Origin of the sequence: Blautia sp. HCN-20427 (assembly GCF_037890365.1) — a bacterium.
In the GTDB taxonomy this organism is placed as follows: Bacteria; Bacillota; Clostridia; order Lachnospirales; family Lachnospiraceae; genus Blautia.
This window is the reverse complement of sequence record NZ_JBBKBX010000016.1, coordinates 1-57,671: the sequence shown is the minus strand read 5'-3', so window position 1 is coordinate 57,671 and position 57,671 is coordinate 1. Positions and strand designations below refer to the sequence as shown.

43 protein-coding genes, 1 riboswitch and 1 other annotated feature (1 of these 45 running past the window's edge) are annotated in these 57,671 nt (G+C 42.9%); of the genes, 9 read left to right on the top strand and 34 right to left on the bottom strand.

Going from position 1 to position 57,671, the window contains the following annotated elements:
- From WKT17_RS10775 to WKT17_RS10755, 5 genes are all read right to left on the bottom strand, one after another.
- A protein-coding gene (locus tag WKT17_RS10775) for a VapE domain-containing protein (protein WP_340272807.1) crosses the window boundary here: on the bottom strand, positions 1-424 show its 5' portion. Its footprint begins 914 nt before the window's first position; the window shows 424 of its 1,338 coding nt (coding positions 1-424); its start codon is at positions 422-424; its stop codon lies off the left edge, out of view.
- The gene (locus WKT17_RS10770) at positions 369-1,043 is read right to left on the bottom strand and encodes a CHC2 zinc finger domain-containing protein (RefSeq protein ID WP_340272774.1); all 675 of its coding nucleotides are present in this window, start codon (positions 1,041-1,043) and stop codon (positions 369-371) included. The genes WKT17_RS10775 and WKT17_RS10770 overlap by 56 nt, the downstream gene beginning before the upstream one ends.
- 187 nt (positions 1,044-1,230) lie before the next feature.
- On the bottom strand, positions 1,231-1,401 hold the full coding sequence (locus WKT17_RS10765) for a hypothetical protein (RefSeq protein WP_172674943.1): 171 nt from the start codon (positions 1,399-1,401) through the stop codon (positions 1,231-1,233).
- Positions 1,402-1,420: 19 nt separating this feature from the next.
- A complete protein-coding gene (locus tag WKT17_RS10760; RefSeq protein WP_147567290.1) occupies positions 1,421-2,473 on the bottom strand; it encodes a site-specific integrase in 1,053 nt (350 codons plus the stop codon).
- A 13-nt stretch (positions 2,474-2,486) separates the two neighbouring features.
- On the bottom strand, positions 2,487-2,678 hold the full coding sequence (locus tag WKT17_RS10755; protein ID WP_009243123.1) for a helix-turn-helix domain-containing protein: 192 nt from the start codon (positions 2,676-2,678) through the stop codon (positions 2,487-2,489).
- A 211-nt stretch (positions 2,679-2,889) separates the two neighbouring features.
- Between WKT17_RS10755 and WKT17_RS10750 the strand changes: the two genes are divergently transcribed.
- Positions 2,890-3,423, top strand: a complete 534-nt coding sequence (locus WKT17_RS10750; RefSeq protein WP_291682451.1) for a helix-turn-helix domain-containing protein — start codon at positions 2,890-2,892, stop codon at positions 3,421-3,423.
- 17 nt (positions 3,424-3,440) lie between these two features.
- Positions 3,441-4,268 carry a DUF2971 domain-containing protein gene (locus WKT17_RS10745; RefSeq protein ID WP_291682453.1) on the top strand — a complete coding sequence of 276 codons (828 nt, stop codon included), beginning with the start codon at positions 3,441-3,443 and terminating at the stop codon, positions 4,266-4,268.
- Positions 4,269-4,465: 197 nt separating this feature from the next.
- On the opposite strand, the gene tuf is transcribed toward WKT17_RS10745, so the two are convergent.
- The 7 genes from tuf to WKT17_RS10710 form a co-directional block, all read right to left on the bottom strand.
- Positions 4,466-5,659, bottom strand: a complete 1,194-nt coding sequence (tuf, locus tag WKT17_RS10740) for an elongation factor Tu (protein ID WP_291682454.1) — start codon at positions 5,657-5,659, stop codon at positions 4,466-4,468.
- Positions 5,660-5,811: 152 nt separating this feature from the next.
- A complete protein-coding gene (gene fusA, locus WKT17_RS10735) occupies positions 5,812-7,932 on the bottom strand; it encodes an elongation factor G (RefSeq protein WP_340272749.1) in 2,121 nt (706 codons plus the stop codon).
- Positions 7,933-7,947: 15 nt separating this feature from the next.
- A complete protein-coding gene (gene rpsG, locus WKT17_RS10730; protein WP_207657634.1) occupies positions 7,948-8,418 on the bottom strand; it encodes a 30S ribosomal protein S7 in 471 nt (156 codons plus the stop codon).
- Between the two features lie 219 nt (positions 8,419-8,637).
- Positions 8,638-9,051: a 30S ribosomal protein S12 gene (gene rpsL / locus WKT17_RS10725; protein WP_111917896.1), complete on the bottom strand. Its 414-nt coding sequence runs from the start codon at positions 9,049-9,051 to the stop codon at positions 8,638-8,640.
- 221 nt (positions 9,052-9,272) lie between these two features.
- The gene (locus tag WKT17_RS10720) at positions 9,273-10,766 is read right to left on the bottom strand and encodes an ABC transporter substrate-binding protein (RefSeq protein ID WP_298060188.1); all 1,494 of its coding nucleotides are present in this window, start codon (positions 10,764-10,766) and stop codon (positions 9,273-9,275) included.
- 42 nt (positions 10,767-10,808) lie between these two features.
- Complete coding sequence (locus tag WKT17_RS10715) at positions 10,809-11,651, bottom strand: carbohydrate ABC transporter permease (RefSeq protein ID WP_173749658.1); 843 nt, start codon at positions 11,649-11,651, stop codon at positions 10,809-10,811.
- Between the two features lie 20 nt (positions 11,652-11,671).
- The gene (locus WKT17_RS10710) at positions 11,672-12,619 is read right to left on the bottom strand and encodes a carbohydrate ABC transporter permease (protein ID WP_173749657.1); all 948 of its coding nucleotides are present in this window, start codon (positions 12,617-12,619) and stop codon (positions 11,672-11,674) included.
- Between the two features lie 239 nt (positions 12,620-12,858).
- Here WKT17_RS10710 and WKT17_RS10705 point away from each other — a divergent pair, with 239 nt between their 5' ends.
- Entirely contained in the window at positions 12,859-14,772 is a 1,914-nt protein-coding gene (locus WKT17_RS10705; RefSeq protein ID WP_340272742.1) for a DUF4838 domain-containing protein, read from the top strand.
- A 31-nt stretch (positions 14,773-14,803) separates the two neighbouring features.
- Positions 14,804-15,985, top strand: coding sequence for an ROK family protein (locus WKT17_RS10700; RefSeq protein ID WP_298060190.1), 1,182 nt, complete (start codon positions 14,804-14,806; stop codon positions 15,983-15,985).
- A 47-nt stretch (positions 15,986-16,032) separates the two neighbouring features.
- Here the strand turns inward: WKT17_RS10700 and rpoC are convergent, their stop codons facing one another.
- From rpoC to WKT17_RS10640, 12 genes are all read right to left on the bottom strand, one after another.
- Positions 16,033-19,734, bottom strand: coding sequence for a DNA-directed RNA polymerase subunit beta' (gene rpoC / locus WKT17_RS10695; RefSeq protein ID WP_340272739.1), 3,702 nt, complete (start codon positions 19,732-19,734; stop codon positions 16,033-16,035).
- 18 nt (positions 19,735-19,752) lie between these two features.
- The gene (gene rpoB / locus WKT17_RS10690) at positions 19,753-23,604 is read right to left on the bottom strand and encodes a DNA-directed RNA polymerase subunit beta (RefSeq protein WP_294542791.1); all 3,852 of its coding nucleotides are present in this window, start codon (positions 23,602-23,604) and stop codon (positions 19,753-19,755) included.
- Positions 23,605-23,795: 191 nt separating this feature from the next.
- Complete coding sequence (locus WKT17_RS10685; RefSeq protein WP_291682465.1) at positions 23,796-25,262, bottom strand: carbon starvation CstA family protein; 1,467 nt, start codon at positions 25,260-25,262, stop codon at positions 23,796-23,798.
- Between the two features lie 194 nt (positions 25,263-25,456).
- The gene (rplL, locus tag WKT17_RS10680) at positions 25,457-25,831 is read right to left on the bottom strand and encodes a 50S ribosomal protein L7/L12 (RefSeq protein ID WP_111917888.1); all 375 of its coding nucleotides are present in this window, start codon (positions 25,829-25,831) and stop codon (positions 25,457-25,459) included.
- A 79-nt stretch (positions 25,832-25,910) separates the two neighbouring features.
- A complete protein-coding gene (gene rplJ, locus WKT17_RS10675) occupies positions 25,911-26,396 on the bottom strand; it encodes a 50S ribosomal protein L10 (RefSeq protein WP_173749651.1) in 486 nt (161 codons plus the stop codon).
- Positions 26,397-26,433: 37 nt separating this feature from the next.
- Positions 26,434-26,576 (bottom strand) — a sequence feature (ribosomal protein L10 leader region).
- A 74-nt stretch (positions 26,577-26,650) separates the two neighbouring features.
- The gene (locus WKT17_RS10670; RefSeq protein WP_291682469.1) at positions 26,651-28,654 is read right to left on the bottom strand and encodes a heparinase II/III family protein; all 2,004 of its coding nucleotides are present in this window, start codon (positions 28,652-28,654) and stop codon (positions 26,651-26,653) included.
- Positions 28,655-28,660: 6 nt separating this feature from the next.
- Positions 28,661-32,419: a polysaccharide lyase 8 family protein gene (locus tag WKT17_RS10665; protein ID WP_291682470.1), complete on the bottom strand. Its 3,759-nt coding sequence runs from the start codon at positions 32,417-32,419 to the stop codon at positions 28,661-28,663.
- 241 nt (positions 32,420-32,660) lie between these two features.
- The gene (metK, locus tag WKT17_RS10660) at positions 32,661-33,848 is read right to left on the bottom strand and encodes a methionine adenosyltransferase (protein WP_291682473.1); all 1,188 of its coding nucleotides are present in this window, start codon (positions 33,846-33,848) and stop codon (positions 32,661-32,663) included.
- A 125-nt stretch (positions 33,849-33,973) separates the two neighbouring features.
- Positions 33,974-34,072, bottom strand: a riboswitch (SAM riboswitch).
- A gap of 66 nt (positions 34,073-34,138) precedes the next feature.
- Complete coding sequence (locus WKT17_RS10655) at positions 34,139-35,431, bottom strand: UDP-N-acetylglucosamine 1-carboxyvinyltransferase (RefSeq protein WP_291682474.1); 1,293 nt, start codon at positions 35,429-35,431, stop codon at positions 34,139-34,141.
- 255 nt (positions 35,432-35,686) lie between these two features.
- Positions 35,687-36,190 (bottom strand): shikimate kinase, encoded by a 504-nt coding sequence (locus tag WKT17_RS10650; RefSeq protein WP_173749647.1) that lies wholly within the window; start codon positions 36,188-36,190, stop codon positions 35,687-35,689.
- A gap of 6 nt (positions 36,191-36,196) precedes the next feature.
- The gene (locus tag WKT17_RS10645; RefSeq protein WP_291682476.1) at positions 36,197-36,790 is read right to left on the bottom strand and encodes a flavin reductase family protein; all 594 of its coding nucleotides are present in this window, start codon (positions 36,788-36,790) and stop codon (positions 36,197-36,199) included.
- A 32-nt stretch (positions 36,791-36,822) separates the two neighbouring features.
- On the bottom strand, positions 36,823-38,481 hold the full coding sequence (locus WKT17_RS10640; RefSeq protein WP_173749645.1) for a putative manganese-dependent inorganic diphosphatase: 1,659 nt from the start codon (positions 38,479-38,481) through the stop codon (positions 36,823-36,825).
- Positions 38,482-38,604: 123 nt separating this feature from the next.
- On the opposite strand from WKT17_RS10640, the gene WKT17_RS10635 reads away from it, so the two are divergent.
- Both WKT17_RS10635 and WKT17_RS10630 read left to right on the top strand, forming a co-directional pair.
- The gene (locus WKT17_RS10635) at positions 38,605-39,306 is read left to right on the top strand and encodes a S1 RNA-binding domain-containing protein (protein WP_291682479.1); all 702 of its coding nucleotides are present in this window, start codon (positions 38,605-38,607) and stop codon (positions 39,304-39,306) included.
- Entirely contained in the window at positions 39,303-40,361 is a 1,059-nt protein-coding gene (locus WKT17_RS10630; protein ID WP_291682481.1) for a PTS transporter subunit IIC, read from the top strand. The genes WKT17_RS10635 and WKT17_RS10630 overlap by 4 nt, the downstream gene beginning before the upstream one ends.
- A gap of 89 nt (positions 40,362-40,450) precedes the next feature.
- Here WKT17_RS10630 and WKT17_RS10625 read toward each other — a convergent pair whose 3' ends face one another.
- Positions 40,451-41,353, bottom strand: a complete 903-nt coding sequence (locus WKT17_RS10625) for a DUF1002 domain-containing protein (protein ID WP_173749642.1) — start codon at positions 41,351-41,353, stop codon at positions 40,451-40,453.
- Positions 41,354-41,573: 220 nt separating this feature from the next.
- On the opposite strand from WKT17_RS10625, the gene WKT17_RS10620 reads away from it, so the two are divergent.
- The gene (locus tag WKT17_RS10620; protein WP_291682488.1) at positions 41,574-42,743 is read left to right on the top strand and encodes an ROK family transcriptional regulator; all 1,170 of its coding nucleotides are present in this window, start codon (positions 41,574-41,576) and stop codon (positions 42,741-42,743) included.
- A 209-nt stretch (positions 42,744-42,952) separates the two neighbouring features.
- Here WKT17_RS10620 and rsmA read toward each other — a convergent pair whose 3' ends face one another.
- The gene (gene rsmA, locus WKT17_RS10615) at positions 42,953-43,825 is read right to left on the bottom strand and encodes a 16S rRNA (adenine(1518)-N(6)/adenine(1519)-N(6))-dimethyltransferase RsmA (protein ID WP_291682490.1); all 873 of its coding nucleotides are present in this window, start codon (positions 43,823-43,825) and stop codon (positions 42,953-42,955) included.
- Positions 43,826-43,840: 15 nt separating this feature from the next.
- On the bottom strand, positions 43,841-46,510 hold the full coding sequence (locus WKT17_RS10610; protein WP_173749639.1) for a tetratricopeptide repeat protein: 2,670 nt from the start codon (positions 46,508-46,510) through the stop codon (positions 43,841-43,843).
- Positions 46,511-46,752: 242 nt separating this feature from the next.
- On the opposite strand from WKT17_RS10610, the gene WKT17_RS10605 reads away from it, so the two are divergent.
- Positions 46,753-47,382 carry a sugar O-acetyltransferase gene (locus WKT17_RS10605; protein ID WP_291682493.1) on the top strand — a complete coding sequence of 210 codons (630 nt, stop codon included), beginning with the start codon at positions 46,753-46,755 and terminating at the stop codon, positions 47,380-47,382.
- A gap of 118 nt (positions 47,383-47,500) precedes the next feature.
- On the opposite strand, the gene WKT17_RS10600 is transcribed toward WKT17_RS10605, so the two are convergent.
- The 7 genes from WKT17_RS10600 to WKT17_RS10570 form a co-directional block, all read right to left on the bottom strand.
- The gene (locus tag WKT17_RS10600) at positions 47,501-47,995 is read right to left on the bottom strand and encodes a QueT transporter family protein (RefSeq protein ID WP_291682495.1); all 495 of its coding nucleotides are present in this window, start codon (positions 47,993-47,995) and stop codon (positions 47,501-47,503) included.
- A 64-nt stretch (positions 47,996-48,059) separates the two neighbouring features.
- Positions 48,060-48,209, bottom strand: a complete 150-nt coding sequence (locus WKT17_RS10595) for a hypothetical protein (protein ID WP_173749636.1) — start codon at positions 48,207-48,209, stop codon at positions 48,060-48,062.
- Between the two features lie 20 nt (positions 48,210-48,229).
- A complete protein-coding gene (locus WKT17_RS10590; RefSeq protein WP_173749635.1) occupies positions 48,230-50,251 on the bottom strand; it encodes a glycoside hydrolase family 31 protein in 2,022 nt (673 codons plus the stop codon).
- Between the two features lie 61 nt (positions 50,252-50,312).
- Entirely contained in the window at positions 50,313-51,215 is a 903-nt protein-coding gene (locus WKT17_RS10585; protein ID WP_173749634.1) for a carbohydrate ABC transporter permease, read from the bottom strand.
- Between the two features lie 12 nt (positions 51,216-51,227).
- Positions 51,228-52,136: an ABC transporter permease gene (locus tag WKT17_RS10580; protein WP_291682499.1), complete on the bottom strand. Its 909-nt coding sequence runs from the start codon at positions 52,134-52,136 to the stop codon at positions 51,228-51,230.
- 91 nt (positions 52,137-52,227) lie between these two features.
- On the bottom strand, positions 52,228-53,853 hold the full coding sequence (locus tag WKT17_RS10575; protein WP_294580478.1) for an extracellular solute-binding protein: 1,626 nt from the start codon (positions 53,851-53,853) through the stop codon (positions 52,228-52,230).
- A gap of 25 nt (positions 53,854-53,878) precedes the next feature.
- Entirely contained in the window at positions 53,879-56,137 is a 2,259-nt protein-coding gene (locus WKT17_RS10570; protein WP_173749631.1) for a beta-L-arabinofuranosidase domain-containing protein, read from the bottom strand.
- Positions 56,138-56,620: 483 nt separating this feature from the next.
- On the opposite strand from WKT17_RS10570, the gene WKT17_RS10565 reads away from it, so the two are divergent.
- Positions 56,621-57,391 (top strand): AraC family transcriptional regulator, encoded by a 771-nt coding sequence (locus WKT17_RS10565; RefSeq protein ID WP_330027151.1) that lies wholly within the window; start codon positions 56,621-56,623, stop codon positions 57,389-57,391.
- Positions 57,392-57,671: the final 280 nt, after the last annotated feature.

Genomic DNA, 57,671 nt, shown 5'->3' with positions numbered 1-57,671 from the left:
CTGCTCCCAGAAAATGTGGAAGCATATTTTCTATTCTTGGAATTCCGTCCCAGACCAGACTCTCCAGATAATCCCTAATTGGGTGATATTTATTTTCATTGGAAACAATATCTACTCCTGCTTTGATCACACGCTCACTTGTCAGTTCATAATTTTCTTCCAGATACATCTTCAAATTATTTTCATCAGTATCTGTAACCGTAGGACTGCTATTTCTCCGTTCCCATGGCACCTCTTTTACAATATCCATTCTTCCAGAAAGTTCATTTCGTTTAATCGCTTTTTTCAGCACTGGATCTTTTTGTAATACGGTTACACAATTTCTGATTGTCTGCTTTGTTCTTCCTTTATCCGTATGCTCCAACATATCATTGACATCTTCTGTTGTAAGCATCTCCTCGTTCACAATATCTTCTAATTCCATTAAGGACTTCTCGCTGATATTCGTTAATTCTTTCTTCAATTTTTTCAACCTCCCTTCTCTTCATCTTGAAAAACTCTACAATCTCTTCTCCTGTTCCAAACATCAGCACGTCCAGATAGTCATTTATCTTTCTTTCATTTGCCAATGCCTCCGTAAATAATTCGTGCCACTCTTCTTCTGGTTCTGGTCTGTAAAACTCTTTCCAAAACTGAATCCATTTCAGATATCTGATCAGCACGTCTGTTGCATGTTTCAACCACTGCTCCAGTTTTTCTCTGATCATCACAACTTTAGGTTTCTTTGATATCAAAGTATTCCTGTTTTGGTGCGTCCTTTTGTATTTGTTTCTGTCTTCGACTTTTATATCCAGTCCAAAATCTTCTATCAGCTTTTTCGCAGCTTCATACTGTGATATTCTAAATAACCTTGCTGTAAAATCTATTGCATCACCACCCACTCCACATGCAAAGCAATGATAGATTTTATCTGCCTTCATACTTGGGTGTCGGTCTTTATGAAACGGACAACATGCCATTCCATTTCCCTTTACTTTAATCCCGTAATGCTCCGCAGCCTGTCTCGCTGTCACACATCCTTTTACCTGTTCAAATAATGTCACTTCTACCTCCTGCCCCTCCGGGCAAGTCTCCGATGAACAGATATTCGGGAATTGTTGTATCTTTCAATTCGTGATATACTTAATCTGCCAAGATGGTATATCAGTGAATCTGATTATCAGAGAACTTGCTCAGATATTTTATCTGGGCTTTTTCTTTTTGTCTGTCAGTAGTCATAGCTTTTGCTCCTTACACAAATCTCCTTGTAGGAATAATAATGATTTCAAATTTGCTTCCGTCCTCTAATTCAAGAAGAATCACATAATCTGAATCCCAATCCGGTAAAATGGAACTTATTTTCAGCTTCTTACTATAGTTAATTGCATCAAATATTTTTCCGACTACTTTCTTTGTTTTCATTTGCTTCTTTTCCTCCGTATTAACGTTTATTGTCCAGCATCTCAGCAACTTTTTTCTGCTGTGACGGGTACAGATGCCCATAAGTGTTCAATGTCATCTGAATGTCTTTGTGCCCCAGCCTTTCCTTGATAATCAGTGGTTCTACGCCCTGGTAGATCAGATATGCCACATGGCTGTGACGGATATCGTGCACTCTGATTGGTTTTACACCGGTCAGTGCTTCATATTTCTTAAGACGTTTCTGCAGTGTTCTCGCCACAATCGGGAACAACCGCTGATCTTCCGGAAATCCATAATGCTTCTTTGCATACTCCTGTACCTCTTCCTTAAGGAAATTGGGAATGTCAATAGTACGGACCGAATTTTCTGTTTTTGGAGTATCAATCACATCTCTTTTCTTGATCCGGTTATAGGTCTTATTGATATGCAGGAGATTTCCACTCATATCAAAATCCGAAAGACTCAATGCTAGAAGCTCTCCTTCCCTAATTCCTGTCCAGAACAGAATTTCAAATATAAGATAATCTTCACTCCCCGGCTCAATCCCAACGATAAATCTGTCATATTCTGCTTTCGTCCAGAACTCCAGCTTATTTGCATCCGATTTCCCCATCTTTTTTACTTTCTTACATGGATTTTCCTTCAGATTGTAAATTTTCTGTGCATGATTAAACAGTGCATTTAACTGATTCTGGATCATACGCTCATAAGTCTTGCTGTATCCTTTTTCCTGAATGGCATTCTGCCACTGGATAATCTCTGCTGGTGTAATCTCATTCATTTTTCTTGTTCCAAAATACGGAACAATGTGTTTGTTCATCATGTGCAGCTTATTACGGATTGAATTTTCTTTCAGTTCATTCTTTTTATCTTCAAAATAGACTTGAATAAAACTGTTCATCTCCATTTTCATATCCGCTGCAGTCTTTCTTATGAATTCCTTTTCATAATTCAATGCTTCTTTCTTTGTCTTGAACCCTCTTTTCAGCTTCTGCGTTTTCTTACCTGTCCAGTCAATATAGCGGAAGCTCACATACCAGGTTCCCTGTGTTTTGTCTTTGTAAGCTGACATCTTAAAACCTCCTTCATACTGCTCTCTGAGAGCATCCATAAAATTTTGTTTCCCAGTAGGGACGTGGAATCTTTCCACGAACTGCTACATATCCTTCCTTTGCCAGTTCATCATTGAGCTGCTTCAGAATAGAATATGCTTTACTGCGTTTCACACCTAATTCTTCCATGACATCATCAACAGTCATCATATAATTAGTTCTCATATCGTCCTCCTTTCTAGTCACTTTTGTGACTCTTTCGTTGTTCTCTTATAATAATTCACTTTTGTGAATTTGTCAATAAACATTTGCGAATTTATTTTTTTCCATTCCATACCTATTGCTTGCGTATCGGCAATTTGTTAAATCTCACTCTTTTGTATCATTCACTTTTGTGCTAGAATAGAAGCACAAATATTATTAAGGAGGCAGCATTATGGTTGGCAAAAAAATCCGGGCATTCCGGGAATTTAGAGGATACAGTCAGATACAATTAGCCGAGCTGTCCGGCATTAACGTAGGAACGATCAGAAAATATGAACTTGGAATCCGGAATCCAAAACCGGACCAGTTAGAAAAGATAGCAACTGCACTGGGATTAAATGTAAGTGTTTTTCTGGATTTTAATATTGAAACAGTCGGAGATGTACTCTCCCTGTTGTTTTCTATTGATGATTCTGTGAATCTCTCACTTGTTGAGATGCCTGATCAGAAAATTTCACTGACGTTCGATAATCCTACAATGCAGGACTTTTTCAGGAAATGGTGTCAATTTAAAAATGTCTATGAAAAGGAAAAAGCTGAAATATTAGCTATTGAAGATGCTGATAAAAGACAGGAAGAACTTGATAAGCTGAACGCCACCCAGGAAGAATGGAAACTGCGTGCTATGGGAACTACGATAGGTTGTCATACCATCGTTAAGAAGGGCACTGAAGGTAATGACATCAAGACATATAATCTGACTTAAGGAGGTATTAAATCATTTTGCAAAACACACCTGATTATTTATATCATTATACTAGTATTGAAACTCTTGCATTAATTTTAGCAAACCATACCTTTAGATTAACTTCCTTAGATCAAATGGATGATCTACAGGAAAAAGAAGCATTTGATTTAAAAAATGCTGGTCAATTTTGCTATGTAAGTTCTTGGACTGATGATGAAACAGAGAATATCCCTATGTGGAAAATGTATAGTTCTCTTAGTTCCGGAGTTAGAATTAAATTAAAAGCAAATCCATTTAAAGAATTTGAAAATACCCCTTCGTCAATATCGGCGGTTACACATCAAACAGTAACTGATAATTCAAATGGATCTTATTTAAAATCTATAATTCCTATTGCAGATATGCTCAAAAATGGATTTATAGCTCCTGGAGCATTGGGTAATAACATTTTACATAAAGTTGAATATACTTCTGATTCAAACAAACTGTATCCTAAATTATTAACCCAAGACGGGGATAAATTTAATATTGCTTTAGGCAACCTTGGTAAGCATAAGAATATACATTGGGCATTCCAACACGAATGGAGATATATTTTATTACTCATGCCTCTAAATCTAAATCAAGCAGTTGACAAATCTGTTCAAGAATTTCAAACAACTAGTGCCAAGATTTTACTTGGTCAGGCCAAACAGGCTTTTCCTTTTTATGATTTAACCCTAGATGAAAATGCTTACGCACAAATGGAAATTACCTTAAGTCCCAAAATCAGTGCGGGAAATCGCCTAATTATAAATTCACTTATAGAAAAATATAATCCATCAGCAGTACTGCACGAAAGCTCTTTAGTTGGATTAATTTAAGATTTTGTTATCATTCTGTTATCACAAACGGTTGTCAGGACACTCTCCCGGCAACCGTTTTTCTATGCCGTTCGTTATTCTTTTCCGCCCTTTTATATTTTCCAGGCAACAGAAAAACCCGTAGAACCGAAGTTCTACGGGTATCTTACGTTTGGACACAATGTACCTTACGGTACTCAATATATATTAATCAGTGATTACTCGATGATTGTAGCAACACGTCCTGATCCTACAGTACGTCCACCCTCGCGGATAGCGAATGTAAGACCCTGGCTCATAGCGATTGGGTGAATCAGTTCGATTGTCATTTCTACGTTATCACCAGGCATGCACATTTCTGTACCTTCTGGTAACATACAAACACCTGTTACGTCTGTTGTTCTGAAGTAGAACTGTGGACGATAGTTGTTGAAGAATGGTGTATGACGGCCACCTTCGTCTTTTGTCAGAACGTAAACCTGAGCTGTGAATTTTGTATGGCATGTGATTGTTCCTGGTTTAGCAAGAACCTGTCCTCTTTCGATTTCGTTTCTCTGAACACCACGAAGAAGAGCACCGATGTTATCACCAGCCTGAGCTTCGTCTAACAGTTTACGGAACATTTCGATACCTGTTACAACTACTTTACGTGTTTCTTCTTTCAGACCAACGATTTCAACTTCTTCAGATACGTGAAGAACACCAGCTTCTACTCTACCAGTAGCAACTGTACCACGACCTGTGATAGAGAATACGTCCTCTACAGGCATGATGAAGTCTTTATCTGTGTCACGCTGTGGGTCTGGAATCCAGCTGTCAACAGCATCCATTAATTCCATGATTTTGTCTCCCCATTCTCCGCTTGGGTCTTCAAGAGCTTTTAAAGCAGAACCCTGGATGATTGGAGTGTCATCGCCTGGGAATTCGTACTCGTTTAAGAGTTCACGGATTTCCATATCTACTAATTCAAGTAATTCTTCATCGTCAACCATATCACATTTGTTCATGAATACAACGATGTAAGGAACACCTACCTGACGGGAAAGAAGGATGTGCTCTTTTGTCTGAGCCATAACACCGTCTGTAGCAGCTACTACTAAGATAGCACCGTCCATCTGAGCAGCACCAGTAATCATGTTCTTAACGTAGTCAGCATGTCCTGGGCAGTCAACATGTGCGTAGTGACGTTTTTCTGTTTCATATTCAACGTGAGCTGTAGAGATTGTGATACCACGTTCTCTTTCTTCCGGAGCTTTATCGATATTTTCGAAATCTGTAGCTGTGTTACCAGCAACTCTTGCAGCAAGAGTTTTTGTGATAGCAGCTGTTAAAGTTGTTTTACCATGGTCAACGTGTCCAATGGTACCAATGTTACAATGCGGTTTGCTTCTTTCAAATTTAGCTTTAGCCATTTTGAATGTCCTCCTTGTTTAACATGCGCCCCGTTTGGGCAAATAGTTTTTTTGATTTTGTTGCCTCATAACGAGGCGGTTGATATAGTCAACCTGCTATCCTTGATTATATTGCAAATCAAGGATATTTGCAAGTTTATTTTAACTATTTCTTATTTGTCAGCTTTTCCTGACAGAACCTTTTCCTGTACAGATTTTGGAACTGGTTCATATTTTTCAAAGAACATGGAATAGTTACCACGGCCCTGTGTTCTGGAACGTAAGTCTGTTGCGTATCCGAACATTTCAGCCAGGGGAACGAATCCGCGAATCATCTTACCACCGCCGATATCGTCCATACCTTCGATACGTCCACGACGGGAGTTGATATCACCGATAATATCACCCATGTAATCTTCCGGAGTTGTAACTTCAACTCTCATGATTGGCTCAAGAAGTACTGGTGACGCTTTTGCCATAGCATCTTTAAATGCAAGAGAACCTGCAATGTGGAATGCCATTTCAGAAGAGTCGACTTCATGGTAAGAACCATCATATACGTTAGCATGAACGCCTACTACCGGGAATCCACCCAGAATACCAGCTTTCATAGCTTCTTCGATACCTTCGCCAACTGCAGGGATGTATTCCTTCGGAATAGCACCACCAACAACTGTGGATTCGAACTTGAACAGTTCTTCACCGTTGGCATCCATAGGCTCGAATTTAACTTTACAGTGACCGTACTGTCCACGACCACCGGACTGTTTTGCATATTTGCTGTCAACATCTACAGCTTTTGTAAATGTTTCTTTGTAAGCAACTTGAGGAGCACCTACGTTTGCTTCTACTTTGAATTCACGAAGCAGACGGTCTACGATGATTTCCAGGTGAAGCTCACCCATACCAGCGATGATTGTCTGTCCTGTTTCTTTATTTGTATGAGCACGGAATGTTGGGTCTTCTTCAGCAAGTTTTGCTAAAGACTCACCTAATTTACCCTGACCAGCTTTTGTCTTAGGCTCGATAGCAAGCTCGATAACTGGTTCTGGGAATTCCATAGACTCCAGAATTACCGGATGCTGTTCGTCACAGATTGTATCACCTGTTGTTGTAAATTTCAAACCAACAGCTGCTGCGATATCACCGGCATATACTTTATCTAATTCCTGACGTTTGTTAGCGTGCATCTGAAGGATACGTCCAACACGTTCTTTCTTTCCTTTTGTAGAGTTCAGAACATAAGAACCGGAGTTGATTGTTCCTGAATATACACGGAAGAATGCAAGCTTACCAACAAATGGGTCAACCATGATTTTGAATGCAAGAGCTGCAAATGGTTCATCATCTGAGGAATGTTTTTCCATTGGGTTTCCATCTAAGTCTGTACCCTGAATAGCAGGTACGTCTACCGGTGATGGCATGTACTCAATGATAGCATCGAGAAGCTTCTGAACACCTTTGTTTCTGTAAGCTGTACCACAGCAAACAGGAACAGCAGCACATTCGCATGTACCTTTTCTCAGTGCAGCTTTTAATGCTTCTGTAGAAGGTTCTTCGCCTTCCAGATATTCCATCATTAAGTCATCGTCTAATTCGCAGATTTTCTCTACCAGTTCTGTACGGTACAGTTCTGCGTCTTCTTTCATGTCTTCCGGAATATCTACGATAGAAATATCATCACCTTTTTCATCATTGTAGATGTAGGCTTTCATTTCAAATAAGTCGATGATTCCTTTGAATTCATCTTCTTTACCGATTGGTAACTGAATGCAGATAGCATTTTTACCTAATCTTGTTTTAATCTGTTCTACTGCGTTGTAGAAGTCTGCACCAAGGATGTCCATCTTGTTGATGAAAGCCATACGAGGTACATTGTAAGTGTCAGCCTGACGCCATACGTTTTCAGACTGTGGTTCAACACCGCCCTTAGCACAGAATACACCTACCGCACCATCAAGTACACGCAGAGAACGCTCAACTTCTACTGTAAAGTCAACGTGTCCCGGTGTATCAATGATGTTGATACGATGCTCTAATGCACCTGGTTTCGGTTTGCAGTTTCCCTGCAGAGTCCAGTGGCATGTAGTAGCGGCTGAAGTAATTGTGATACCTCTTTCCTGTTCCTGCTCCATCCAGTCCATGGTAGCAGTACCTTCATGAGTATCACCGATTTTATAGTTTACACCGGTATAGTACAGAATACGCTCTGTTGTGGTAGTTTTACCAGCATCAATATGCGCCATAATACCGATGTTTCTGGTTCTCTCTAATGGATATTCTCTTCCAGCCAATTGGATTTCCTCCTCTTAGAAACGATAGTGAGCAAATGCTTTATTTGCCTCAGCCATCTTATGCATGTCTTCTTTCTTCTTAACAGATGCACCTGTGTTGTTCATTGCATCTAATAATTCATTAGCCAGTCTTTCTTCCATTGTTTTTTCTCCTCTTTTACGGGAGTACAATGTAATCCAGCGAAGAGCTAATGCCTGACGTCTGTCTGCTCTTACTTCGATAGGTACCTGGTAGGTAGCTCCACCGATACGTCTTGCTTTAACCTCTAATACAGGCATGATGTTGTTCATTGCTTCTTCAAATACTTCGATTGCTGGTTTTCCAGCTTTTTCTTCCACTCTGGCGAATGCACCGTAAACAATTTTCTGAGCTACACCTTTCTTACCGTCCAGCATAATGCTGTTAATAAGTTTAGTAACTACCTTGCTATTGTACATTGGGTCAGCCAGAACGTCTCTTTTCTGAGTATGTCCTTTACGTGGCACGTTACTTCCCTCCTTAATCATTTCCGATTAAATCATAGGTACTCACACAAACTATTCTGTATGTTCGCACTCGGTAACTTCTCTATATAAACCCGCAGCCACTCCTGGGCTTATGGAATCCCGGTACAATTTTAATAGTTCTTTGTGACTTCTATGAATTCATCATAATAAAAGCCTCTGATTTGCTTTTACTATTTCTGGATTTTTAAAAGTTACTTATTATTTTTTAGGTCTCTTAGCACCGTATTTAGAACGAGCCTGGCGTCTGTTAGCAACACCTGCTGTATCTAATGTACCACGAACGATGTGGTATCTGGTACCTGGTAAGTCTTTTACTCTACCGCCTCTGATAAGAACAACGCTGTGCTCCTGTAAGTTATGACCTTCTCCAGGAATGTAGCTTGTTACTTCGATTCCGTTGGAAAGACGAACTCTGGCGATTTTTCTAAGAGCAGAGTTAGGTTTTTTAGGTGTAGCAGTTTTAACAGCTGTACAAACACCTCTCTTCTGTGGAGAAGACATATCAGATGTCTTTTTCTGTAAAGAGTTGTAGCTCTTCTGAAGTGCAGGTGCTGTAGACTTTTTCGCTGTAGTCTGACGTCCTTTTCTTACTAACTGGTTAAATGTTGGCATTCCTTTCACCTCCTGTAAAATTTGCACATCCTTCTATTTATATAGAAGGAATTAGTGGCTGCAAGTCATTCAATTCTGAATAAACTTTTTTGCGCACAAAAAACTTACGTCTTTTTGCACGCTCTCTCATTATATCCACGAAAAATTACGGTGTCAAGGGCTTTTTCACTTTTTTGCAGAAAAAAACCGGAACCCAAATTCCGGGCCCCGGCTTTCCTCTCTTATTTGCTTTCGTAGTTCTCTGCCGTATAATCTTCTAATGGATTCCAGTTTTTAAATTCAAAATCTGCTGCAGAAACATTCGCCCCCGCTTCTTTTGCTTTTGCAATTCCGTTATCCCATTCTTTCTGTGTATTTTCTGCCAGTGTATTCAGGGAATCTTTGTAATCTGTTTTTCCGGTAAGAACACCCTGTACAATCTGTCCCAGATTCGGGGATACTTCTTTGATATTTGCATAAACAGCCGCTGTATCTGCATTTCCTACGATTGGGTCTGGGCAGAGTTTACCCTGTTCCAGAGCCAGTGTGTAGTAATCCTTCATAACGCCGTCTTTCATGTATTTCTCATTCACACCTTCTATTGCTGATACGAAACCTCCATCTTCTACAACCCCTGACTGATATTCTTCAGAGTAGAGTCCCTGAAGATATTTTGCTGCCAATTCCGGATTTTCAGAGGTTTTGGAGATACCCATCCATGGCTGCGCACCGATGTAAGGAAGACCGCCCTTTGCACCCTCATCCGGCACCGGCATTTCCATAACACCAAACTCCAAATCCGGATTTTCTTTTTCCCATGTGGAGATACACCACGCTCCCTGAATCAAGAATGCTGCCTGATTCTGTGCAAACAATGCTCTTGCTTCCGGCGCTGCCAGGTTTGCGGAATCCGGATGGAAACTGCCGTCCTGTACCAGTCCGCTGTAAAAATCAAAGGCCTGAATCATAGCATCAGAATTCAGTACATTTTTGCCATCTACCATACTGATAACACCGATATCATTAGACTTGCTGCCTGCCAGACAAGACAGTGCACGGATAGCGATTTCCAGTCTGTTTACCTGTTTTCCGCCTTCAATCATACCATAGTATTTACCTTTTCCCGCTTCTGTAACCTGTTTGCAGACTTCTCTGAATTCACTCCAGGTTTTTGGAAGGCTGTTGGTATCTACACCTGCGTCTTCCAGTACATTTTTATTGTAAAATACCAGTGTATTGACAATATTAGCCGCTTCCGGAAGTACATACACTTCCCCGTCCATAGTCGTAATACCTTCATTCAATGCACCTTCTGAAAAAGTATCAAAGAATCCGTCTTCCACATAATCATTCATCGGCATATACCAGCCTTCTTCTACGGCTGTCGACAATTTCACACCGCTTGGAAGAGCAAATAAATCCGGCGCTGTGTTTGCTTTAATAGAAGAGTTGATGGTTGTCTGATACTGGTCTCCTGCCAATACCGTGTACTCAACCTTACAGTTGTTCTCTTCCTCAAACTTTTTGTTGTACTCTTCTCTTCTGGCCTTTGTAGAGTCACTCATATCTACAACCTGAAGTACCACCTCTCCATCACTTTTTGCATCTTCTTTTTTCTCAGAAGATGACTCCTGCTCTTTCCCTTCAGAGCCTCCTCCGTTTACCTGAGGGCCGCATCCCGCTGCTGATAATACCATCAGACCAGCCATAGCTAATGCTGCAATTCTCCTTTTCATTTTAAAATACCTCCTTAAAATAAATATAGTAAATTTTATTTCTTAACTCTTTACTGCACCTGCTACACCATCTACAAAATATCTCTGCAGGCATATAAATATCAGAATAATCGGCAGCACCGCAATACATGCGCCAGCTGCAATACCTGTCCAGTCCACCACGTTTTCTCCCCTAAGGGCATACAGGCCAACCGCCAGCGTCCTCAGCTCCGGTCTGCTCAGCGTAACAATCAACGGCAAAAGGAAAGAATTCCAGGTCCATATAAACTGCATGATAACTACCGTTGCCATAATCGGTTTGGCCAGCGGAAACATAATGCTGGAATACGTTTTCAGGAAACCGCTGCCGTCAATGGTTGCCGCTTCTTCCAGTTCCTTTGGAATCCCCCCGTAAAAACTGGAGAAGAGCATCAGGAAAATAACATGTCCTCCTCCTGCTTCCGCCAGAATCAATCCCAGCAGATTCTGTTCCAGTCCCATTTCCTTCAGCAATTCATAAATCGGAATTACAGTAAACACCAAAGGAATGGTAATACTGGCCATGAAGATTCCCATAATCAGTTTCTTGCCCACAAAAGCATAGCGCCCCATAACATAGCCAGCCGCAGAAGTTGCCAGAAGCACAATCACCACTACACTGACCGTTACAATAATGGAGTTCTTAAAGTACACACCGAAATTGGCATTGTTCCATGCTCTCACATAGTTTTCAAAGTTCAGACTCTTTGGTATCAAACTTAAACCGCTGGCAAAAAACTCATCCTGGGTTTTCAGCGATGCCGTAATCATCCAGATAAAGGGATATATCCAAATCAGAGCCACAACAGAAAGCAGTACATAAACAATACTTCTCCCAAATTTTCCTGCAATTTTTTCTCTTTTCATAAATTCGCCTATCCCCTTTCCTAAATATTTCTCTTCTTATTAAAGTAAGTTTTGACCCCGTTTAACACAAGACCGATTATAACTACCATAAGACCAAACAAGAGCGCCGCTGCACTGGCATAACCCAGACGGGGACTTCCGGTTGTACTGGAATAAGCTGTCCGGTATACAAAGGTTGCCACAACATCTGTCGCAAAGTAAGGACCGCCATTGGTCATGGTCTGCACAATGTCGAACACTTTCAAAGAACCAATGACGCACAGCACAGCGATTACACCGCCGATAGGAAGAATCAAAGGGAAAACTACATCTGTAAAGGTTCTGAACTTTCCGGCCCCATCAATTTTTGCGGCCTCATATACATCCTGTGATACACTCTGCAGAGCAGCAATCCAGTAAATCATATATGTTCCCAGGTCTTTCCAGATACCGATAAGCACCACCGTAAAGAGCGCTGTCTTTTCATCTCCCAGAAAGTTAATCGTATCAATTCCCAGAAGTGACAATAGCTGGTTTACGGGACCGGTACCGCCGAAAATAAAAATCATAATAATCCCTACGATAGAAGCAGTCGTTACCACAGGAACGAAATACATGGTACGGAACACTGTAGCTCCTCTCCGGATAATACTGGTCAATATGTAAGCAATAACCAGCGACAAAACAAGCTGAATCGGAACGCTTAGCGCCATATACTTAAAACTGTTTGCCACAGAATTGTAAAACAGGGGGTCTGCCAGAAGCTCTTTGAAGTTTCCAAGTCCCACATAGGTGGCATTCATAGTCATACCCGACCAATCCAGAAGAGAATACCAGGCACTGGTAATAATCGGATATCCCTGAAACAAGATGTACAGAATCAGGGTTGGCAGCATAAACACCCAGCACCAGGCATTTTTCCGCAAAATACGTTTTTTTCTGACAGAATTCAAACTTTTGAACTCCGCCAATGTTGTTTTCGTTTTCATATAGCCCTCCATTTATTTATTTTATATAATTATCATTTCCTCATTTTTCCTTTTCATTTCCATGGGTATAATATACTATGTTCTTGGTAATAAATCAACATTTATTTATCATTTTGTTAAATATAGTCAATTTAACATTTTATTTTATATGCATTTTTCACATATACTTTTTGTTTTCTTTTCGCTATAATCAATTTACAATTTATTATTTTTAATAATTAAATTATGGAGGGCTAAAAATGGATATCCGAGTTGAGTATTTATCAACATCCAAAACCATTCTGTTCGCTGGTTCTGAGTTGAAATATTACTTATCAAAAATAAATAATACGATTTCTTTTTCGCAAGATACTGAGCAGACGGACGAGACTTACCGCAAAAAAATATACCTCGGACTCTTTCCTGATTCTGAATGTTCTTCAGATGAAGATGAATACGAAATTGAAATCTCCCATTTAAGCGGGCATATCAAAGGCAGTAATCCCCGCTCCGTACTCCTGGGCGTGTATCAGTATCTCACGCTTCTGGGCTGCCGCTTTCTAAGACCGGGAAAAGAATATGAATGGATTCCTTCTGTCCCCCATATAGAAGAAATCCAGATTTCCCGGCGCCAAAAGGCACGTTATCGCCACAGAGGAGTCTGTATCGAAGGCGCAGATACGCCGGAAAATATTTTGGAATTTATCGACTGGCTCCCGAAACTGGGCTACAATTCCTTTTTTCTGCAGTTTGAACTCCCTTATGCTTTTCTAAATCTATGGTACAGCCATAAAAACAATCCTCTGAAGAGACCGGAAGCATTTTCTCTGGAAAAGGCAGCTGAAATCTCCTCGGTTATTGACCGGGAACTGCAAAAAAGAAGCCTGAAACACCATAGGGTAGGGCACGGCTGGACTTGTTCCGTACTGGGACAAAATACTCTGGGATGGGTTCCTTCGGACACGATTCTTACCAAAGAACAGGAAAACATGACAGCCCTTATGGACGGAAAAAGAGGATTTTTTCAGGGGATTCCAATTAACACGAACCTGTGCTATTCCAACCCAGATGTCATTGCTTCTTTTGCAGAAAAGGTAACGGCTTATGCCATGCTCCATCCCGAAGTAGACTATCTCCATGTATGGCTGGCAGACGCTTCCAACAACCACTGCGAATGTGATACCTGCAAAAAGCATTTACCCTCGGACCTGTATGTACATATTTTGAATGAAATTGACAGAGCCCTGACCCAAAAACAGCTGGATACAAAAATTGTCTTTCTGATTTACGAAGAACTTCTGTGGGCTCCCATAGAAGAAAAACTGCTTCACCCTCATCGGTTTGTTATGATGTTCGCCCCTATCAGCCGAACATTTCTGCAGTCCTATGAAATTCCGGAACAGCTCCCCGCACCTGTACCGTATCAGAGAAATCAGATTACCCTGCCGGTAAATCTAACAGAAAACCTTTCTTTTCTGGCTCAGTGGCAGAAAATTTTCCACGGAGAATGTTTCGATTATGATTATCCCCTGGGCCGAGCTCATTATGGAGATATGGGATACCTGCATATTTCGCGGATTATCTACGAGGATATTCACCGCCTGACGGATTTAAAACTGGACGGATACATGAGTTGTCAGGAACTTCGCTGCTTTCTCCCCAACGGACTGCCCAACTACATTATGGGAAAATGTCTTTTCGGAACAGACTGCTCCTTTGAAGAACTGGTCGAAGAATATTTCCAGGCTGCCTACGGAAAGGACTGGGAATCCTGCTTTTCCTACCTGTCCCGGCTCTCTTCTCTGTGCAACTGCGATTACTGCAATGGCAAAGGCAGCCGTCAAAATCCTGCTGTGGCAAAAAGCATGCAGCAGGTGACACAGACAGCAGAAACCTTTTTGTCTGTGTGCGCTGCCCAGGACAAAGCAGCGCTGCCCCCTGTACAGCAGCTTTTCTGGAAACACCTTGACTACCACAGGGAATATTGTATATTATTATCAAAAGCCCTCTTCCTTCTTGCTGACGGCAGGACACAAGAGGCCGGAGAAGCCTGGAAAACCTTTACCTATTATATTTGTTCGCAGGAAGACACTTTCCAGAAAGCCCTTGATGTTTATCGGGTAGTGGAAGTTTCTACCAATTATACTGGCTTTCCTCTGATTGAAAACTTTTAATATTAGATTTGTTACAGGAGGTTTGCAGCTTATGACCACTCAGGAAAACAGAAGCACCATTCTGGAATATATTTTCCGTCATGCTCCGGTTGCCCGTTCAACCATTGCCAAAAAAACACAGATTACCCCCGCTACAGTAACTTCCATATCCTCAAATTTTATTCAGGAAGGTATTATCCGGGAATTAGGTTCGGATGAAACCCATGGAGACTCTTCTCCCGGACGAAAGAAGATTCTGCTGGATATAGTTCCCGACCATGTATATTCCATGGGAGTAGAATTTACCCTGCGGCATGTGCGTTTTCTCATCTGCAATCTCCGGGGAAAACCTGTATTCGAAACTTCCATACTGAGGAAATCAGAGCCAAAAGAAAACATTACAGAATTCCTGATACATAAAATCACAGAGATTTTGGACAGTCTCCCTGAAATCACGAACTCTCTTATAGGAATTGGTGTTGCTGTACCCGGACACATTGACCACAAACAAGATAAGGTGATTGTAAATTCTTCTACTTTTCCCGGATTCAGCGGGAAAGAATTAAAAAAGCGCCTTCCATTTCCGGTAATATGTGAAAATAATGTGCGCTGTATGGCTTTCGGACGCTATCTGTTCGACAAGTCTTCACCGGAAACTTTTGCTTTTTTCCATATAGGACTGGGAATGTTCTGTGCCATGATGAAAGACAGCCGCCTCTTTCAGGGTACAAACTACTATGCCGGAGAGATTGGACACACCATTGTAAATCCAGAAGGCAAGAAATGCGAATGCGGCAAACGCGGCTGTCTTCAGACTTACTGCAGCGAAACCTGGCTCTTAAAATATTGCCGGTTGCTTTACAACAGCAACGCTGCAACGGTTCTGACTTCCCTAAAGCCTTCCGCGGAAGAACTGACGCTGGAGGATATGTCCAAGGCCTTCTCCCTGGGCGACCCTCAGGTAGGCAGTTACATTTCCACTGCCCTGAAATATTTAGGTGTTACCATTTCCAATCTGGCCATTATTATGAACCCGGACAAGATTTATCTTCACTGCCCCCTCTTTTCCAACGAGGAAATCAGTGAGGAACTCATGGACTACATTAAGCAGCAGCTCCTTTTTGTGGATGACCCAACAGACCAGACCGTAGACATCCTTCCCTACAATCCTTTGGAAGGTGCTGCCGGCGCTGCGGCCTATGCTATTAAACAGTTTTACATATCCGTTATATAAAACAGAAGCACGGAAAACCCCTTTCGGAATTTTCCGTGCTTCTGTTTTTATTCTTCTGTTAATTCTGCTTCTTCTTCCTCTTCAGAAAGTTCCATTTCTTCTACTTCTTCCCCTTCTGCGTCTTCAGAATCCTCTGCAGTTTCCAGTAATTCTTCTTCTGTCTCATCTAAGTCGTCTTCAAATTCTTCTTCGTCGTCTCCGTCTGTATCCAGCTTAATGTTGGCATAAGTCTTCATACCTGTACCAGCCGGAATCAATTTACCGATAAGAACGTTTTCTTTCAGACCGATAAGCGGGTCAATCTTACCTTTGATAGCTGCTTCTGTAAGAACCTTTGTAGTTTCCTGGAAGGAAGCGGCTGATAAGAAGGAGTTGGTTGCCAGAGAAGCCTTTGTGATACCCAGCATAACCTGCTGGCCTTCTGCCGGCTCTTTGCCCTCTGCAATAAGTTTTCCATTTTCCTCCTCGAAGTCTAAAACGTCTACCAGAGTACCCGGAAGGAATTCTGTATCTCCATTATTCTCGATACGGATTTTCTTCAACATCTGGCGAACAATCACTTCGATATGCTTATCGTTGATTTCTACACCCTGCAGACGGTAAACTCGCTGTACTTCGCGAATCATGTAATCCTGTACAGCACGAACACCCTTAATTCTCAGGATATCATGCGGATTTACAGAACCTTCTGTCAGTTCGTCACCTGCTTCCAGATAATCGCCATCCTGTACTTTAATACGGGAGCCGTATGGAATCAGGTAAGTCTTGGATTCACCGCTTTCATTGTCTGTAACAATAATCTCACGCTTCTTCTTGGTATCTTTGAGTGTCGCAACACCCTTGATTTCCGTGATAATGGCAAGACCTTTCGGCTTTCTTGCCTCGAAAAGCTCTTCGACACGAGGAAGACCCTGTGTGATATCTCCGCCGGCCACACCACCGGTATGGAAAGTACGCATGGTAAGCTGTGTACCAGGTTCACCGATGGACTGCGCTGCAATGATACCAACAGATTCACCAACCTGTACCGGCTCACCTGTAGCCATGTTGGCACCGTAACATTTTGCGCAGACACCAATCTTACATTTACAGGTAAGAATCGTACGGATTTTTACAGTATCGTATGGCTTGCCTTCTGCGTTTACACCGTCTTTTACCACTCTTGCAGCACGTTTCGGTGTAATCATATGGTTTGCTTTTACGATAACATTTCCATCTTTATCTTTGATTGTCTCGCAGGAGAAACGTCCTGTAATACGTTCCTGAAGACTTTCGATTTCTTCTTTTCCGTCTGCAAAGGCTTTAATCCACATACCCGGAATTTCTCCTGTACCTTCACAGCAGTCCACATCGCGGACAATCAGTTCCTGAGAAACGTCAACCAGACGTCTTGTCAGGTAACCGGAGTCGGCGGTACGAAGCGCTGTATCGGACAGACCTTTACGAGCACCATGGGCAGACATGAAGTATTCCAGTACGTCCAGACCTTCACGGAAGTTTGATTTAATAGGCAACTCGATGGTGTGACCAGTTGTATCGGCCATCAAACCACGCATACCTGCCAGCTGTTTAATCTGCTTATCAGAACCACGGGCACCGGAGTCAGCCATCATGAAGATGTTGTTGTACTTGTCCAGTCCGGTAAGCAGCGCTTTTGTCAGGGCATCGTCCGTCTTTTTCCATGTATCTACAACTTCTTTGTAACGCTCTTCTTCTGTAATCAGACCACGTTTGAAGTTCTTGGTAATCAGGTCAACGGTATCCTGTGCCTGTTTAATCATTTCCGGTTTCTGAGGCGGCACGGTCATATCGGAAATAGATACCGTCATAGCCGCTCTTGTAGAATATTTGTAACCCATAGCTTTAATTGCATCCAAAACTTCTGCCGTCTTGGTTGCGCCGTGAGTATTGATAACTTTTTCCAGAATCTGTTTTAACTGTTTCTTTCCTACCAGGAAATCCACTTCCGGAAGCAATTCATTGCCCGGTACAGTTCTGTCAACAAAGCCTAAATCCTGAGGAAGAATTTCGTTGAACAGAAGACGTCCCAGTGTGGACGGCACCTTTCCTCTTAAAATGCTTCCATCAGCCATTTTCTTCTCTGCATATACAAAAATCTTGGTCTGCAGAGTAATGGCCTGGTTTTCATAAGCCAGAATAGCTTCGTTTACACTCTTGAATATCTTGCCTTCGCCCTTGCTTCCCGGTCTTTCCTGTGTCAGATAGTAAATACCAAGAACCATATCCTGTGAAGGAACGGCTACCGGACCACCATCAGACGGTTTCAGCAGGTTATTCGGTGAAAGCAGAAGGAAACGGCACTCTGCCTGAGCTTCTACAGACAATGGAAGGTGAACCGCCATCTGGTCACCATCGAAGTCCGCGTTGAACGCAGTACAAACCAATGGGTGCAGCTTAATTGCCTTACCCTCTACCAGAATCGGTTCAAAGGCCTGAATACCAAGTCTGTGCAGAGTAGGTGCACGGTTTAACATAACCGGATGCTCTTTAATAACATCTTCCAGTACGTCCCATACAGCCGGCTCCAGCTTTTCTACCATCTTCTTTGCATTCTTGATGTTGTGGGCAGTACCGTTAGATACCAGTTCTTTCATTACGAACGGCTTAAACAGCTCGATAGCCATTTCTTTCGGAAGACCACACTGGAAAATTTTCAGTTCCGGTCCTACGACGATAACGGAACGTCCTGAGTAGTCAACACGTTTACCAAGCAGGTTCTGACGGAAACGTCCTGATTTACCTTTCAGCATATCGGAAAGGGATTTCAGCGCTCTGTTTCCAGGACCTGTAACCGGACGGCCGCGGCGTCCATTGTCGATAAGAGCGTCCACAGCTTCCTGCAGCATTCTCTTCTCGTTGCGGACAATAATATCCGGTGCGCCCAGTTCCAACAGTCTTTTCAGACGGTTGTTTCTATTGATAATTCTTCTGTACAAATCATTTAAGTCAGAGGTTGCAAAACGTCCGCCGTCCAGCTGTACCATAGGACGTAAATCCGGCGGAATTACCGGAACAACAGTCATAATCATCCAGTCCGGTCTGTTTCCGGATTCACGGAAAGCTTCTACAACTTCCAGACGTTTTACAATACGGGCACGTTTCTGGCCTGTCGAATCCTTTAAGCCCGCTTTCAGCTCTTTGGATTCTCTTTCCAGGTCGATAGCTGCCAGAAGTTCCTGAATCGCTTCTGCACCCATGCCCACGCGGAATTCTTCGCCGTATTTTTCTCTGGCGTCCTGATATTCTCTCTCCGTCAGAACCTGTTTGTACTGCAGGTCTGTAGTTCCTGCATCCAGTACAATGTAGTTAGCAAAATAAAGAACTTTTTCCAAAGTTCTTGGGGACAGGTCAAGAATCAGACCCATTCTGGAAGGAATACCCTTGAAATACCAGATATGGGAAACCGGCGCTGCCAGTTCAATATGTCCCATACGCTCTCTGCGGACAGATGCTTTTGTCACTTCAACACCACATCTGTCACAGATTACGCCTTTATAACGAATCTTCTTATACTTACCACAGTGACACTCCCAATCCTTGCTTGGTCCGAAGATTCTTTCGCAGAAAAGGCCGTCCTTTTCCGGTTTCAGTGTTCTGTAGTTAATGGTTTCCGGTTTTTTCACCTCACCATGAGACCATTCCCGGATTTTCTCCGGGGATGCCAGTCCGATTTTAATGGCATCAAAGGTCATTGGCTTATATACCTCATTCTTTGCTGTTTCTGGCATTGTGGACTCCTTTCCTCCTTACTCTTCGTCAAGAGCATCTTCATCAAAGCCTAAGAATACGTCGTCTTCATCAGCTTCTTCTTCAACATCTACCAGTTCTTCTCCTTCAAACTCCTGTTTGGAGAATCCGTGGCTGCCGTAGTCCTCTTCTTCTCTTCCTCTGGAATCGCCTTCGATAATGGAACGCATGTCTGTATCGCCGTAATCTACGTTTTCCATGATTTCCACTTCCTGCATGTCTTCGCCCAGAACTCTGACGTCAAGACCCAGGGACTGCAATTCTTTCAGAAGTACCTTGAAGGATTCCGGAACACCCGGTTTCGGAATATTGTCGCCTTTAATAATTGCTTCGTAAGTTTTCACACGACCGATAACATCATCGGATTTTACTGTCAGGATTTCCTGCAGAGTATAAGATGCACCGTAAGCCTCCAGAGCCCAAACCTCCATCTCTCCGAAACGCTGTCCGCCGAACTGAGCTTTACCACCCAGCGGCTGCTGTGTTACCAGGGAGTATGGACCAGTGGAACGTGCATGAATCTTATCGTCTACCAGGTGATGCAGTTTCAGGTAGTGCATGTGTCCGATGGTTACCGGACTGTCAAAATATTCACCGGTACGTCCATCTCGCAGTCTTACTTTTCCGTCTCTGGAAAGCGGAACGCCCTTCCAAAGCTCTCTGTGAGCCTTGTTTTCGTCCAGGAACTGCATAACTTCCGGTCTTAATGTATCTTCATATTTTGCACGGAACTCTTCAAAATCTTCTGTATTTACATAATCATTTGCAAGCTCCAGTGTGTCCTGAATATCATTTTCGTTTGCACCGTCAAATACCGGTGTCGCAATATTGAAGCCAAGTGCTTTCGCAGCAAGACTCAAGTGGATTTCCAGCACCTGTCCGATGTTCATACGGGAAGGCACGCCCAGAGGATTCAGTACGATGTCCAGCGGACGTCCATTTGGCAGGAACGGCATATCTTCTACAGGAAGTACACGGGAGACAACACCCTTGTTACCGTGACGACCGGCCATCTTATCACCAACAGAGATTTTTCTCTTCTGTGCGATGTAGATGCGGACAGCCTGGTTTACACCCGGTGACAACTCGTCGCCGTTTTCTCTTGTAAACACTTTTGCGTCTACGACAATACCGTATTCACCATGCGGCACTTTCAGGGAAGTATCACGCACTTCTCTTGCTTTCTCACCAAAGATAGCACGAAGCAGTCTTTCTTCTGCAGTCAGTTCTGTCTCTCCCTTTGGAGTTACCTTACCAACCAGAATATCTCCGGCACGAACTTCCGCACCGATACGGATAATACCTCTTTCGTCCAAATCTTTTAATGCATCGTCACCCACACCAGGAACATCTCTTGTAATTTCTTCCGGTCCCAGCTTGGTATCTCTTGCTTCCGCTTCATATTCTTCAATATGAATAGATGTATATACATCATCCATAACCAGTCTTTCGCTCAGAAGAACGGCATCCTCGTAGTTGTAACCTTCCCAGGTCATGAATCCAATCAACGGGTTCTTACCAAGTGCCAGTTCTCCGTTAGAAGTAGAAGGACCGTCTGCAATAACCTGTCCTGCTTCTACATGCTCACCCTTAAACACAATCGGTCTCTGGTTGTAGCAGTTACTCTGGTTACTTCTCATGAATTTTGTCAGATGATAAACGGATTTTGTACCGTCATCATTTTTAATAGTAATTTCTTTTGACGCAGCACACTCTACAGTACCTGCTTTATCCGCAAGCACACAAACACCGGAGTCCACTGCTGTTTTTGATTCCATACCAGTACCAACTACCGGCGCGTCTGTCGTCAGAAGCGGCACGGCCTGACGCTGCATGTTGGAACCCATGAGCGCACGGTTGGCGTCGTCGTTCTGCAGGAACGGAATCAAAGCTGTAGCCACTGAGAACACCATCTTCGGGGATACGTCCATATAATCGAACATCTGGCGTTCGTATTCCTGTGTTTCTTCTCTGTAACGACCGGATACATTCTTATGAATGAAATGTCCTTCTTCGTCCAGCGGCTCATTCGCCTGTGCTACATGGTAATTATCCTCTTCATCTGCTGTCATATAGATAACTTCATCTGTAACACGAGGATTTTTCTTATCTGTCTTATCAATCTTTCTGTAAGGCGCTTCTACGAAACCATACTCATTGATTCTCGCATAAGAAGCCAGAGAGTTAATCAGACCGATGTTCGGACCTTCAGGGGTCTCAATAGGACACATTCTTCCGTAATGGGAGTAGTGGACATCTCGTACCTCGAATCCGGCTCTGTCTCGGGACAGACCGCCAGGTCCAAGTGCGGAAAGACGTCTCTTATGTGTCAGCTCACCCAGAGGGTTGTTCTGATCCATGAACTGGGACAGCTGAGAAGAACCGAAGAATTCTTTCACTGCTGCAGTTACCGGTTTGATATTAATCAGGGACTGCGGTGAAATACCATCTAAATCCTGGGTGGTCATTCTTTCACGAACCACTCTTTCCAGTCTGGAAAGACCGATTCTGTACTGGTTCTGCAACAGTTCACCTACAGCTCTGATACGTCTGTTTCCTAAGTGGTCGATATCATCATCGGTTCCAAGACCGTATTCCAGATGCATGTTGTAGTTGATAGACGCCAGAATATCTTCCTTTGTAATGTGCTTCGGAATCAATTCATGAATGTCTCTCCTGATTGCGTCTTTGATATCTTCCGTTTCTTCATTTTCTTCCAGAATCTTTGCAAGTACCGGATAGTATACGAATTCTGTAACACCCAGCTCTTTCAGTTCTTCCTCGCTTAAATCCACATGACTTCTGATATCTACCGCCATGCTGGAAAGTACTTTGATGTTGCGCTCTTCGCCCTGAATCCATACATATGGAACAGCAGCGTTCTGAATCTGGTCAGCCAGTTCCTTTGTTACAACGGTTCCGGCTTCTGCGATAATCTCGCCTGTTGTTACATCCACGACCTCTTCAGCAAGCATCTGCCCTGCAATACGATTACGAAGGAGTAATTTCTTATTAAATTTGTAACGTCCCACTTTTGCCAGGTCATAGCGCCGCGGGTCAAAGAACATGCTTGTAATCAGGCTCTCTGCACTTTCCACAGCCAGCGGTTCACCCGGGCGAATCTTTTTGTATAATTCCAGCAGACCTTCCTGATAGTTTTCGGAAGTATCCTTTGTAAAGCTGGCTAAAATCTTTGGTTCTTCACCGAATAAATCGATAATTTCCGCATTCGTGCCAATACCAAGAGCACGAATCAAAACTGTAATAGGGACTTTTCTGGTTCTGTCTACACGCACATAGAATACGTCATTGGAGTCGGTTTCATATTCCAGCCATGCGCCCCTGTTGGGGATAACAGTAGAGGAATACAGGGTTTTTCCCAGTTTATCGTGTGCGATTGCATAATAAATACCCGGTGAACGTACTAACTGGCTGACGATAACACGTTCAGCACCGTTAATAACAAACGTACCGGTTGCTGTCATTAGTGGCAAATCACCCATGAAAATCTCATGTGTAGCAATTTCGCCGTTTTCTTTGTTGTGTAATCTCACCTTTACTTTCAAAGGCGCTGCATATGTTGCATCTCTTTCCTTACACTGCTCGATGGAATATTTCTTTTCATCTTCACACAAAGTAAAGCCAACAAATTCCAAGCTCAATTTACCGCTATAGTCTGCGATTGGAGAGATGTCTTCAAAAACCTCATTTAAGCCTTCGTCCAGAAACCACTGGTAAGAATCTTTCTGAACCTCGATGAGGTTTGGCATTTCCAGTACCTCTTTCTGGCGCTGGTATGACATTCTCATTGCCTTACCATTAGTTACGGAACGGATTCTGTTTTTCTCCATTGACGTTTCACCCCTTGTATGTTTTAATTTAATTAATGCTGAAGTCTCTTTTTGATAGACTCCTAGGCATAACTTGCCATAATAGTGCATTTCTCACTATATCATGCTTTGTCAAGAGTGTCAATAGATTTTCCTAAAATAATATTTTTTCCCGACACAAAAGAGAACCTCCGCAAAGGTTCTCTCAAAATCTATTTCACAGCTGCTGCCCTATTCTTGCCATACCAAAGTATCACACCCACATAAGCCACTGCCGCACATACACCAACGATATAAGCGCCTGTCCATGGAATATTAAACCCAATCTTAGCATTCGCTATATAGGTAATTGTAACAAAAGCATACCAGGCACCCGGTATCAAAGGCATCCACACAAATTTTTCTTTTTTATGTTCAAACATCCAGATAGATATTGCCAAAAACGCAAACAACGAAAGGGCCTGATTCGACCAGGCGAAATAACGCCACAAAACATTAAAGCCATTTGCATTCATTTTAGCAAATACCAGAATCGCTGCCACCAGCGAAAAGATAACCGCCGACAGCGCCAAACGTTTCTTTGTCGAAGTCTGATCAATACGGAACGTATCCGCAATAGCCAACCGCAGTGAACGAAGCGCCGTATCTCCTGACGTAATGGGAAGTACAATAACTCCAACAAGTGCTATAATACCGCCCACAGAACCCAGCAAATTCTTACAAACCACACCAATGGTTGCCGTAGCCAGAGCCGGATCTGCGCTCTGAAGTCCCAGATTGTAAACTCCCATAGCTCCAGCAGCCCAAACCATAGCAATAAATCCTTCCACAATCATCATGTTATAGAAAGTCATACGTCCTTCTTTTTCACTTTTGACAGTACGGGAAATAATCGCCGTCTGTGTAGAGTGAAATCCAGACAAAATACCGCAAGCCACTGTAATGAAAAATACCGGAATAAAATGATTTTCCCCAAAGTAATCTCCGTAAGCAACCAACGGACCATTCCAGTTATCCCAAAGTTCTACCAGCGGATATCCCTGCACAAAAAGCCCTATAAACACACCAATAGCTGAAAACAGAAGCACTGCACCGAAAACCGGATAAATCCTTCCGATAATAGCGTCGATAGGAAATACCGTTGCAATAAGATAATAAGCAAAAATCATCCCATAGATTACCCAGGTAGAAACTGAAGTTGCTGCACCGTCAAATCCAAAGACCTGCGTCGCGGCTATGTCTCCCGGCGTGTAAACAAACACCGCACCCACCAGTAGAAGCAGTAAACTGCAAAAAACCTGATAGACTCCATAAACACCCTTATTGCTGTACTTCCGTATCATATCCGGCATCTGTGTTCCACCGTCCCGCAGACAAATCATACCGGAAAAGTAATCGTGCATAGCTCCTCCGATAATATTTCCGATAGGAATCGTAATAAAGGCAATGGGGCCAAACAAAATCCCCTGGATAGGACCCAGAATTGGACCTGTACCTGCAATATTCAGCAGGTTAATAAGACTGTTTTTCCACTTTTTCATAGGCACATAATCAATACCATCCTGCTTGGTATAAGCCGGAGTCTTTCTGTCATCCGGTCCAAAAACCTTTTCGCAGAATCTTCCATATAACGCTGCACCTACAAACAAAATCACAAGACCAATGATAAACGTAATCATTATCTTTCCACCCTCTTTTCTCTTTTTTATTACAGTATAGTATTAAAGCGTTAATTTGTAAAGTTTTTATCGCAGGAAAAATGACGAAATTATTTATAAAATTTTATTCAATTCAACAAAAAACTGCCGCATCGATGACTTTCATCACCGTATGCGGCAGTTTTGATTTTCCAGAAATGCTCTGAACGTTAAAATTATTTAAGAGTAACTTTAGCGCCTTCTGCTTCCAGTTTTGTTTTGATTTCTTCAGCTTCTGCTTTAGATGCAGCTTCTTTCAGAACCTTAGGAGCTCCGTCAACTACTTCTTTAGCTTCTTTTAAGCCTAAGCCTGTAGCTTCACGAACGATTTTGATAACTTTAACTTTGTTTGGTCCAACTTCTGTTAATTCTACGTCGAACTCATCTTTTTCTTCTGCTGCTTCTGCTGCTCCGCCTGCTGCTGCAACTACAACACCTGCTGCTGCAGATACACCAAATTCTTCTTCACAAGCTTTTACTAATTCGTTTAATTCTAATACGGATAATTCTTTGATAGCTTCAATAAATTCAGCTGTTGTTAATTTTGCCATTATAATTTACCTCCAATTTTTTCATTCATTATATTATTTGGTCTGCCCCTTTGGGCGGTCACTTCACTGAAACTGCTTATTAGGCCTGCTGTTCAGCAATCTGATTAAGCACACGAGCGAAGTTTGCGATAGGAGACTGGATACTTCCAAGCAATTTTCCAAGAAGTTCTTCTCTTGAAGGAACCTGGGAAAGTGCTTCGATTCCTGCCTTATCGTAGTAAGCGTCTTCTACAACACCTGCTACTAATTCCAGTGTCGGAACTGTTTTTGCGTATTTAGCAAGGATTCTTGCAGGAGCTGTTGCATCTTCTGTACATACAGCTAAAGCGTTTGTTCCTTCTAAATGCTGGCATAATTCTTCGCAAGCTGTTCCTTTGAATGCAAAGTTCATCATTGTGTTTTTGTAAACTTTGTAAACAACTCCAGCTTCTCTTAATTCCTTACGCATCTGTGTATCCTGCTCAACATTGATACCTTTGTAGTTTACTAAAACTACAGCTGCTGCATCTTTAATGCTGTTGGAAATTTCTTCTACGACAGGTTTTTTAAGTTCTACTTTTGCCATGAATTAGTGCACCTCCTTATTTTTTTAGGCTGCGCTGCTCAAAATTAAGAAAGCCTCTTTGCACAAGACAAAGAGGCTCAAAATCAATCTTATGAATCAAGAATGAATCTTTCCTCGGCAGGCGTTTTTATCCTTATGCCTTACGGCACCTGCTGTCTTCGGCAGCTATTCCTCTGATAAATTATCACAAAAACAATAATTTGTCAACGGTTTTTTTACTTTTCTACAGTAAAACAACTTTCACTTTTTATATCTCATGCGAAACTGATGGTATTTTCCCCGTCTGCACTTATCAAAAGACGTCCTATCCCCATGCAGGAATCCATTTGAAGCAAGTCATGAGGACCGGTTAAGTCCTTATATCTAAATATAAGCCGATACTCGTGATTATCCGTACGAATATACAGACCCTGAGCATATTCTTCTTTCAGCGCACAGTTTCTTACCGGATTATAAACCGACCGCATACTCACCTGAACCGGCTGCATCTGCTTTCCTGCCAGCACCGCAAACATGGCTGTCTGCCCTTCCCCCTGCGCCTCTGCACTTACCGCCTCATTTTTTTCACACAAATTATAATGACGGGAAATTTTGCTTTCTATTCTGTGAAAAGAAATGTTTTCCTGCGGAAATACCAGCTCCATTTTTGCCCTTGTCCCATTGTATACAATTCTGTTATCTTCGCAAACAAGATTTCCCTGATTATTAAAATGGAAAAGCCTGCTGTAGGTGTGCTTTTCGCTGGTGTATGCCATATCTGCCAGAACATATACCCCCGGCTCCAACACCACAACCATTCTCTTTAAAAGCACCTGTACCCCCTTTTGCAGATAACCGGTATGCGCCCCTTCCAATACCAGATACCCTGCCTTTTGTATTGGCGAAATCCTCAATTCCGGCGCGGCATACTCACTCCCCCATGCATCGGTATATTCCATAAAATCCTTATTGTCCACCAACAGCGTATTGTGCGCATACGCACTTTTCAGCCAGATACGATTTTTCTCATGATAAGTGTACTGATACCTTCCCGCATCGACCAACACATCCTCACCCTCACTGACTACATCTATATGCAGCTTGTCATTATGTCCGTGTCCGCCTCCCAGGCAGCCGTTTCTAAAGTGCAGATATTCTCCGTTACGTTCCCAGTTATTTCGCACATAATAGTTTCCGCTTTCTTCCAGCATAAAGTTTGTCTGCTGGGGCACACGCCCTAAAATTCTCTCATAAATTTCAGCTCCCTCTCTGCGCAAATCCCATATGCTTTCATAATCCGGGTACTGTCCGGCACAGCCTTTTAACACTTCCGCCTCCTTCTTTCCCTCTTTTGCAAGCAGAATAGCAGATACCGCCAGCATATCCTCTACATTCGTCTCATCGCTGTCTCCTGTAAGGGGCTGGCAGCCGTCCGGCTTTTTCCATGCCACATTCACCATAGCCATACGTCTGGCTGCTTCTGTTATTTTCTCAGGAATCTTTCTGCCCCAAGCCTGCAACATATGGATAGTCTCTAAGACGCAGTGAAGCACTTCATTATGGTACATACAGGACTGCTCCCAGTGTACGCCGTCCGAAAAAATCTGAATTTGAACTTCCTGTTCCAAACGCTTCAGCGCTGTTTCTGTATAAATTTCTTTTCCCAAAGCAAGCCCTATAAAAAGCAGACCGTGATTTTCAAGAACACCCCAGTTGCTGGATATCTGAAATCCCCTTTTCGCGTTAAAAAGATATTCTCCATGCTCTTCCAGGCTCTTTGTAAACAACTCCATAAAATCATCGTCTACCAAAGAACTGTTCTCGAAATATAAAATACTTTTCGTCCAGTTCTCTCCCCGGATCCCCGCCTCAATCTCTCTCCATGTGACCTTTTTGCTCTCTTGATTCAGAGGCACATGCTCAATCCAATCCCTCAGGATGCGTACAAAGGCTTCTGCATATTTTTCATTTCCTGTCATAGCATAAGCCTGTCCGAGGCAAATGAAATATCTATGCCGGTTCATCTGATAGATAAATTCCGAATCATCTGTGGGCATATAAGTCCAATCAATAGGATACTGAAATTTCTCAATTTTATAAGTGCGCTCCATATCCCATGGCAAATCAAAGAGAAATTCCAAGCGAACCGCCTCATCCGCAATGCGCATAATCTGTCGGCAGTTCTCCTTGTGCTGCTGCAGGACCGTTTGCGTACACCAGCGAAATTCCCCTTCTTTATATCTGTTTTTCTGTCTTTCAAAATATGTTTTCTTATTCATAACACTCTATTCCTTTGTTTCAGAAATTTTTCTCTTAAACACGATAAACAGTGTGCCTCCCGCTATAAACATAGCAGACCATACGGCAAACGGTGTCTCATCTCCTGTTTTTACCTTATTCGGCTTTATCTTATCTGGTTTTATATTATCTGCACTTGCAGAAAACGCTTTATCAAATACCACACCAAAACTGTTTAAAGTTTCCACTTCTATCAAAGCACGCCCATCCTTTACTTTAACTTGGAACTTCTGCACCTTTGGATTGTCACAGGAAAGCACTGCAACCTCTTTTCCATTGTATCTCTCTCCCACAGGAAGCTGAAGTTCTGCTTTATGAGGAAGGGCAATCTCTTTTCCATCCTTTAAAAGCTGAATTTCAATAGGATTACTCAGCTGTTCCTTAGAGGAAAGCTCCTTCTCCATAAGCTTTACGTCTGCATGCTTTTTATCCAATGCTTTTACAGACAACTGCATATCAGAGGTTAAACCCTCCCCTGTTAATTGAATACCATGTTTTTCATTCAGCAATGTGACTTTTCCCTGGCTTTCCGGTCCTTCTGGTGTTTCTGGTGTTTCTGGCGTTTCCGGTGTTTCTGGTGTTTCCGGTGTTTCTGGTGTTTCCGGTACCGCAGGAGACGAAAGCCGAAGTTCTGCCATACATGCCTCACCATTTGTTCCGGCCATGTGGAAGGTCAAGACAACCCCGCCTTCTTTCTTCTCGCAAGTTACATTTTCGTCCATTTGGATGCTGTCTGCTATTTCTTTGTTAACAGTAATCCGAATAGCCTCTGTATTCTTCATGGTAGGGTCAGAAACAGAAATTTTCAATGTTCCGCCGCCTGTTTCCTGCAGCATAACCGAAGCGGGTTTATCGCTTGTTATTCCTTCTACACTTCCTCCCTGCTCCTGCCAGAAATTTATTCCTGTAATCCCCAGTTCCTGGTGACGGACAGCCTGCACTTCACCGCTGTTTTCCAACACCGTTATTTTCGGTGCTTTTGCATAACGCTCTGTTTCCTCAACGCTTGTTTCCGGCAGCAGCACGTAGCTGTAAGCGGCATTTTCTGGATTCTGCCCATGGTCAACCCACATTTCCAGATAATTCTCTGTGCTCTCTCCTTCAAAGGTTCCTATATCCTTCCAGTTTCCTGTTGTCCGTCCCCGACGAACCTGAATTTCTGTATTTTCCTCCGGAAAATAATATCCTGTTCCCGCCGACTGATTCCCCTCTAAATGTGCCCAGCTTACCTTATCAAAGCTTGTACCTGACGCATCTGCACTGCGTTCAACAAGTTCTTTTACATTCGCTTCTTTGACCGGAATATCCGTTTCCTCTCCATTTACAAGCAAACGATTACTTCCATCTTCCTTCAGTTTTTTGTTTTCAATAGTTGTTTCCACAGGAAGTTCCATATTTTTATTCGTAATTCCTGCACCCAGACAAACAATCTCATCCCCAAACATGAGCCACGACTTCTTGCCCTTTAACTCAGGAGCATAAGAAACCGGAGCATCTCCTGCAATTCCCTGTGTTTCTCCGGAAAACGCCATACCACTGATACCATAATTGCCAAGGGAAGTTCCTCCCACCCAGCTTTCGTTGGAACAGAAGTCCCCGCCCTGTGCAAATCCAGAGCCATCCGGCTTTCCCGTTCCGATATTCACAGGAACCACGGTAGTTCCCGGCAGCCTTAACGGATTTACTGTATTCCAGTAGTTTTCTGTATACTGTTCATCTGCATCATAAATATAAGTCATACCGTTATTCTGATGCCATCCAAAACGATTTTCGTCGTTCATAATTTCCGTATTCTGAATACGCTCTGAGTACATGGACAGGGCAAATAAGTAATTCTCTGTTCTGTGAACAGCACGGTCCATGAGCGGATAGGATTTATGTATTGGCGTCACCTGGCTTTGAATGGAGCTATCTTCTAAAATTTCCTTGGCTTTCTTTTTTATTGCCATGTTTTCCGCACCTGTAAGACTGTCCACAAATCCTTCATCCTCTTCCATCCAGTATTTCAAGGAAGAAAGTGTAGTATTCTTAGCTTCTCCGCTGAAAGAATCTGCAATCTGAAGAATAACCGTCATCGCCTCACGTCCCGCTGCCTTATTGCTGCTTGCAGGTCTGGACACAGAACGCCCCTTCAGGCAATCCAACATCATTCCTCTGTACATGCCATTGCCAAAACTTTCTACTATATAACTCTCCAAATTTTCCTGAACCTGTTCCGGATACTTCCAGGGTGTGCCGGCAAGCAGAGAGGGTATTTTAGCTCCTCCCTTCATGAATTCAATTCCATAAGCCCCTAAATATGGTACTTTTATGTGGTCCAGATAAGAACCATCCGGATAAAAACCGCTGCTGTATCCATTCCCTGCTATCTGGGTGCTGTCTTCTACATTCTGAATAACAAAGGTTTCAGATGAGGCCAGCATTCCCAAATACACCAGTTCATTATCCTTTCTTAATGCGCCAAGGCCTACCGCTGTTGTGGAGCAGTCAATAATATTAGCCCCCTGAGCCTCCCGATATCCCTGGCCATGAGTACTGGCCGTGTTAATTACCCCTTCATGAAATGGGTCTGGCTGAAAGAAATAAAGAGATTCTGTATATGCCATAACCTGTTCCTCTGTCAGCCCGTCGTAAACCAGGACCAACGCCGGAATCAAGTCTTTCGGAATCCCAATCTCCCAGGTCCACCAGTTATCGGTCTGGCTTTTGGGTGTATAGCAGGAACCGCACAGAAAATCCAGTATCTTTGTGACATCTTTCAGCATATCCTGATTCTGATACAGCTTTCCTCCCTCTGCGGCATAGGCTTTACACATGGAAAGTACTTTCTTAAAGGAAGGACGAAATTCCACCGCATCATCTTTGTATGGAATATTTTTATTCCCCTTTGCGCCCTCATCTTCTGTCCACGGAATACCGCTGCACTCCTCCTGCCCCTTATAAGCATAAGAATTCCAGATAGTTTCTGCCTCCTGGTTAATCTCCTCTAAAACCTCTGCTCCGCCTTCTTCCAGAGACAACTCCTTACCGATTAAAGATTCTTTCCACGCCTGACGGATTTTCCCATAGCCTTCCTCTGCCGCAGACGGCAATACAGAAGGAGACTGATACAGGATTTCTACCTTCCACTGCGCTGTCTTTCCCTGGTCATCCTGTGCCACAACCACGACATTCCCTTTATTTTCTCCGGTAATTACTGCATTTCCACCCTCATCTGCAGTAATTTTTAACAAATGCTCTGCACTGGCATCTCCTGCCATACGGTTTCCGTCCGTTTCCCCTTCTTTTAACTCTCTCTTAATTTTTGAATAACCCGCATTTCTCAAAAATCCCCCGTCCTTCTTTAAGAATTTTGCACTCCATGTAACATTTTCAGAAAAACTCTCCGGTTTTTCCAGTTGGAGACTTTCACCCCTGACAACTGTAATTTTCTCATTTTCCACCGGCACTTCCATTTCCAAAGTTTCCTCTTTCTGTTCCTCAACGCCTGGCACAGACTCTGCAGCTGCACCTTCTTCTGTCTTTTCCTCTTCGTCTTCCTGCAGAACCTCTTCTTCCAATTTTTCTCCTTCTTCCGGCAGTGCCTCTTCTTGCTTTTTGCCTTCCTCTTCCGACAGCGCCTTTTCTTCTGCAATTTCCTGCGTATTTACCGGCTCTGCCCATACCCCTGTTACATGACTCATGCTCATTGCCGCAATCAGTATGGCACTCATATACTTTTGTGTTTTTCTTTTACCTGTTTTCATGGTTCCTCCTTTTTGAAAACCCTTCTTTTTATTCTTTTAAGTTACCATTCCCCCCTTCTTTTATAAATACAATATTTAGATTTCTCTATTACTATCTATAGGTTGCTCTATTTTTTCTATTATTTTTTTAATATTCTATTATTTTTCTAAAGCAAAAGGTTCCCTTACCTATCGGTAAAGAAACCTTTCTCTGTCTTCACTATGAAATTTTATTAAGTATTTCCCGTTTCTTAATATAAAATTATAAATACTTTTTCAATGCTTCCACTTTATCCAGTTTTTCCCATGGCAGGTTCAAATCGTTTCTTCCGAAATGTCCGTAAGCTGCTGTCTGCTTGTAAATCGGACGGCGAAGGTCGAGCATTTTGATAATACCTGCCGGTCTTAAATCAAAGTTTTCACGAATGATTTCTACCAGACGGTTATCAGAAAGTTTCCCTGTTCCGAATGTATCCACCATAACGGAAGTAGGATGAGCCACACCAATGGCATAAGAAAGCTGGATTTCACATTTCTTTGCCAGACCTGCTGCCACAATGTTCTTTGCTACATAGCGGGCTGCGTATGCTGCAGAACGGTCTACCTTTGTGCAGTCCTTACCGGAAAATGCACCGCCGCCGTGACGTGCATATCCGCCGTAAGTATCTACAATAATTTTACGTCCGGTCAAACCACTGTCTCCGTGAGGGCCGCCGATTACGAAACGTCCAGTAGGATTGATAAAGAATTTTGTATTCTCGTCTACCATTTCCTTTGGCAGAATCACATCAAAAACGTGTTTCTTAATATCTTCATGAATCTGTTCCTGGCTTACTTCCGGGTCATGCTGTGTAGAAAGCACTACTGCATCCAGACGTACCGGTTTGTCATTTTCATCATACTCTACGGTAACCTGTGTCTTTCCGTCCGGTCTTAAATAAGTCAGAGTACCGTCTTTACGAACCTTTGTAAGCTGTAAAGCCAGTCTGTGGGCCAAAGCAATCGGATATGGCATATATTCTTCGGTTTCATCTGTAGCAAAACCAAACATCATACCCTGGTCACCTGCACCGATAGCGTCCAGCTCTTCCTCAGACATTTTATTTTCTTTAGCTTCCAGAGCCTTGTCCACGCCCAATGCAATATCTGCAGACTGCTCGTCAATAGTAGTAATAACGCCGCAGGTATCTGCATCAAATCCATATTTTGCTCTTGTGTATCCGATTTCGCGAACCGTATCTCTTACGATTTTCGGAATATCTACATACGCGTTGGTGGTGATTTCACCCATAACCATAACCATACCTGTGGTCGTTGTTGTTTCACAAGCCACACGACTCATAGGGTCTTTTTCCATAAGCGCGTCCAAAATGGCATCGGAAATGGCGTCGCACATTTTATCCGGATGGCCTTCCGTTACTGATTCAGATGTAAACAATCTTTTTTCCATGTCTTAGTTCTCCTTTTCTTTGTCTGTATATTTTCTCCTGCCCGGTGGTTCTTCATTCAGAACACATTTCCGCATAAAAAATGAGCCCACCTAAGCGGACTCATGTATCTTTCATAATATGAATCCTCTTATTGTTCGACTACTCGCTCAGGTTGGCACCTTCCGCATAGCGGGGTTGCCGTGACTTCACAGTTCCTATGTAACTCCATCACTCTGAATAAGAGAAAATATAAATATTCAGTTGCAAATATTACAATAACCTTTTTACAGGCTTTCGTCAAGTGTTATTTTTATCCTACCCGCAGCTGAAACTTCTTCAGTTCCTTTTCGCTGGACACCTTCTCAATCTCTGCGCCCAGACTTCTCAGTTTTTCCTCAAACCGTTCATACCCTCTCTGGATATACACAATATCATCTACAATGGTAATGCCTTCAGAAGCCAGTCCTGCAATAACAAGGGCTGCTCCCGCACGCAAATCAGGCGCACTGACTCTGGCACCGGTAAGCTTCTGCACACCGTCAATGATGGCGGTATTGCCTTCCACCTTAATATTGGCACCCATTCTTGCCAGTTCGTCCGCATATTTGAAACGATTCTCAAAAATACTCTCCGTTACAATGCTTGTCCCTTCGGCCAGTACCAGAGCTACCGCAAACTGTGGCTGCATGTCCGTAGGATAGCCGGGATACGGCATGGTTTTTACATTCGTGCGTTTCAGACGCTTATTAGCCACTACACGCACGGCGTCATCAAACTCTTCCACCTGACATCCGATTTCCTCCAACTTTGCGGTGGTGGCTTCCAAATGCTTAGGAATGACATTTTTTACCATAACATCTCCCATGGTAGCGGCTGCCGCACACATGAAAGTACCTGCCTCAATCTGGTCAGGAATGATGGAATATGTGGTTCCGTGAAGTTTTTCCACACCCTGAATACGGATAACATCTGTTCCCGCACCTTTGATGTTGGCTCCCATGCTGTTTAAGAAGTTGGCAACATCCACCACATGAGGCTCTCTGGCCGCATTTTCAATGGTTGTATTTCCCTCTGCCATAGCTGCTGCCATCATAATATTAATGGTAGCGCCTACAGACACCATATCCAGGAAAATATGCTTTCCGGTCAGATGGTCTGCCTTTGCCACAACAGCTCCGTGAATAATATCCACAGACGCCCCCAGGGCCCGAAATCCCTTTAAATGCTGGTCAATAGGACGACTGCCGATATTACAGCCTCCCGGAAGCGGAACTTCCGCACTTTTATACTTGCCTAAAAGAGCCCCCAAAAGATAATAGGACGCTCTGATTTTCTTAATATACTCATACTCCACGCTGATATTTCCGATAGTCACCCCTGCAATTTTCACCTCTGTAGGACTGATACGGTCAACGGTTGCACCAATTTCTCTGATTGCTTCCAATAAAACATTAATATCTCGAACATCCGGTAAGTTCTCAATGTGTACCGTTTCATCTGTCATAATCGCCGCTGCCAAAATGGCAAGTGCTGCATTCTTTGCACCGCCAATCTCTACTTCGCCGACTAACGGATTTCCACCTTTGATAACATACTGTTCCATATACGCACCTCTTATTTTCCCAGGCAACAATGGCCTTGTCTCAATCTATATTCACTGCTTTTCTGCAGTATTGACATTTTCTAAATTATTTTCTGAATTCTATATAAAAAGCCATATCCGAATCAAAGTCTGTCTTTCAAAATATCCTATTATTATTTTATGGCTTACCCATTATATTATAACAGATAAGCCCATTTGTAAATAAAAATTAACATTTTCAGCGGGTACACATGTTTTCTCTTTCGATATTCTCTATTATTTTTTCAGTTTCTCTATAATTTTCTGTAAAGTCTCTTCTATATTCAGATTTTTCTCATCAACAACAATATCTGCGTATTTTTCATACAGAGGCGTTCTCTCATCATACAGGTCTTTCAGCGTCTGTCCGTCTCTGAGAACCACACCTCTTCCTTTGAGATTTCCCAGTCTCTGTCTGAGGATTTCATAGTCCAGCTTTAAATACACCACTGTACCAATTTCCCGCAGATGCTCCATGGCCTCTGTGCAGTAGGCAACGCTTCCACCTGTGGCAATCACTGCTTTTTCCGTTTCAATAGAGGCGTTCACCCGGTTTTCAATTTTCAGAAATCCGTCCTGTCCCTCGTCGGCGATAATTTCGCGCAGCAGTCTTTTCTCTGCTTTCTGAATCAGAAGGTCTGAATCCACAAACTCATATCCCAGCACTTTTGCCAGAATGACACCCACGGTGCTTTTTCCCACACCCGGCATTCCAATTAATACTACATTCTGCTTTTCCATGGCTGTTTACCCCTTCTTTCTCGGCTGTTTCTTCTTCCGTTTCTTCTTAATGCTGTATCCGAAAGTCCCCAGCTTTTTCCCAAGTCCATAATATTCTCCATGAGAATATACAATAGGATTTGCCGAAGCCAAATCAAACTTCCCCTTCTCGTCCATATAAGCCGTATCCACATGCACAGCCAGTACATCTGCAGTAAAGACACTGTGGCTTCCGTATTCTTGAATCTCTCTTACCCGGCACTCAATGGACACGGGAGATTCCCCAATCATGGGCACCCCTACATGGCTTGCCTTTTCTCTGGTCAGACGCAGTTCTTTAAACTTATCCACATCCCGGCCCGATTTCACACCGCAGTAATCCGTGGCAAAAGCCAGCTTTTCCGTTGTCAGGTTAATTACAAATTCTCTGGTATCCATAAGCATTTTATAAGAATATCGCTCCGGTCTTACGGAAATAGATACCATTGGCGGATTGGTACACACCGTTCCAGCCCATGCTACCGTAATAATATTGTCATGCCCTTCCTCATCTGCCACACTGACCATTACCACCGGCAGCGGATACAGCATGTTTCCGGGTCTCCACTCTGCTTTCGCCATACAAATCTCCTTCGCTTTCCTGATTCTGTTTCTTAATTATTATTCTGCTGCAGGGTTCCGATAAATGCAGGAATCAGCTGTTTCTTCCTGGAAACCACTCCCTGCAGTACATAGCCGCCCTGCGCTTCCTTTACGCCAAAAGATTCCTCCACCAGACGGCAGCTTCCCTCTCCGTAACAGATGACTTCTGAAGATTCTTCTAAAATATTCGTCAGCATAAAGAATACCATGGAAATTCCGTTTTTCCCACATTCATGCTGCATAAAAGGAATCAGCCGCTGCTTCAAATCCTCCAGTTCCTCTGCATTCATGGAACTTATCTGTCCCACGCCGAAATTCACCTTGTCAGAAGTGAAACGCTTGAAATCCTGATAGAATATAACCTCTGTGGTCTTCCCCTTCAGATTGCTGCCTGCCGTAAACATTTCCTTTGCGTGTTCTTCGATATTAATACCTGCAATGAGCGCCAGCGCACCTGCCGCCATTTTATCAGAAGAAGTACAGGTAGGAGAGCGGAACATCAGCGTATCTGAAATAATAGCCGAGCACAGAAGACCCGCAATAGCCGGACTGATTTCCAGCGCCTTTTCCGTATACATCTGATACATAATGGTGGCTGTACAGCCCACCGGCTGGTTACGGAACATAATGGGCTGCAGAGTTTCCAGAGAGCCCAGTCTGTGGTGGTCTATAATTTCCAACACCTCAGCTGCGTCAATGTTGTCTACAGCCTGAGTTTTCTCATTATGGTCAACCAGAATCAACTGCTTCTTCTTCATTCCCAACAAATTACGGCGGGAAACCGTTCCGATATACTTCCCGTGCTTATTTACCACCGGAAAGGCCCTGTGCCGGTTCTTTACCATGATATCCCGAATATGGTCTGTAAAATCATCCGTCTGAAAGGTAATGAGATTTTCCTTTTTCATAATGTGTTTCACCGGAATACTCTGATTGATCAGCCGGGCTACCGTAAAGGTATCAAGGGCAGACTGAATCACCACACACTGATTCTTCTCTGCCGCCATTTTAATATCCTCTGCTACCTCCGCATGATTACACACAATAATGCAGCTCACATTCTGCTCAATGGCACACAAATGGTCTTCATGGCGGTCTCCTAAAATGACCAAATCGTCTTCTTCCAGAAATTCTCCCAGCTTGTCCGGATGTGCCGCACCGATAACCACTTTCCCCTTTACAAAGTAGCCGTGGGAGTTTCCTGTCACCACAGTACCCTCCACAGTGTTGGCAATGCTTCTGTATTGGGTTCTGGCATTAGACAGAAAATAATTGTCATGGGCGTCCATGTAGGATTTTGCAATATCCCCCGTGGTAATCAGCCCCTCTAACTGTCCGTCCTCCTTGGTAATAGGAAGTGTTACGGCGCTGCTCTCTTTCATAATGGCCCAGGCGTCTTTAATCGAAATATTGTTGGGAACCCCCGGCGTTTCCCGAATTTCCATGTCCTTCACCTGGGTTCCCACATCCGAAAGATATCCCGGCGCCTCCACGCCAAACTTTTTCAGAACATACTCGGTTTCTTCATTTATCTGTCCTGCACGCTTTGCAGAATATTTACATCCGTTGTTCACTCTGTTTTTGATATCTGCATAAGCAATTGCCGAACAGATAGAGTCCGTATCCGGATTTTTGTGTCCTATAATGTATATTTTCCCCTGTTTCGCCATATCCTTTTCCTTTCAGGTTTTCCAGCATGAAATGCGATAATTGATGATTTTATAGTAACACACTTCTAAATCAATGGCAATTGTGTTATACTGGACGCAAATCGAAAATTGGGAGGTACAAACATGTCAGAAGAAACAAAGAAACAGGAAACGATGGAAGATTTCATGGAGGAAATCAACGCGTCTTTCTCCAATTTCCGGGATGACGATATGCTCATCTGGGACAAACTGGTGCAGATGCAGGAAGATAAAACAGAATTTGAAGTCACAGTAGAAGGCATTGTAAAGGGCGGCGTCATTGCCTATGTGGAAGGTATCCGGGCTTTTATTCCGGTTTCCAAGCTGGCTCTGCACTATGTAGAAAATCCGGAAGACTATCTGAAAAAGACACTGATGGTAAGAGTATTTGAAGCAGACGAACAAGAAAACCGCCTGATTCTGTCCGCCAAAGAAATCTTACAGGAAAAGGCAGACGCTGAAAAACTGGATAAAATCAATGATATTAAAGTGGGAAGCATTGTAGAAGGAAAAGTAGATTCTCTGCAGACTTACGGTGCATTTATTGATTTGGGAGACGGACTCTCCGGTCTGGTACATATTTCCCAGATTTCTGATAAGAGAATCAAATCCCCCAAAGCCGTTTTAAACATAGGGGATACCGTGACAGCGAAAGTCATCAAAAACGAAGACGGCAAAATCAGCCTGAGCATGAAGGCTCTGATAGAGATTCTGGAAGAAAAAGAGGAAGAACCGGATTATGAACTGCCGGAAAGCGAGGAAATTTCCACCTCTTTGGGTTCTCTGTTTAAAAATCTGAAATTATGAGAAAACTATTAAATCGTTTCTTTATTGAAGGTTCCAGTGGTATGGCCTGCGGTCTGTTTGTGACGCTGGTACTGGGAACCGTTCTGCAGCAGACTGCAGGACTTCTGGAAGGGCAAATGGCTGCCCTTCTTCTTCATCTGGGACAGCTTGCCGTATCCCTCACCGGCGCGGGAATCGGCATTGGTATTGCCACCCGTCTGGGAGAAAGTTCCCTGGCAGCTATTTGTGCGGCAATCGCAGGAACTGTAGGCGCTTTTGCCGAAGAATTTGCTTCCGGGGCGCTTTTTACAACAGAGGGAACCTTGCCCCTTTCAGGAAAAGCAGAGCCTCTGGGGGCTTTTTTTGCCGCATTTACTGCCATTGAACTGGTACGGCTTATAGAGGGAAAAACCAGGGCAGATTTGATTCTGGCTCCTGTTGCCGGAATCTTAGGCGGTTCCCTTGTAGGTATCTGGGCGGGAATTCCCATTACCCATCTTCTGCAGTATCTGGGAGAAGCCATGAATTGGGCCTCTCAGCAGAAACCGCTCCTTATGGGCATCACAGTGTCTGTGCTTATGGGCATTTTTATTACGCTGCCTCTAAACTCCGTAGCGCTTGCCGTATCCCTTAACCTCACCGGTCTGGCTGCAGGAGCCGCTACCATTGGCTGCTGCTGCAGTATGGTTGGATTTGCCGTTGCTGGATACAGAGAAAACGGAGTGGGCGGTCTGTGCTCGCTGGGGCTTGGAACTCCTTTTCTGGAATTTCACAAAATCATGCAAAGACCTTTTATCTGGCTTCCCACCATACTTTCCAGCGCCATCTTAGGCCCTGTGGGCACTATGGCAGCAAAGATGAGCAACACTGCCGCCGGAGCCGGGGCCGGTTCTATGGGACTTCTGGGACAGATTTCCACCTTTCAGACCATGACCGCGCAGGAAGAACCCGCCATAGTTATGACAAAAATCGTGCTTCTGCATTTCGTACTACCTGGGCTTCTGAGTCTGGGCATCGCAGAGGGCATGAGAAAACTGCGGCTGATTAAAGATGGGGATATGGCATTGGCACTGTAAACGGATAACATGAAATAAAAACCATATCCATATTGAAAATCAAAAGGACTGCGGCATGAAACCGCAGTCCCTTTCTACATTATATTCTATCAGTTCTCTGAATTTCCGGAAAACAATTCTTTGATAAAGCTGATAATTTTCTCGAAAAATCCCTGTACCTGCTCCTTATTAATATCCAGCTTCAGTCCCAGGTCTTCAATCTTTCCGTACAAATCTTTTGCCTGTTCTTTTAAAGTATCCACATCCAGATTCAGATTGTCAATCTTCTCCATGAGTTTTACAATGGCCTGACGGTCCTCCTCCGAAAGCTGAATGCTCATTTCCTGAGCCGCCTTGTCCACCACTTCGCCAATCTCCTCGGCCGTAACTGCGTGTCCTTCTACTACCTGCTCCTTGACTGCGCCAATAAGCTGCTCAGCCTTATCCGTGTCTCCTACACTTTCTGCCACTTTTCCGGTAACCACCAGCTCGTTGGTAGCAGTTTCCACATTTTCCGTCTTCACAGCCTCTCCCGTCATGTTCTCATACGACTTGATAGCACCTACTAAAGCTGCTGTACCGGAAATATTAAAGGGACCTGCCACAATAATGTCTGCGTCCTTAATTCCTGCAGTAGCCAATGCATTTTCATACATGCCGGAAGTGCAATAGGTAATGTTTTTCGTTGTTACGTTAATACCATTCCCCTCTTCTTTTCCTTCCACCAGTACGGAAGACAGCGCCCGCGTACCGATAACGCTTTTATCCAGGTAAGAATCCAGATAATCATGCTCATCCTGATTGGTAACGGTTGCCACTGTATAGTTTTTCAATTCATCCTCTGTCACTCCCAGCAGGTTCAACACCGTTGCCCTTTCATTCGCATTCAAATCCGCTCCAAGAGAAACATAAGGTACATTCAGCTTTGCATCTTCCCTGTCTGCATAAGCAGAAAACGGTGTAGCTGCTATCATAAGCCCTGTCAACAGTAACGCAATTCCTCTTTTCTTCATATTCCTGTCTCCTGTTTCATCAAATTTCAAATCTCTGTTTTAAATTTCCACCCCATTATAGCACAAACCTGCAGCAGAAACATCTAAAGTTTATCTAAAGTCTTTCCAAATACTTCTGAAAGGCAGTTTTGTTTACCCTTTAAACAAATTATCCTTGCCCCTGTCTGCCGAACCGTGTATGATAAAAGCAGATAAAATTTTGTACGAAGGAGGCGTCATTATGCCCGTTGTCAATCAGGAAATGATACGGAACACCAACCGACGGCTGGTGCTGGAATATATTGTAAACAATCCCCCCATCTCCCGGGCGGATTTAGCCAAACAACTGCAGCTTACCAAGGCCACCATTTCCAATATTGTGCAGGAACTTTTAGACCGAAACCTGATTCTGGAAATCGGAAGTGCAAAAACCGCCATGGGCCGGAAACCTATTCTGCTGGAATTTCACAAGCACTGCGGCTATGCCCTTGCCATAGACGTGCGTCCCCGGCAGATTATTACTCTAATCACAGATTTAAAAGGGGAAAACTGTCAGGTAACAGAATATCCGTTTTCTTCTGACAAAAACCTTCTGCCGCTGTTGGAAGAAATTATTGCCGGACATATAGAAAACTGCCGGGATACTTCTTATGGAATCGTGGGAATTGCTATTGGTATTTATGGTGTGGTACAAGAAAATCAAATTGTTTTCACACCATACTATCCCCTCCCGGATCCTCATCTGGGGCTGCTGCTTTCAGAAAAATTCAATATTCCCGTTCTTGTGGAGAATGAGTCCAATTTTTCTGTGTTGGGGGAGTCTGCCTTTCACTACGGCTACGAAAACATGATACACATCAACATCCACGACGGTATCGGTATGGGAATTTTGATTAACGAAGAACTCTATAAAGGACATGACGGATATGCCGGAGAGCTGGGGCATACCATTCTCTTTCCCGAAGGAAAACCCTGCGCCTGCGGCAACGAGGGCTGTCTGGAACAGTACGCTTCTGAGAGAGCCATTCTGGAAGAATATGCCTGCAGAACCGGCCGGGAGACAGTAACCGCAGAGGAATTTTTAGAAGATTATCAACAGAAGCTGCCGGAAACCAAAGAAATGATGGATTTGTTTGTAAAGTACATGGCCATTGGCATAAATAATGTAGTAAATACCTTTAACACGGATTTGATTGTGCTAAACAGTTTTTTCTCCAACTGTATTCCCGACATAAACCGGCGAATTGTGGAATATCTCAGCCGTCATCAGAACCGCGACTGCAAAATCATCCCTTCCCGCCTGCAGGATATTTCCTGCTTAATCGGGGGTATCCGGGTGTGTACAGAACATTTTCTGGATATTCGCCACCTGCAGATTCAAACCCTGTCCCCGGATTTGGAGAATTCTTAACATTCATAAATCTTTTGAATTTCGTTCATGAATTCTTCACAACTTCAACACGATTTGAACATATTTACGGGATATACTAATATCATAAAAATAATACAGAGCACATTATTTTTATATTTTCTTTTTCATATGTCGACTCGCAAGAGTCGGCTCTCCTTCCTTTAATATTTATAGAAAAAGCCACCGCAGAAAATGCGGTGGCTTTTGTGTTACCGTAATTTTACAAATGCATTGGCAAGGGCTGCAAAAGCTTCCAGCGTCAGGGCTTCGCCCCGAATACCTTCCGGAAAACCGCAGGCTGCTATGACATTTTGAATTTCTTCTTTTGTAAAGGAGAGTTCCGGCGAATTTTTCAGACCATTTGCCAGCGTTTTCCTTCTCTGATTAAAAGATGCCCGGATAATGCGGAACATCAGTTTTGTATCCTCCACTGCAACCGGCGGTTTCTCATGTCTGGTAAGACGGATAACCGCACTTCCTACCTTTGGTCTCGGCATAAAGCAGTTCGGCGGCACATTTGCCACAATATAAGGCTCGGCATAATACTGCACGGCCAGAGACAGGGCACCGTAATCTTTCGTTCCCGGTCCTACCTGCATACGGTCTGCCACTTCCTTCTGCACCATAACCGTAATAGAGTCAATAGGCACTTCTCCCTCAAACAATCCCATGATAATCGGCGTTGTAATGTAATAGGGCAGATTCGCCACAACTTTAATGGGTTTTCCACCGTTGCGCTCCTCTGCCAGCTTTCTGATGTCTACTTTCAATATATCTTCATTGAGAATCGTTACATTCTCATAATCCTGAAGCGTGTCCTCCAGAATGGGAATTAACGCCTTATCAATTTCTACTGCAAAGACCTCTCTCGCCGCACTGGCCAGATACTGGGTCATGGTCCCGATACCGGGACCAATCTCCAGAACAAAGTCTTCTTTTGTAATCTCTGCAGCATTTACAATTTTATCTAACACATGGGTGTCAATGAGGAAATTCTGCCCGAATTTTTTCTGAAAAACAAATTCATACTTCTGGAGAACTTCTATAGTTCTCTTTGGATTTCCCAGATAAGGGGCTGTCATTTCGTTTCCTCCTGCTTAAATGTCAAAGTCTTTTTCATACAGCATGATTCTGCCGCTTTCGTCCAGATGGCGCTTTCCTACCTTACGGCCAGGTCTTCTGCCCTTTTTGGACGCCCTTCTAATGGCTTCGTCCATCATTTCCCGTACCATACCAATGGCCACCGGGTTTTCTTCATTCTGATTGTCTCCAATCAAGGTGTACAGCGCTAATACCGCCATGTCATCAATTTTATATCCCAGTTCTTTTGCATACGTTTTTGCAAAGGAAACCAGCTCGTCATTGGTAAATACCGGAATCACCACGCGGGAATCAAATTTTTTCATAAATTCCGGATAATCTGCTTCCAGAGCGCGGATACCCGGCTTCAGGTCTTCCAAAATCACAGTCAGACGGTTTGTCTTAAATTCCATAGCCTTGGACAGATTCTCTACGGTTTCGCCACTTAATTTACCTGCGTCCTCTACAACCAGAAATCCTCCTGCCAGAGTATTCACTACTGCTGCAGGGTCTTTCTTATTCAACTGCTCTGCGGTAAGGAACGCAACTCTGGCACCTTCCATTTGGCGTTCTTTGCAGAGTGCTTTAATCAACCCTTCGGAAAGACGTGTCTTACCGGAGCCTTCACGTCCGGTCACAATAATATTGCCGGAACAGGAGGTCTTTGCACACGCAGATTCCTGCGCAGTATCCAGCGCTTCATTAATCTGCTGGCTCATACCCGGAATCGGTGCAAAATAGGTAAAAAGACGTCTGTGCTCTTCTTCTGTCAGATGGTGGCGCATAAGACCTTCCACTGCCGTCTGGAATGCCTGGGAACTATGCTGTCCGCTCGCTTCCACAGACGCTGTCACACGTTTCATGTGTGATTCTTCCTTATTAGGTTTTACCACATCTTCCAGTTCCTGTGCCAGAACTTCTGAGAAATCAAGTTCTCCCAGCTTTTCTTTTACAGCCTCTACCGGAATTTCCTTTGTAGCGCCTTCCGGCACTTCCAGTTCTGCCGGCTCAACAATATCCGGTATTTCGATTGTGCCGGAAACTTCTGCCGCTTTGGACTCCGTCTCGACTTCCTCTACGGCTTCCGCTTCTTCCAGTTCTGGTTCTGTTATGTCCACAACTTCTGGTTCTTCTGATTCTGTTTCGATTTCTACAGCGACTTCTTCTCTTTGCGGCTCTGCTTCCACATTCTCCACAGCTTCTGCTTCTTCCGGCTGTTCCGCTGTATTAGAAGTTTCCTTTGCATTTTCTCCAGCTGCCAGAGCATCAAATTCCTCTGCCTTTTCTGAAAGGGCTGCACTGAGATTTCCTGCCACAATCGCTGCTCTTGCTGCTGCCGGTGCCGGCAGTCCGGTATCCGGAACTGCAGTCTGAACGGCTTCCTCTGGCTTCGGCTGCTCTGCTTCCGCTTCAACTTCATCTGTTTCCGCTGTTTTTGCAGTTTCTTCGGTTCCACCTTCGGGCTGCGTCTCCTCGGCTACTGCCTGTGCCAGTTCATTGGCTGTCTCTGCCAAAAGCGCTTCCAAATCAAATTCCAAATCCTTTGTATCTGTTTTGAAAGCCTCTGTATCTGCGCTCTTAGGCGTAAACATCTGAGATTTCGGCGCTTCTGCCTTGACCTCCATGGTCATAGCCCCACCTACATGGAAAGGTTTAAATCCTGTCTGTCTGTGAATATCTTCCGGCTCTAAGTCCTTAACAATATACTCTTCTTTCTTTTCAGACGGTCTGCTTTCCGGTTCACAGGTAGCCGCGGTTTCTTCCGCTTCCGCTCCGCCCTGGAAAACATCTCTCAGTCCCTGTGCCACTTTATCCTGAAGATTTTCAGGCTGCTGTGGCTTTGCCGTATACATCGGCACTGCTTCCTCTTCTTCGGGAGCCTCCGCAGATACGGCAGGTGTCCCTGCACTTATATCACCAATGGTAATACTCTTTAAAATCTCCTCTATTTCCTTATCCTGACTGCTGCTTAGAGCATTATCAGCCGCTTTTTCCGTTTCCGCTGTCAAAACTGCCGCATTGGCTGCTGCTCCCGCCGGATTCCCTGCTCTGTTAGCTGATGGTTTCAGAAATCTGCTGTCATATTTCTCTTTCTGTGACGTTGTCAGCGGTGCAAACTTCATTTTCAGTTCCATAGCCTTATTCACATAACGGCCTTCACTAAACCACAAAATCAAATCATCGCACTCTTCTACACACGCTTCCGTCATTCCCGCTTTTGCATACAGACGAGCCAGTTCGTAAGCCCAACGCTCTGTATATTCTCGGTCTTTATATTCCTGTAATATGGAAATCTGCTCTTCAATAGGGGAACGTCTTGCCCTGTAAATTTTATACTTCAGGATATAACGGCTGTTGTCATTGGGAGATACTTCCACAAACCGTTTATAATAATCCACAGCCTCGTCAAAGTTTCCCATTTTAATGGAAAGTTCCACCAGTCTGTACAGAACTGTTTTTCCAATAGGCGCTCTCTGGTGAGCAAGAAGAAGCAGTCTACGACTGTCATTATACCTTTTGTTGGCCTCATAAATCTCACCGACCATGCACAAGGTTCTGGCACTGCGAACTCTTCTCCAGTCAATCGTATCAACAATTTTGAGGGCACCCTTGTAGTCTTGTCTGTCGACCAGGTCCGTAATTTCATCAAGTTTTGCCCTGTACTCGTTTTTGTCCAATTTTTTCACCTCTGTAACTTCTTGATTGGTATATAGTTTCAAATATGTATTCTTATCTATAATCTGTTGTTGAGGGTATAAGATTCCATAATTGATTTTAGTTTATCATACTGCGATATAGATGTCAAAGTAAATGATTGGCATATTTTGAAAAGGATTGTGCAACTATAAGTGAAAAAAGTGTTAGATTTCTCAGTATAAAACGCCTATACTGAAACTGTATTTACAAATTTTTTATGTGGGAGGTTGTTATGGATAACAGATACAGAAGAGACCACGAAATGGCATATTTTTCAGACGAATCCGTTACCAGCGAACAGTTGGAAACGAAAAAAGCGGTAAAAGAATACAATGCTGTTATGCCTTTTGATATGAAGAAGGGCATGGACTGCATTGCCCGTACCGGTATAAAACACAAAGAAAATATATATTTTGAGCCGCCTTTCCACTGTGAATACGGAAACCATATTGAGGTAGGCGAAAATTTCTATGCAAATGTTAACTGCATTATGCTGGACGTAGGTAAAATCACTATTGGAGACAATGTGCTCTTTGGTCCCAACGTCTCCATCTACACCGCCGGACACCCCATCCACCCGGAAAGCAGAAATTCCGGCTATGAATACGGAATTCCCGTCACTATTGGCAGCAACGTCTGGATTGGCGGAAGCTGTGTCATTCTCCCTGGTGTTTCTATTGGAAATAATGTGGTAATCGGCGCCGGAAGTGTGGTAACAAAAGATATTCCCGACAATGTATGTGCCGCAGGAAATCCCTGCCGTGTTATCCGGGAAATTACAGACGCTGACAGACCTTTTTACTTTAAAGACCGCAGATTTGACGACGAAGCATGGGCGAAAATCAACAGAAACAAAAAATAGTCCCTTGTAAAATGTTTCTGTAATCTTTCAAAAAGCTGCTGCATAAACAACTATCCGGTATTTACCTGATATGTTTCATACAGCAGCTTTTCTCTTATATTATAATTTCAAACCCTGTTTAGCCCCTGGCAGATACAAAAAGACGTCCCTTGTATTTGCCCAGCACCACAGCCAGGATATTTCCCATAATTCCGCAGGAAATCACTTCACCAATTCCAACCGTAAGCATCATAAACGGAATCGGCAGAACAATGCCGTAAGCATAGCGCAGTACAAAAGGAACAATCACAATGTTTGCCAATATAGGAGGCAGAACTGCGATGATTCTGTGGCATTTTCTAAGCTGGTAAGTACCTACTGCACCAATCAGAGTTGCAATACTTCCGAAAATAATATCCGGCAGAACTGCGCCTCCGGTGATGTTGCCTATAAGACAGCCTACAAACAGTCCCGGAATTGCCGCAGGTGTAAAAATTGGCAGAATTGTCAAAGCTTCTGCTACCCGGACCTGCACTTCCCCAAAGCTGAAAGGTGCAAATATCATAGTCAGCACCACATAGATAGCAGCAATCATGGCTGCCTGGGTTAAAAAGGTTACACTTTTGTTTTTCATATTCTGTTTTCTCCTTTAGTTTTGTTTTACGAGTGGAAGGTCGCGAACACTCGATTAAATTGCCCTATAAGACCTTGTTTTTTATGGGCTTTACAACGATTGGTAGTATAGCATGAAAAACAGAAAAAAGCAAGAACGATACGCCGCCGGGCAACTCTGCCTGTGTCATGCCATCATCCTCCGACAGATAAATAAAATCCATACCGCTTCCCATAATTTTGTAACTCCTTTTTATCAAGGCTTATCATGCATGTTCAGGATTTTTCCTATAAACTCCGGATGTCTTCCATCACGAATAAATACAGGAATCTTCTCCAGCGGTGCGTCTGTGAGAATTTCCTGTCCGCCCTCGAAAATTTCCCCTGTATGAAGATCCGTCCATCTTGCCCCTTTCGGAAGATACACCTTTCTCCACTCCGCGTCTTCGTAGACCATGGGCGCAATTAACAAATCACTGCCATACATATACTGTTCTTTCACATCCCAGGCCTTCTCATCATCCGGAAATTCATAAAACATGGTTCTCATGACAGGACTTCCTTTTATATGTGCCTCTTTCATAAACTCTCTTGTGTAATCTCTCATACATTCTCTGAACGAAATATATTTTTTCAAAATTTTATAAACCGTCTCTCCGAAACTCCATACCTCATTCTCCACCCCGGTGTGACAATTAGGCAGTCCATCACTGCCCGGTAGCATAGATGCAGGCATACGGTCTCCATGAAGCCGCATAACCGGACAGAAAGTCCCATATTCAAACCAACGGACCAACAGCTTCCGAAATCTTTCATCTTTAGGATTTCCTCCTGCAAATCCTCCAATATCTGTAGTCCACCATGGAATTCCTGCTAATCCCATATGAAGCCCTGCACAAATCTGTTTCCGCAAATCTTCATAAGTAGAATGTACATCTCCGGACCACACTAAAGCCCCATATCTCTGGCTTCCCGCCCACGCACAGCGAACTAAATTGACAATATTCTTCTGTCCTTGCTTTTCCATACCCTCATAAAAAGTTCTGGAATACATTTGAGGATAAATATTTCCCACCTGGACATTCGGTCCCATATGGTAACGATAATTCTCAAAATCATAAACTCCGAATTCCGGTTCCGCTTCATCTAACCAGAAAATCCGAATACCGTGGTCATAATAATTCTTCTTACATTTTTCCCACACAAATTTTCTGGCTTCCGGATTTGTCGCATCAAAGAAAAGGCTATCACCCCCAAAGGTCATGGATATGTTTACCCCCATCTCCGGCTTTACCAATAAATTTCTTTCCTTCATTTCTTCAAAGTTTTCGCTTCTTAAGTCAATTTGCGGCCATACAGATACCATCAATTTCACACCCATGGCCTCTAACTCTTTATTCATAGCCTCTGGATCCGGAAAAAACTTCTCATCAAACCGGAAATCCCCCATTCTTGGCCAATGAAAAAAATCTATCACTATGACATCTAAAGGAATATTTCTTTTTTTATATTCCCGAGCCACATTTAAAACCTGTTCCTGATTCCAGTACCGCAGTTTGCACTGCCAGAACCCCAGACCATATTCCGGCATCATAGGCACCTTCCCCGTAGCTTCCGCATAGGCCTCTTCAATCTCGGCAGGGGTATCTCCCGCTGTAATCCAATAATCCAATTGTTTCGTACTGTAGGATTCCCACTGCGTTACGTTTTTCCCAAAAGTCACCTTTCCCACTGCCGGATTATGCCACAAAAAGCCATACCCCCTACTGGATAGCAGAAAAGGCACACTGGCCTGGGAATTTCTATGTGCCAGTTCCAGAGAACAATATTTTAAATCCATGACTTCCTGTTGGTACTGCCCCATTCCAAACAATTTTTCCTCTTCCTGACTTTCAAAACTAACAGTCAGTCTATAATCACCTCCCAGAATCGGTTTGAATTTTCTGGCATAGAGATTCAAAGCCCCATGCCAGCCCTGCTCCTCCAAAAGCAGACGGTTCTCCTGGTTATAATAAGCAATCGTACCTGTTTTTGACCAAGGGTCTTCCGTCAAAACCGCCTTGATTTTCCCATTGATAATCACTCCCTGGTGTTGGGTGATTTCCACAACAGCCCCGGCTGCTTTTGTTATAGGAAGCAGGGCATAATCTGTTTCCTGTATATCGCCCATCATAGTACTGCGTACCCGTAAGCTGTTCCTGCCCCAGGGTTCTATTACCATTTTCTCTCCATTAAAGGTCCATATTAACTTATTGTTTGCTCTGCTGATTCGTCCCATAATCCTTCTCCTCACAGTCTTCCTCTGACAATTCTTTCCTTTCACTAAACCGCTTTTCTTATTATCCTTTTACAGCACCAATCATAACTCCCTTTTCAAAGTATTTCTGGATAAATGGATAAACACATAAAATCGGCAAGGTAGATACAATAATTGCGGCATATTTTACCTGTTCTGCAAACATTTGTCCATAACCTCCGGCCCCGGCTCCGGTTCCGTTGGCAAAAGCCTCATTCAAAAGAAGAATACTTCTCAAAACAATCTGTAAGGGGTCATTGTCATTATTGCTGTTAAACATCAAAGCATTAAAGAAATCATTCCAGTGATATACTGCATAGTACAAAATAAGGACTGCAATCACTGCCTTGGAAAGCGGAAGTACCACAGAAAAGAAATATTTAAAGTGAGAACACCCGTCAATGACCGCCGCTTCGTATAAATCATTTGGTATTGAACTTTCAATAAATGTTCTTGCAATAATCAGATTATAAGTATTTACTAACACCATAACAACCAGAATGGTCTTTGTGCTGATTAATCCTAAAGAACTGATTGTCATATAAAGAGGCACCAGGCCTCCGCTGAAAAACATGGTAAATACAAAGTAAAACATAATCTTTCCCCTGCCTTTAAAATCCGGCCTGGATAAAGCATAGGCCGCAGGCATGGTAACCGCCATATTCAAAGCAGTTCCAACTACTACATAAAAGATAGTGTTCAAATACCCCTTCCAAATACGCGTATCTTGAAGAATCTGCTGAAATCCGTAAAAATTAATATCTTTTGGCCAGAAGATTACCTTACCCTGATTTACCAAATTTGAATTGCTGACAGATGCAATAATGACAAACCAAAGAGGATATACGATAATAATAAAAACCACAATACTCAAAATCAGTACCGCCGCATTAAAAATCCGGTCACTCATTGATTTCTCTTTGATTACATTTCTTTTTCCTGACATTTCTATTACCCCCTACATCAATCCGGTTCCTGTCACCTTTTTAGACAGGTGATTGGTTACTATCAAGAACACAAAGTTAATCACCGTATTAAACAAACCAACAGCCGCACCAAAGCTAAACTGAGTGGATTTAATACCCACGGTATATACATAAGTAGAGATAACCTGGGAAGCACCAAGATTCAAGCTGTTCTGCATCAGAAACACTTTATCAAACCCTACATTGAGAATATTTCCCATATTCAGAATCAGCACAATCATAATGGTAGGAAGAATTGCCGGAAGGTCTACATGAAGCATGGTCTGCCAACGGTTCGCACCATCAATTTTGCATGCATCATACAACTGCGTATCCACAGATGACAAAGCTGCAATGAAAATAATACTGTTCCATCCCATGGTCTGCCATACACCAGACAGCACATATACTGGCATAAAGGCTTTTTCTGACCCCATTAAATTGATATTTTCGTTTACCAGATGAATCCCTTTTAAAAATCCATCAATAACACCTGTTCCATCAGCCAGCATAATACGCAGAATTGATACCATAACAACTACTGAAATAAAATAAGGAATGTAAACCGTTGTCTGTACGACCCTTTTCCACTTTTTATTCCGAAGCTGATTAATTACCATGGCAAGAATAATAGGAACCGGAAATCCGACTACAATACTGGCAAAAGCAATGAAAAAGGTGTTTTTTAAAGTTACCAAAAACATAGGACTTTCAAAATATTGTTTGAAATATTTCAGCCCGGCCCACGCCCCTCCGGCAATTCCTTTCGTAAAATCATAATCACGAAAAGCTAATTGAATACCGTACATAGGAACATAACAGAAAATAAAAATGTACAGCATAGCCGGAAACAGCATCACCCACAACTGCCAGTTTTTATAAAAATATTTTTTTGCTTTCATCCTACCTCTCCCTTTCTGTTCAATCCAGAAGAAATACGGAAAGGGCTGCAGCACGCATGGATATGCAGTTTATGCAGCAGCCCTTTTGCTCTTATTCTCCTAAATAATTATCAAATGCATTTTGGCGAATCTTCAATACTTCTTCAAGTCCTGCATCTTTAACACTCTGTACATAAGAATTCCATTCTGCATCAATATCAGCTTCTCCTGTAATCCATAAAGACCACTTGTTATCAATAATATTATTGATATTCGCTTGGTTCATGGCCATTGTATTCTGTTCTTCATCCGTATATTTCATAAAGAGCTGCGGATAATAAATATTTTCGTTATTTTTAGATAATGCCTCTTCATAAACACTTCTCTCATTCAAGGCGTTTTCCATATCCTGAGACATTTCAATCTCCACATCTTCACGGATATACAAAGGTCCAAAATCAGCAAATGTACTGGTCCATTTCCAGGTTCCCGGGTCCATCTCTTCGTCCTGCGGCGGCAGCACTTTATAATGATTATCATCTACTTTTTCCACACATCCATCGGAAATGCCACCAAACAGAACTTCGACGGATTTTGTCTGGTCATAGAAACCATCAATAAATTTCATAGCAGCTTCTTTATCTGCACATTTTGCGCTCATAGCCACACGGTCCGCCTGCATATTCAACTGATCCATATCATAATTCCAGTAAGTTTCATAAGTGCCCGCCTTCACTCCATCATCATAAACCAAAGGAGCTACTGCAATATACTGGTCTGACAAAGTGCCAAATTTATCTGTCTCCTCCCATCCAAAACATGCACCTACCAGAGCTTCTCCATTTTCATTTCCTCTGGATAAAGACTGATAAGCAGAATAGTCATTCGTAATGGCATTTTTGTTAATCAGACCTTCTGAGTACCAACGATTCATTGTCTTAATAAAAGATTTATAGCGTTCATCAATAGCGTAACATTTTACTGTTTTATCTTCTACAAAGTATCCGTCTGTTCCAATGTCTGTAAGCTGGATGCCCAGAGACGGAAGCAGTTTTAACAGAGAATAGGCAGAGTTAAACCAGGCATTGTTTCCGCCATATGCATTGTAGTCTAATGGAATTTCATCACTGGGGTCTCCATTTCCGTTAGCATCTTCTTTTTCAAAGGCTTTTAAGACTTCTTCAAATTCTGAAAACGTAGTAGGAACTTCCAGCCCCAGATTATCCAGCCATGTTTTGTTCAGGAATAATACCGTGTTAGTTTCCGGCCATACGGTCTGCATCTTGGGAATACTGTAGATTTTTCCGTTTCCTGCTGTTGCCAGAACTTTTGTATCCGGAACTTCTGTAAACATTTCCTGTATATTGGGCGCGTTTTCCTCGATTAAAGGAGTCAAATCTTCAAATAATCCTGTATATTTCGTATAATCAGCTGCATTGGTTGCATTAAAAAGCAAATCCGGGATATCTCCGGAAGCAAATCTGGTAGATTTTACAGTTTCCCAATCCTGACGAATCTGTTCCCACTCAATCTCCACACCGGCCTCTTCTTCTAATTTCTGAACCCATTTCATGTCTTCTACATCCTGGGTCGCCGAATGAGATACAAACAATGCTTTTAATTTTGTTTTGCCATCTGCTGTCTTTTCCGGTTCACTGCTGCCGCCTTTACCACAGCCTGCCAGCATGCTCACAACCATAACCCCTGCCAACAACATAGATACTGCTTTTTTCTTCATACCTTTTCCTCGCTTTCCTTAATGTTTAATCTTTTTTCTTTAAATACAACTCATCAAAAATCCGGCACACCCCTTTTTTGCACTGGAACTTCAACCGGACTTTTCCCTCTTCTGAAAAACAACCTTTCTCCAGCGGAATCTCTAAAACCCCAAATTCTTCCTGTTGTTTTGGTACGTCAATATCCTGCTGAAAACCTCCGGAAGCAAAAAGCGTAAAGACGCTTCCCCTATCTCTTCCGGAAAGAGTCATGCATAAAACAGCTCCATCTTTCTCACCCTGCATTTCATAGGAAAACCATCCCTTTTCCCTGCAATACCTGGCCGAATGTCCGTCTACTATATCTGAATCTGTAAATTCTCCCTGAATGTGATGTGCAAGTTCATATTGGTCATTTCCCACCGGGAGTACGTCCAACTGCTCTCGTTTCAGTCTGTATCTTCTTTCTTCCCGCTCTTTAATGGCCTTCAGTTCTTTGGAGCCCTCCGGATAAACCATCCAGTAAATCCCGTAACGCTCCTGATAGCGCAGATAATGAGGAGTAAAAATTAGCGTCTTCTCCTGATTTTCCAAAGTAAACTGCATTTTTCCAGGGGTCTTTTTTAGAAAATATCCGGGATTCCGGTAAAATTCTTCTAAGCTTTCTTTTTTTAACACAATATAATCTGGAAGCAGTATTTCTTTCTGGGGAACCAATACATTCACACCTGTATAAGTCTCTTCCATTTTCTCTTTTCCCATATCCCCGCTCAACACATAAGGCCCGTAGACAAATGCACACGCATGAACATTATCCGGTAAAACCTTACACTCCAGTTCCATCGTATAAGTAATCACAACACTATGTCCTTCTTCCAATCCCCGTTCTAACAATATCCATTCCTTTTCTGTCACAGCCGAAATACCATTTTCCATTATTGCTGGCTGTTGTTTATTCCATTTCGGAATCAGCAGCCGGACTTTTGGCTGCTTCATGACCCGACTATTCTCTGTCACCTGAATCTTTACCTGGTAGGCATTTTCTTTCTGCTCACAGGTAACAGCCAGCTTCACTCCCCCTTCTTTCCAGTAAATCTGACAGTTCTCACAGCGGATGATATACATGGTATCCTCACTTTTATAAGCAGCCCCCTCTGTAAGTTTTGTAAAATTCTCCATACCGCTTCCGGTACAGCACCAAAAGCTGTCATAAGGAGTGCTGTATACTTTGAAATATCCCGAAGCCATGGGCTGGAAATATGTAGTCATTCCTGTTTCCGGATTTTGGGAAGACAAAATAGCATTCAAATATGCATTTTCGTAAAAATCTGCATATTTTCTCTCCAGGGTAATTTCAAAAAGCGCTTTTGAAAGCTTCAGCATATTATAAGTATTGCAGGTTTCACAATTACAGGAGGTTCGTTCCCCATCCAAAATATCCGGTTTCCCAAAATGTTCCCACTCACTGTTCCCCCCTGTCACATAAGAATGATGAGAAACCACCATGTCCCAAAATTTCTCTGCTGCAATCAGATAAAACTTCTCTTCTTCGCCCAACACACAATACCTTTTTAACGCACCCAGCACTTTAGGAATTGTAGTGTTTGCATGGAGACCATTTAGAATATCTTTTCCTTCGTATAATTGCTGAAACAGAGGCATTTCATCAAACTGATGTGCCGCTTTTAAAAACTCTTCTCTCTGTGTAATGCTATACAACTCATACAAACAGTCATTCATGCCGCCGTATTCCACAGCCAGCACCTGTTTACGAACATCTTCTGACCAGCCCAGGCAGCGCCGGGAAATCCATTTTCCCAGATTCTCTGCTACTTTTTTTGCTGTTTCATTTTTCGTATATGTATAAACAGAAAGTAAGCCGCTTAAAATCTTATGCATGGTATACCATGGAACCCAGGCAGGTTTCTTCTGCTCTACCCTGTCAAAAATTTTCTCCGGGCTGGCAAATAAGAAACCGTCCTCTCTCTGACATTCTTCCAACCCCGCAGACATATATATAAGGCGTTCCAATAAATCTTCATCTTTCGTGTATCCATAGGCCTGAGAAACTGCTGTTAAATAATGTCCCAACGTATGTCCCTGAATTTCCGTCACTTCCCAGCCTTGATACCGTTCTTTTTTAGGCGTAAGTCCTGCTGTCTCGTAAAACCCAGCCATAAGCCTGTCACAATCCAGCGAACGTAAATAAATCAATTCCCGCTTGAAGGCATTTTCCTTATATTTCTCTTTTATTTTAACTGTTCCATAGGGAAAATCTCTTACTGCTTTCTTTACTTTGTCACTCACCGCTGCTGCCCCCTCTCTTAAATGTAGGGTCATTATAGCGTTGGATTTCCTTTTCGTAAATATCACTATTTCTCAAAAGGTGTCATTTTGTCACATCTTACTTTTTGAAACCTGACACTTATTCCATTTTGACACTTTTTCTTACCATTTCCTCATTTTCAGTTTTTCTTTGTACTTTCGGCTTATTTTTTGTTACTATTGCATATTTTTCTGTTTTTTATTTTATGTAATGCTCTGTTTTATTTCTATTTTTAGTGTCATTTTGTCAGTTTACAATTTAACCTTTTTCCGTTTACTCTATATTTGGTGTCATAAGGAAACTTGTTATTTATCAAGCCCCATATTATAATGTTTGTATTAAATTGCACAGAAGGAGAGCGAACTATGCATGTATTTGAATTACCATCTAATACTGTTTACGAATATATATTTACGGGCAAATTTCAGGCTCCCTCCCCCCATTGGATACATCAGGAGAGTCCTTTGAAAGATTATGAACTTTTCGTTGTGACTGAAGGTACTCTTTATATTTCCTATCAGGGAGAAGCCTTTACTGTCGAAACAGGAGATTTCCTTCTGCTCCCACCAGGCGGTATCAGAAAGGGGGTTCGCCCTTCAGACTGTTCTTTTTACTGGCTGCACTTTGTTACGGGACAGAATCCTTGCCCAAAGGAAATCCCTGACGCTCTGCTTTTGGCTTACATTGTCACCTCCAGCAAAACAATCCCTGTTCCCAGACATGGCTCTATTCCAAACCTGGAAAAAGTTGTAATCCTCATGAAACAACTCCAGGATGAGGTCAAAAATAATTATCCTGCATGCGGGCTGAATGCCATGACAACCAGTATTCTTATGGAACTTTATGGTCAATATTACATCCGGGCACAAAGGGTCAGCAGCATTAAAGATGTCCAAAAACAGCTTTATTACGATATCGTCGACTATATAAAACTCAATGTGTCAAAAAATTTGAAAGTGGCTGAAATTGCCGCCCATTTTGGCTACAATCAAAAATACCTTTCCCACTTATTCGCTTCTATTACAGGCACTCCTCTGAAGCAGTTTATTCTTTCTATAAAGATTGATGCGGCTAACTTTATGCTTACAGATACCAACAAATCCATTTCTCAAATATCCCGGGAATTGGGTTTTTTAGACAACCACAACTTTACCAGAACTTATAAATCTGTAACTGGACTTTCTCCCTCTGAATACCGCAATACTTTTGCTAAACGAATGTTGTTTGACAAATAACGTCCTTCCGAATTACTTTTCTTTCTCTGTTTCATTCTCGCAAACTCCTCTTGCGCCCATATTTCAAGCCAATGCAAAGACCTTTTGCTTGCATTGGCTTACCGTCGGATATAGAATTTACTTAGACAAACACAACAGGAGAATTTAAATACATCTCGTGTTCTTATTAATCGTGGAAAACGTCCTCACAGCTATTGCAAACGTTATATTTAAATACATCTCATGTTCTTATTAATCGCTTGTGCATACACCGGAAAATCGTACATGGTTTCGATTTAAA

Excerpts from the sequence above, each read along its gene's own strand:
- WKT17_RS10710 (WP_173749657.1), bottom strand. The coding sequence starts at position 12,619 with ATGAAAACGAAAACAACATTGGCGGAGTTCAAAAGTTTGAATTCTGTC.
- WKT17_RS10590 (WP_173749635.1), bottom strand. The coding sequence starts at position 50,251 with ATGGGACGAATCAGCAGAGCAAACAATAAGTTAATATGGACCTTTAAT.
- WKT17_RS10585 (WP_173749634.1), bottom strand. The coding sequence starts at position 51,215 with ATGTCAGGAAAAAGAAATGTAATCAAAGAGAAATCAATGAGTGACCGG.
- WKT17_RS10755 (WP_009243123.1), bottom strand. The coding sequence starts at position 2,678 with ATGAGAACTAATTATATGATGACTGTTGATGATGTCATGGAAGAATTA.
- WKT17_RS10635 (WP_291682479.1), top strand. The coding sequence starts at position 38,605 with ATGTCAGAAGAAACAAAGAAACAGGAAACGATGGAAGATTTCATGGAG.
- WKT17_RS10765 (WP_172674943.1), bottom strand. The coding sequence starts at position 1,401 with ATGAAAACAAAGAAAGTAGTCGGAAAAATATTTGATGCAATTAACTAT.
- WKT17_RS10575 (WP_294580478.1), bottom strand. The coding sequence starts at position 53,853 with ATGAAGAAAAAAGCAGTATCTATGTTGTTGGCAGGGGTTATGGTTGTG.
- rpsL (WP_111917896.1), bottom strand. The coding sequence starts at position 9,051 with ATGCCAACATTTAACCAGTTAGTAAGAAAAGGACGTCAGACTACAGCG.
- rpoC (WP_340272739.1), bottom strand. The coding sequence starts at position 19,734 with ATGCCAGAAACAGCAAAGAATGAGGTATATAAGCCAATGACCTTTGAT.
- WKT17_RS10600 (WP_291682495.1), bottom strand. The coding sequence starts at position 47,995 with ATGAAAAACAAAAGTGTAACCTTTTTAACCCAGGCAGCCATGATTGCT.
- WKT17_RS10595 (WP_173749636.1), bottom strand. The coding sequence starts at position 48,209 with ATGGGAAGCGGTATGGATTTTATTTATCTGTCGGAGGATGATGGCATG.
- WKT17_RS10720 (WP_298060188.1), bottom strand. The coding sequence starts at position 10,766 with ATGAAAAGGAGAATTGCAGCATTAGCTATGGCTGGTCTGATGGTATTA.
- tuf (WP_291682454.1), bottom strand. The coding sequence starts at position 5,659 with ATGGCTAAAGCTAAATTTGAAAGAAGCAAACCGCATTGTAACATTGGT.
- WKT17_RS10640 (WP_173749645.1), bottom strand. The coding sequence starts at position 38,481 with ATGGCGAAACAGGGGAAAATATACATTATAGGACACAAAAATCCGGAT.
- WKT17_RS10650 (WP_173749647.1), bottom strand. The coding sequence starts at position 36,190 with ATGGAAAAGCAGAATGTAGTATTAATTGGAATGCCGGGTGTGGGAAAA.
- rsmA (WP_291682490.1), bottom strand. The coding sequence starts at position 43,825 with ATGACAGCCCCTTATCTGGGAAATCCAAAGAGAACTATAGAAGTTCTC.
- WKT17_RS10760 (WP_147567290.1), bottom strand. The coding sequence starts at position 2,473 with ATGTCAGCTTACAAAGACAAAACACAGGGAACCTGGTATGTGAGCTTC.
- WKT17_RS10620 (WP_291682488.1), top strand. The coding sequence starts at position 41,574 with ATGCCCGTTGTCAATCAGGAAATGATACGGAACACCAACCGACGGCTG.
- WKT17_RS10700 (WP_298060190.1), top strand. The coding sequence starts at position 14,804 with ATGACCACTCAGGAAAACAGAAGCACCATTCTGGAATATATTTTCCGT.
- metK (WP_291682473.1), bottom strand. The coding sequence starts at position 33,848 with ATGGAAAAAAGATTGTTTACATCTGAATCAGTAACGGAAGGCCATCCG.
- rpoB (WP_294542791.1), bottom strand. The coding sequence starts at position 23,604 with ATGGAGAAAAACAGAATCCGTTCCGTAACTAATGGTAAGGCAATGAGA.
- WKT17_RS10605 (WP_291682493.1), top strand. The coding sequence starts at position 46,753 with ATGGATAACAGATACAGAAGAGACCACGAAATGGCATATTTTTCAGAC.
- rplJ (WP_173749651.1), bottom strand. The coding sequence starts at position 26,396 with ATGGCAAAAGTAGAACTTAAAAAACCTGTCGTAGAAGAAATTTCCAAC.
- WKT17_RS10630 (WP_291682481.1), top strand. The coding sequence starts at position 39,303 with ATGAGAAAACTATTAAATCGTTTCTTTATTGAAGGTTCCAGTGGTATG.
- WKT17_RS10750 (WP_291682451.1), top strand. The coding sequence starts at position 2,890 with ATGGTTGGCAAAAAAATCCGGGCATTCCGGGAATTTAGAGGATACAGT.
- WKT17_RS10715 (WP_173749658.1), bottom strand. The coding sequence starts at position 11,651 with ATGAAAAGAGAAAAAATTGCAGGAAAATTTGGGAGAAGTATTGTTTAT.
- WKT17_RS10655 (WP_291682474.1), bottom strand. The coding sequence starts at position 35,431 with ATGGAACAGTATGTTATCAAAGGTGGAAATCCGTTAGTCGGCGAAGTA.
- WKT17_RS10670 (WP_291682469.1), bottom strand. The coding sequence starts at position 28,654 with ATGAATAAGAAAACATATTTTGAAAGACAGAAAAACAGATATAAAGAA.
- WKT17_RS10665 (WP_291682470.1), bottom strand. The coding sequence starts at position 32,419 with ATGAAAACAGGTAAAAGAAAAACACAAAAGTATATGAGTGCCATACTG.
- WKT17_RS10685 (WP_291682465.1), bottom strand. The coding sequence starts at position 25,262 with ATGATTACGTTTATCATTGGTCTTGTGATTTTGTTTGTAGGTGCAGCG.
- WKT17_RS10625 (WP_173749642.1), bottom strand. The coding sequence starts at position 41,353 with ATGAAGAAAAGAGGAATTGCGTTACTGTTGACAGGGCTTATGATAGCA.
- WKT17_RS10580 (WP_291682499.1), bottom strand. The coding sequence starts at position 52,136 with ATGAAAGCAAAAAAATATTTTTATAAAAACTGGCAGTTGTGGGTGATG.
- WKT17_RS10705 (WP_340272742.1), top strand. The coding sequence starts at position 12,859 with ATGGATATCCGAGTTGAGTATTTATCAACATCCAAAACCATTCTGTTC.
- WKT17_RS10645 (WP_291682476.1), bottom strand. The coding sequence starts at position 36,790 with ATGGCGAAAGCAGAGTGGAGACCCGGAAACATGCTGTATCCGCTGCCG.
- rplL (WP_111917888.1), bottom strand. The coding sequence starts at position 25,831 with ATGGCAAAATTAACAACAGCTGAATTTATTGAAGCTATCAAAGAATTA.